Origin of the sequence: Kitasatospora sp. NPDC058492, assembly GCF_042720685.1 — a bacterium.
GTDB lineage: Bacteria > Actinomycetota > Actinomycetes > Streptomycetales > Streptomycetaceae > Kitasatospora.
Window position 1 is genome coordinate 1 of sequence record NZ_JBHXMU010000070.1, and the last position, 47,208, is coordinate 47,208.

The 47,208-nt window shown below is 74.2% G+C and carries 43 protein-coding genes; 26 read left to right on the top strand and 17 right to left on the bottom strand.

The features are described 5' to 3' along the window. From ACFWPI_RS33050 to ACFWPI_RS33075, 6 genes are all read left to right on the top strand, one after another. Window positions 1–905 (top strand): NADase-type glycan-binding domain-containing protein (locus tag ACFWPI_RS33050; protein ID WP_380425214.1); only part of this gene is annotated, 905 nt, incomplete at its 5' end. Window positions 906–987: 82 nt separating this feature from the next. Further along, window positions 988–2,034, top strand: coding sequence for a TIGR03617 family F420-dependent LLM class oxidoreductase (locus tag ACFWPI_RS33055; protein WP_363373142.1), 1,047 nt, complete (start codon window positions 988–990; stop codon window positions 2,032–2,034). A 286-nt stretch (window positions 2,035–2,320) separates the two neighbouring features. Next, window positions 2,321–2,680 carry a hypothetical protein gene (locus ACFWPI_RS33060; RefSeq protein WP_380377694.1) on the top strand — a complete coding sequence of 120 codons (360 nt, stop codon included), beginning with the start codon at window positions 2,321–2,323 and terminating at the stop codon, window positions 2,678–2,680. Further along, entirely contained in the window at window positions 2,677–4,491 is a 1,815-nt protein-coding gene (locus ACFWPI_RS33065) for a GMC family oxidoreductase (RefSeq protein WP_380377696.1), read from the top strand. Before ACFWPI_RS33060 ends, ACFWPI_RS33065 begins: the two co-directional genes overlap by 4 nt. After that, a complete protein-coding gene (locus ACFWPI_RS33070; protein ID WP_063345999.1) occupies window positions 4,488–5,330 on the top strand; it encodes a hypothetical protein in 843 nt (280 codons plus the stop codon). Before ACFWPI_RS33065 ends, ACFWPI_RS33070 begins: the two co-directional genes overlap by 4 nt. 214 nt (window positions 5,331–5,544) lie before the next feature. Beyond that, window positions 5,545–8,310: a BTAD domain-containing putative transcriptional regulator gene (locus ACFWPI_RS33075; RefSeq protein ID WP_380377746.1), complete on the top strand. Its 2,766-nt coding sequence runs from the start codon at window positions 5,545–5,547 to the stop codon at window positions 8,308–8,310. A gap of 95 nt (window positions 8,311–8,405) precedes the next feature. On the opposite strand, the gene ACFWPI_RS33080 is transcribed toward ACFWPI_RS33075, so the two are convergent. The 5 genes from ACFWPI_RS33080 to ACFWPI_RS33100 form a co-directional block, all read right to left on the bottom strand. Next, on the bottom strand, window positions 8,406–9,476 hold the full coding sequence (locus tag ACFWPI_RS33080) for a bile acid:sodium symporter family protein (RefSeq protein ID WP_063345997.1): 1,071 nt from the start codon (window positions 9,474–9,476) through the stop codon (window positions 8,406–8,408). Further along, complete coding sequence (locus ACFWPI_RS33085; RefSeq protein ID WP_208869031.1) at window positions 9,473–9,772, bottom strand: hypothetical protein; 300 nt, start codon at window positions 9,770–9,772, stop codon at window positions 9,473–9,475. The genes ACFWPI_RS33080 and ACFWPI_RS33085 overlap by 4 nt, the downstream gene beginning before the upstream one ends. Continuing rightward, a complete protein-coding gene (locus ACFWPI_RS33090) occupies window positions 9,772–10,656 on the bottom strand; it encodes an oxaloacetate decarboxylase (protein ID WP_380377699.1) in 885 nt (294 codons plus the stop codon). The genes ACFWPI_RS33085 and ACFWPI_RS33090 overlap by 1 nt, the downstream gene beginning before the upstream one ends. A 303-nt stretch (window positions 10,657–10,959) precedes the next feature. Then, window positions 10,960–11,829, bottom strand: a complete 870-nt coding sequence (locus ACFWPI_RS33095; RefSeq protein WP_063345995.1) for a class I SAM-dependent methyltransferase — start codon at window positions 11,827–11,829, stop codon at window positions 10,960–10,962. A 187-nt stretch (window positions 11,830–12,016) separates the two neighbouring features. Further along, window positions 12,017–12,553, bottom strand: a complete 537-nt coding sequence (locus ACFWPI_RS33100; RefSeq protein WP_380377702.1) for a PadR family transcriptional regulator — start codon at window positions 12,551–12,553, stop codon at window positions 12,017–12,019. Window positions 12,554–12,682: 129 nt separating this feature from the next. Between ACFWPI_RS33100 and ACFWPI_RS33105 the strand changes: the two genes are divergently transcribed. Together ACFWPI_RS33105 and ACFWPI_RS33110 are read left to right on the top strand one after the other, a co-directional pair. Further along, the gene (locus tag ACFWPI_RS33105; protein WP_380377704.1) at window positions 12,683–14,014 is read left to right on the top strand and encodes an MATE family efflux transporter; all 1,332 of its coding nucleotides are present in this window, start codon (window positions 12,683–12,685) and stop codon (window positions 14,012–14,014) included. Between the two features lie 37 nt (window positions 14,015–14,051). Further along, window positions 14,052–14,579, top strand: coding sequence for a DinB family protein (locus ACFWPI_RS33110; RefSeq protein WP_107452797.1), 528 nt, complete (start codon window positions 14,052–14,054; stop codon window positions 14,577–14,579). Here ACFWPI_RS33110 and ACFWPI_RS33115 read toward each other — a convergent pair. After that, the gene (locus tag ACFWPI_RS33115) at window positions 14,566–15,186 is read right to left on the bottom strand and encodes a TetR/AcrR family transcriptional regulator (RefSeq protein WP_380377706.1); all 621 of its coding nucleotides are present in this window, start codon (window positions 15,184–15,186) and stop codon (window positions 14,566–14,568) included. The genes ACFWPI_RS33110 and ACFWPI_RS33115 overlap by 14 nt on opposite strands. Before the next feature lie 74 nt (window positions 15,187–15,260). On the opposite strand from ACFWPI_RS33115, the gene ACFWPI_RS33120 reads away from it, so the two are divergent. Continuing rightward, window positions 15,261–15,446 (top strand): hypothetical protein, encoded by a 186-nt coding sequence (locus ACFWPI_RS33120; RefSeq protein WP_380377709.1) that lies wholly within the window; start codon window positions 15,261–15,263, stop codon window positions 15,444–15,446. Between the two features lie 143 nt (window positions 15,447–15,589). Here the strand turns inward: ACFWPI_RS33120 and ACFWPI_RS33125 are convergent, their stop codons facing one another. Continuing rightward, window positions 15,590–15,769: an antitoxin gene (locus ACFWPI_RS33125; protein ID WP_380377710.1), complete on the bottom strand. Its 180-nt coding sequence runs from the start codon at window positions 15,767–15,769 to the stop codon at window positions 15,590–15,592. Window positions 15,770–16,054: 285 nt separating this feature from the next. Between ACFWPI_RS33125 and ACFWPI_RS33130 the strand changes: the two genes are divergently transcribed. Both ACFWPI_RS33130 and lpdA read left to right on the top strand, forming a co-directional pair. Beyond that, window positions 16,055–17,554: a M28 family peptidase gene (locus ACFWPI_RS33130; protein ID WP_380377748.1), complete on the top strand. Its 1,500-nt coding sequence runs from the start codon at window positions 16,055–16,057 to the stop codon at window positions 17,552–17,554. A gap of 315 nt (window positions 17,555–17,869) precedes the next feature. Next, window positions 17,870–19,276 (top strand): dihydrolipoyl dehydrogenase, encoded by a 1,407-nt coding sequence (gene lpdA / locus ACFWPI_RS33135; RefSeq protein ID WP_380377712.1) that lies wholly within the window; start codon window positions 17,870–17,872, stop codon window positions 19,274–19,276. A gap of 125 nt (window positions 19,277–19,401) precedes the next feature. Here the strand turns inward: lpdA and ACFWPI_RS33140 are convergent, their stop codons facing one another. Next, window positions 19,402–20,988: an MFS transporter gene (locus ACFWPI_RS33140; RefSeq protein WP_380377714.1), complete on the bottom strand. Its 1,587-nt coding sequence runs from the start codon at window positions 20,986–20,988 to the stop codon at window positions 19,402–19,404. Between the two features lie 114 nt (window positions 20,989–21,102). Between ACFWPI_RS33140 and ACFWPI_RS33145 the strand changes: the two genes are divergently transcribed. The 3 genes from ACFWPI_RS33145 to thrS all read left to right on the top strand — a co-directional run bounded on the left by ACFWPI_RS33145 (window position 21,103) and on the right by thrS (window position 24,310). Next, window positions 21,103–21,972 carry a helix-turn-helix transcriptional regulator gene (locus ACFWPI_RS33145; RefSeq protein ID WP_380377716.1) on the top strand — a complete coding sequence of 290 codons (870 nt, stop codon included), beginning with the start codon at window positions 21,103–21,105 and terminating at the stop codon, window positions 21,970–21,972. A gap of 120 nt (window positions 21,973–22,092) precedes the next feature. Then, the gene (locus ACFWPI_RS33150) at window positions 22,093–22,815 is read left to right on the top strand and encodes a leucine-rich repeat domain-containing protein (RefSeq protein WP_380377718.1); all 723 of its coding nucleotides are present in this window, start codon (window positions 22,093–22,095) and stop codon (window positions 22,813–22,815) included. A 199-nt stretch (window positions 22,816–23,014) separates the two neighbouring features. Continuing rightward, window positions 23,015–24,310 carry a threonine--tRNA ligase gene (gene thrS / locus ACFWPI_RS33155; RefSeq protein ID WP_380377720.1) on the top strand — a complete coding sequence of 432 codons (1,296 nt, stop codon included), beginning with the start codon at window positions 23,015–23,017 and terminating at the stop codon, window positions 24,308–24,310. Here the strand turns inward: thrS and ACFWPI_RS33160 are convergent. Beyond that, window positions 24,304–24,714, bottom strand: coding sequence for a VOC family protein (locus tag ACFWPI_RS33160; protein WP_380377722.1), 411 nt, complete (start codon window positions 24,712–24,714; stop codon window positions 24,304–24,306). The two genes, thrS and ACFWPI_RS33160, sit on opposite strands and share 7 nt — an antisense overlap. A gap of 95 nt (window positions 24,715–24,809) precedes the next feature. Here ACFWPI_RS33160 and ACFWPI_RS33165 point away from each other — a divergent pair, with 95 nt between their 5' ends. Continuing rightward, window positions 24,810–25,367, top strand: a complete 558-nt coding sequence (locus ACFWPI_RS33165) for a MarR family winged helix-turn-helix transcriptional regulator (protein WP_380377724.1) — start codon at window positions 24,810–24,812, stop codon at window positions 25,365–25,367. A gap of 7 nt (window positions 25,368–25,374) precedes the next feature. Here the strand turns inward: ACFWPI_RS33165 and ACFWPI_RS33170 are convergent, their stop codons facing one another. Next, window positions 25,375–26,013, bottom strand: coding sequence for a C40 family peptidase (locus tag ACFWPI_RS33170; RefSeq protein ID WP_380377726.1), 639 nt, complete (start codon window positions 26,011–26,013; stop codon window positions 25,375–25,377). 215 nt (window positions 26,014–26,228) lie between these two features. Between ACFWPI_RS33170 and ACFWPI_RS33175 the strand changes: the two genes are divergently transcribed. The 4 genes from ACFWPI_RS33175 (at window position 26,229) to ACFWPI_RS33190 (ending at window position 29,674) form a co-directional block, all read left to right on the top strand. After that, window positions 26,229–26,633, top strand: a complete 405-nt coding sequence (locus ACFWPI_RS33175) for a RidA family protein (RefSeq protein WP_380377728.1) — start codon at window positions 26,229–26,231, stop codon at window positions 26,631–26,633. A gap of 261 nt (window positions 26,634–26,894) precedes the next feature. After that, on the top strand, window positions 26,895–27,626 hold the full coding sequence (locus ACFWPI_RS33180; protein WP_380425218.1) for a ScbR family autoregulator-binding transcription factor: 732 nt from the start codon (window positions 26,895–26,897) through the stop codon (window positions 27,624–27,626). Window positions 27,627–28,047: 421 nt separating this feature from the next. Beyond that, window positions 28,048–28,896, top strand: a complete 849-nt coding sequence (locus ACFWPI_RS33185) for a BTAD domain-containing putative transcriptional regulator (protein WP_380377732.1) — start codon at window positions 28,048–28,050, stop codon at window positions 28,894–28,896. 85 nt (window positions 28,897–28,981) lie between these two features. Next, on the top strand, window positions 28,982–29,674 hold the full coding sequence (locus tag ACFWPI_RS33190) for a ScbR family autoregulator-binding transcription factor (protein WP_380377734.1): 693 nt from the start codon (window positions 28,982–28,984) through the stop codon (window positions 29,672–29,674). 61 nt (window positions 29,675–29,735) lie between these two features. Here the strand turns inward: ACFWPI_RS33190 and ACFWPI_RS33195 are convergent, their stop codons facing one another. Continuing rightward, the gene (locus ACFWPI_RS33195; RefSeq protein ID WP_380377736.1) at window positions 29,736–30,518 is read right to left on the bottom strand and encodes an MBL fold metallo-hydrolase; all 783 of its coding nucleotides are present in this window, start codon (window positions 30,516–30,518) and stop codon (window positions 29,736–29,738) included. A gap of 81 nt (window positions 30,519–30,599) precedes the next feature. On the opposite strand from ACFWPI_RS33195, the gene ACFWPI_RS33200 reads away from it, so the two are divergent. The 3 genes from ACFWPI_RS33200 (at window position 30,600) to ACFWPI_RS33210 (ending at window position 34,512) form a co-directional block, all read left to right on the top strand. Next, window positions 30,600–31,217, top strand: coding sequence for a CGNR zinc finger domain-containing protein (locus ACFWPI_RS33200; RefSeq protein WP_380377738.1), 618 nt, complete (start codon window positions 30,600–30,602; stop codon window positions 31,215–31,217). Between the two features lie 142 nt (window positions 31,218–31,359). Beyond that, on the top strand, window positions 31,360–33,438 hold the full coding sequence (ligA, locus tag ACFWPI_RS33205; RefSeq protein WP_380377740.1) for an NAD-dependent DNA ligase LigA: 2,079 nt from the start codon (window positions 31,360–31,362) through the stop codon (window positions 33,436–33,438). A 282-nt stretch (window positions 33,439–33,720) separates the two neighbouring features. Next, window positions 33,721–34,512 carry a putative protein N(5)-glutamine methyltransferase gene (locus ACFWPI_RS33210; protein ID WP_380377741.1) on the top strand — a complete coding sequence of 264 codons (792 nt, stop codon included), beginning with the start codon at window positions 33,721–33,723 and terminating at the stop codon, window positions 34,510–34,512. 100 nt (window positions 34,513–34,612) lie between these two features. Here the strand turns inward: ACFWPI_RS33210 and ACFWPI_RS33215 are convergent, their stop codons facing one another. The 6 genes from ACFWPI_RS33215 to ACFWPI_RS33240 form a co-directional block, all read right to left on the bottom strand. Continuing rightward, on the bottom strand, window positions 34,613–35,959 hold the full coding sequence (locus ACFWPI_RS33215; protein WP_380377742.1) for an MFS transporter: 1,347 nt from the start codon (window positions 35,957–35,959) through the stop codon (window positions 34,613–34,615). Beyond that, window positions 35,952–37,151, bottom strand: a complete 1,200-nt coding sequence (locus ACFWPI_RS33220) for a cytochrome P450 (protein ID WP_063345980.1) — start codon at window positions 37,149–37,151, stop codon at window positions 35,952–35,954. The genes ACFWPI_RS33215 and ACFWPI_RS33220 overlap by 8 nt, the downstream gene beginning before the upstream one ends. 30 nt (window positions 37,152–37,181) lie before the next feature. Beyond that, a complete protein-coding gene (locus ACFWPI_RS33225; RefSeq protein ID WP_380377743.1) occupies window positions 37,182–37,850 on the bottom strand; it encodes a DUF5825 family protein in 669 nt (222 codons plus the stop codon). Window positions 37,851–37,866: 16 nt separating this feature from the next. Beyond that, window positions 37,867–39,825 carry a RiPP maturation radical SAM C-methyltransferase gene (locus tag ACFWPI_RS33230; RefSeq protein WP_380377744.1) on the bottom strand — a complete coding sequence of 653 codons (1,959 nt, stop codon included), beginning with the start codon at window positions 39,823–39,825 and terminating at the stop codon, window positions 37,867–37,869. Window positions 39,826–39,904: 79 nt separating this feature from the next. Next, window positions 39,905–40,066, bottom strand: a complete 162-nt coding sequence (locus ACFWPI_RS33235) for a hypothetical protein (RefSeq protein ID WP_159398304.1) — start codon at window positions 40,064–40,066, stop codon at window positions 39,905–39,907. Next, window positions 40,063–41,994 carry an alpha/beta hydrolase family protein gene (locus ACFWPI_RS33240; RefSeq protein WP_380380771.1) on the bottom strand — a complete coding sequence of 644 codons (1,932 nt, stop codon included), beginning with the start codon at window positions 41,992–41,994 and terminating at the stop codon, window positions 40,063–40,065. The genes ACFWPI_RS33235 and ACFWPI_RS33240 overlap by 4 nt, the downstream gene beginning before the upstream one ends. Window positions 41,995–42,334: 340 nt before the next feature. On the opposite strand from ACFWPI_RS33240, the gene ACFWPI_RS33245 reads away from it, so the two are divergent. The 4 genes from ACFWPI_RS33245 to ACFWPI_RS33260 all read left to right on the top strand — a co-directional run bounded on the left by ACFWPI_RS33245 (window position 42,335) and on the right by ACFWPI_RS33260 (window position 47,083). Beyond that, window positions 42,335–42,715 (top strand): DUF485 domain-containing protein, encoded by a 381-nt coding sequence (locus ACFWPI_RS33245; RefSeq protein ID WP_380380773.1) that lies wholly within the window; start codon window positions 42,335–42,337, stop codon window positions 42,713–42,715. After that, a complete protein-coding gene (locus ACFWPI_RS33250; RefSeq protein ID WP_380380775.1) occupies window positions 42,712–44,442 on the top strand; it encodes a cation acetate symporter in 1,731 nt (576 codons plus the stop codon). The genes ACFWPI_RS33245 and ACFWPI_RS33250 overlap by 4 nt, the downstream gene beginning before the upstream one ends. Before the next feature lie 3 nt (window positions 44,443–44,445). Continuing rightward, window positions 44,446–45,033 carry a cysteine dioxygenase family protein gene (locus ACFWPI_RS33255; protein WP_063345975.1) on the top strand — a complete coding sequence of 196 codons (588 nt, stop codon included), beginning with the start codon at window positions 44,446–44,448 and terminating at the stop codon, window positions 45,031–45,033. Window positions 45,034–45,466: 433 nt separating this feature from the next. Beyond that, window positions 45,467–47,083, top strand: a complete 1,617-nt coding sequence (locus ACFWPI_RS33260; protein WP_380380777.1) for a carbohydrate binding domain-containing protein — start codon at window positions 45,467–45,469, stop codon at window positions 47,081–47,083. Window positions 47,084–47,208: the final 125 nt, after the last annotated feature.

The window sequence follows — 47,208 nt, forward strand, 5'->3', positions numbered from 1 at the left end:
CCGCCGAGCCGGCGAGGCCGCCCGCCGCCGCGCCCGCTGCTACACCCGCACCCGCCTCCGAGGTGCCGCCGGTCCGCCCCGGTGCGGTGCCGCCGCAGCCCACGGCCGCCCGGCAGCCGGCGGCGGCGGACCCGGTGGCGGTGCAGCCCGCCAAGCCGGTCGCGCCCCGCCCGACCGTCCGCCCGGCCGCGGCCGACGAGGCCCAGGTCGGCCCGCCCTGCCCCCGGTGCGGCACGCCCAACCGGCCCGACCGGAAGTTCTGCCGGCGGTGCGCGGAGCCGCTGACCCCCACCGAACTCGTGGCGGCCCTGCCGTGGTGGCGCACCCGCTGGCCGTTCCGGCGCCGCGTGCGCATCGGCGGCTCCGGCAGCACCCTGCGCCGGATGATCGCGCTGCTCGTGCTGGCGGCGCTGGTGGTCGCGGGGGTGCTGTTCTACCCGGCGGGGCGGAACATCTACGAGGACGTGCTGGACAAGCTCCGCGACGCCTCGGCGATCTCCCCCACCGGGGCGGCGGCGAGCGCGGAGGTCGAGGGCCATCCCGCGAAACTGACCGTCGACGGGCTGAGCAACACCTACTGGGGGGCGCCGAACGTCGGGGACTCGATCAGCTTCCCCTTCGCCCGCCCGTTCCGGCTGGTGGACGTCATCATCCACACCGGCTCCTCCACCGAGCCGCAGCAGTTCCAGCAGCAGGCCCGGCCCACCGCCCTGGACCTGCGGATGACGACCTCGGACGGCAAGGTGCACGAGCAGAAGGTGACGCTGAACGACAAGCCGGGCCCGCAGACGGTGCTGACCGGCGTCAGCGACGTCGTGAAGGTGACGATGGTCGTCCGCGCCGCCGCCGGGACGGGGCCCGGAATCCCCATCGCGCTGGCCGAGGTGGAGTTCTTCAAACGCTGAGGGCGGGCTGCGGAGGTGGGCCCGGGCGCCGGCGTGGGAGGCTACCCGGGTACCGCCGCAGCCCGCGCCCAGGAGCACCGCCATGCACCGACCCCCCGCCTTCCGTCTCGACGCCACCGCCTCCGGGCACCCGGCGGGGATCCTCGACGCCGCCGAGCGGGCCGAACGCCGGGGCATGGACCGCCTGGTGGTCGCCGAAACCGCGTACGACCCGTTCCTCCAGCTGGCCCGCGCCGCCGACCGGACCGAGCGGATCGAGCTGGCCACCGGCATCGCGGTGGCCTTCGCCCGCACCCCGATGACGCTCGCCTACCAGGCCTGGGGGCTGCACGCGGCCTCCGGCGGACGGGCCGTCATCGGGCTGGGCTCGCAGGTCAAGCCGCACATCGAGAAGCGTTTCGGGATGCCCTGGGACCGGCCGGCCGCGCGGATGCGCGAGTACGTGCACGCGGTGCGGGCGATCTGGCACAGCTGGCAGACCGGCGAACGGCTGCGCTTCCGGGGCGAGTTCTACACCCACACGATGATGACGCCGGTCTTCTCGCCCGACCCCGTCCCCGCCGGGGTGCCGAGGATCCTGCTGGCCGGCGTCGGGCCGCTGATGACCCGTACGGCCGGGGCGGTGGCCGACGGGTTCCTCAGTCACCCGTTCTCGTCGCCCGCCTACCTGGCCGAGCAGGTGCTGCCCGGTCTGACCGGGGCCCGGGCGCAGGCCGAGGCCGAGGGCGCCCCGTGGACGGCGCGGCCGTTCGAGGTCGCCGGCAGCGTGCTGACCGCCACCGGTCGGACGGAGGAGGAACTGGCGGCCAACCGGGCCGGGGTGCGGGAGCGGCTGGCGTTCTACGCCTCCACCCCGGCCTACCGTCCGGTGCTGGCCCAGCACGGGTGGGAGGGGCTCCAGGAGGAACTGCACACCCACTCGGTGCGCGGCCGCTGGGCGGAGATGGCCGCACTGATCGACGACGAGGTGTTCGACACCTTCGCGGTGTCCGGTCCGGTTGAGGACGTCGCCCGCGAGCTGACCCGCCGGTACGCGGGCCTGGTCGACCGGCTGTCCGTCAGCCTGCCGGAGGAGGCGGATCCGGAGCTGGGCCTCGACGTCCTGGCGGCCGTCCGCGCCCTCGGCTGACCCCCGCCGTACCCCTCGTCGGACCTCCGCCCGGCCCCGCCGGGCCTCTCGCCGTACCCTCGCCAGCCCCCGCTCCCCGACCGGAAACAGCCGCCGACCGAACGCGGTGGGCGGCCGATCGGGCAGGAGACGGCCAAGACCGGGCACATTCGGGCAACGGGTTCCCGGTGACGACGGCGGGCGGCAGGATCGCGCTGGCAGACCGTGACGGGCCGCCGACTTCACCCACCCCACGGTCTGTCATGTCTTGGCCACCGTCGACGACCGTGGGGGTGCCCGCTTGTCCGTGCCAGACGACCATCCTGCCGTTGACTGCCTCGCCGAGTTCGGGGCGTCCGACGACCTCGCCGACTTCGACGAGTTCCTGCGCGTCTGCGCCGAACTGACCGGCTTCGACGAGCCCGAGCTGCGCGCCACCGGCATGGCGCACGAGCACCACCGCACCGCCCTGGCCCACCGGGTCCGCGACGACCACGCCCTGGTCCACCTCTGGTACGTCGGCGCCTGGCCGGGCGAGACCCCCAGCTCCGCCCGCGCCTACGACCAGGGCCTGGCCTGGCGGACCTTCCGCGCCGACCCGCCCGGCGCCGCCGCCCCCGGCCACGGCAGCTGGGCCGAGGCACCCCGAGGGGGCGAGGAACGGTGACCGCCTGCTGGGACGTCGTCGTGGTCGGCGCCGGCTTCGCCGGAACGCTGGTCGCCCACCGCCTCGGCGCGCAGGGCCGGCGGGTCCTCGTCCTCGAAGCCGGCCGGGCCGCGCCCTCCGGGCCCGAGACCGCCGCCGCCTTCCGCGCGGCCGGCGGCGGCCCGCCCACCTCGCCCTACCCGCACCACCCCGACGCCCCGTCCCTCGACGTCACCGACCTCACCGGGCTCCCCGGCGGCGGCTTCACCGCCACCGGACACCTCCGGCAGGACGGCCCGCTGCCCTACGCCAGCGGCTACCTGCGCGCCAACGGCGGCACCGGACTGCTCTGGACCGGCCTCACCCCGCGCATGCACCCCGAGGACTTCCGCACCGGCGACCTCGGCCGAGGCCGCAACTGGCCGATCGGCTACCACGACCTGGAGCCGTACTACCGCGCCGCCGAACACGAACTCGGCGTCGCCGCCGACGCCGGGGAGCAGCGCCGCGCCGTCGGACTGCCGATCCCGGACGACTACGCCTTCCCCATGCGGGCCATCCCGGCCAGCCACCTCGACCGCCGGCTCGCCCACGCCCTCGACGGCCGGACCGTCCGCGACCCCGCCATGCCCGGCCCCGCCCGGCTCGCCGTCACCGGCACCCCGCACGCCCGCAACGGCCTGCCCACCCGGCCCGGCGACAGCTTCGGCCCGCCCTGCGCGGGCAGCGCCAGCTGCGTCCCGGTCTGCCCGACCGGCGCCAAGTACACGCCGCTGCGCACCCAGGCCCGCTGGGCGCCCTGCGTCGAACTGCGCACCGGGGCCGTGGTGGCCAGGGTGCTCGCCGACCCGGTGACCGGGCGCGCCACCGGGGTGGAGTACCTGGCCGGCGGCGCGGCCCACCGGGTGGACGCGGACCTGGTCGTCCTCGCCGCGCACGCCGTCGAGAACGCCCGGCTGCTGCTCCTGTCCGGCCTGGCCAACCGCAGCGACCAGGTGGGCCGCAACCTGATGGACCACCCGGCGCTGCTCACCTGGGGGCTCATGCCCGGCCAGGTCGGCCCCTACCGGGGGCCCGGCTCCACCAGCGGCCTGGAGGCCTTCCGCTTCGGCCCGGCCCGCGCCCGCCGGGCCCCGTTCCGGATCGAGATCGGCAACTGGGGCTGGTCCTGGGCCGGTGGCTCCCCCGAGGCGGAGACGGCCGCACTGCTGGCCGCCGGGCTGCGCGGCAAGGAGCTGCGGGCACGCCTCGGCGACCGGCTCGGCCGTCAGTTCTCGCTCCAGTTCGAACTGGAGCAGCCCGCCGACCCGGCCAACCGGGTCACCCTCGACCCGGACCGGCGCGATCCGCTCGGCCTCCCCGGCCCGGCCGTCCGCTACGACCTCGACGAGTACGTCCGTGCGGGCATGGTCTCGGCCCGGGCCGTCTCCGACCAGCTGTTCGCCCTGCTCGGCGCCGAGGACCACACCGCCTACCCGGCCGGTCCGCAGTGGCCGGGCCGCCTCGAACACCTGGGAACCGCCTACGGGTACCGGGGCGCGGGCCACGCCGGCGGCACCCACGTCATGGGCGACTCGCCCGCCACCTCCGTCGTCGACCACTGGCAGCGCTGCTGGGACCACCCCAACCTGTACGCCGTCGGGTGCGGTTCGATGCCCTCGCTCGGCACCTCCAACCCCTCGCTCACCATGGCCGCCCTCGCCCTGCGCAGCGCCGACCGGATCCACCAGGACCTGCTGGACCTGCACCACCCGGTGTCCGTCGCCGGTACCCCTTCGTCCGTCGCTCCTTCGCCCGCCACCCGTTCGCCCGCCCTTCCGGAGACACCATGACCGGCCTGCCGCTCCCGCCCGTACCGGAGCCGTACCACCTGCCCTTCCACTACGGCGCGCTGCACAACATCGGCGTCGACTACCTGGTCGAGCCCGAGCGGGCGCGCGAACTGCTCGGCAAGCGCCACCCCGGCCTGACCGCCGCCGTGTTCGACGGCGGGGCCTGCGTGTCCCTCAACTACCAGCTGTACTTCGCCCAGTACCCGAACGGCGGTGGCATCACCGAGGAGCTGGAGATCAACCTGGTCGCCCACCCGGTGTTCGCCGGGGACCGCCTCCCGGTCCTCAACTACGGCCAGTACGCCCGGGGTTACGACCAGACCAAGCTGCTCGGGATCGCCCGCCTGCACGTCCTGTGCGACAACCCGCTCGCCATCGACGCCGGGCGCCGCCTGTACGCCGAGCCCAAGCACCCCGGCTGGTTCGAGACCGCGCTGCCCTCGCTCAACGCCCCCGCCGTGCGCGAGCGCTGGTCCGTCTCCTGCCGCCGGGCCACCCTCGGGGAGGACGGGCTGCGCCGCCACGACGAGCAACTCCTCGCCCTCGACGTGAACCTGATCGGCCTCACCGCCGAATCCGTCAACAACACCCCGATCACCGGCTACGGCACCGATGACGAGGGCAAGCTGCTCGCCGGCCCGCTCAACGTCTACCACCCCTACCGCTACTACGCCCTGGACGACCGCACCGCCGACCGTGTCCGGCTCGACCTCGGCAACCCCGCGGAGGAGTCCGCCCGCGACCTCGCCCACCTGATCGCCGACGCCCCGGCCGCCGGGGTCTGGACCTACCAGTCCCCGCCGGTCGCCGCCCACAACCGCGCCTACTACGTCCGGTGACGCCCATCAGTCGAGGGCGGGTTACGGTCAGGGTCGACACCACCTGAGTGGGCGGGCGGCGGACCGTGGACGCCGTTCTCGTGTGCACCCCTGACCGCTCCTCCGCAGCCGGGGGTGTGCGCGTGAGTGTCCACTGACAAGGGTAGCCTTACCCATTGCGCAGGTGATCGGCAGTGGGGAGGGACCCTTGTTGGAATTCCGGCTGCTCGGACCGGTGGAAGTCCGGTGCAACGGGCAGTTTGTCGAGATCGGGCCACCGAAACGCCGGACCTTGCTGGCGATGCTCCTCCTCGCCAACGACGCGCTGGTCACGAACGACCGCCTCACCGACGCCCTGTGGGGCGAGCAGCCGCCCAGACACGCCAAGACCGTGATCCAGGGGCACGTCTCCCAACTCCGCCGGCTGCTGCACCCCGTGGGCCCGGTCACCATCGCCACCGCCTGTGACGGCTACCTCCTCCAGGCGCCGTCCGGCCACATCGACGGCGAGCGGTTCCGCGCCGCCGTCGCCGAAGCACGCACCGGCGACGGCGCACCGGCCGGGATCCCGGCGCTGCGCAAGGCCCTCGCGCTCTGGCGCGGCCCGGCGCTCGCCGGACTCTGCGGCACACCCCCGGTCGTCGCCGCAGCAGCGGAACTGGAGGAGGCGCGGCTCGGCGCGGTGGAGGAGCTCGGCCAGGCGCTGACCGCGGGCCGGCGCGCCGAAGAGGCCGTCGCGGTGCTGCGCGGCCCGGCGGACCGGCATCCGCTGCGCGAATCCCTGGTGGCGCTCCTGCTCGACGCCCTGCTGGCGACGAACCGGCAGGCCGAGGCCATCGAGCTCTACCACCGGACGGCCCGACTGCTCGGTGACGAACTGGGCGTCGACCCGGGCCCCGCGATGGTCGAGGCCTACGACCGGATCCTCAGCCCGCCACGCGCCGCACGCCGACGGGAGGACACGCACCGGCCCGGGGACCCCCACGGGCAGCAGGCCGCGGACCGGCAGGCCGACACCCGCAGCCAAGCGGGCGCGCACCGCCAGGAGGATGCGCACCGCCAGGCCGACGCGCACCGCGGCGCGGGACATGCGGGACAGCCGGGCGCGAACGACCTGCGGCGACCGCTCCTGCTGCCCCGCCGACCGGCCGGCTTCACCGGGCGCAAGCGTGAACTCGCCGCCCTCGACGCGGCCGTGCGGCACACCGCACACGACTCGCCCATCTGCCTGGTCACCGGGCCGGCCGGGATCGGCAAGAGCGCGCTGGTGGCCCACTGGGCCCAACAGGCCGCGGCGGACTTCCCGGACGGCGTGCTCTTCGCCCGGCTCGGCGGCTTCATCGACACCGCCCCGATCGCCGACCCCGCCTTCGTCATCCGGGACTTCCTCGGCGCGCTCGGCATCCAGCCCGACGACATCCCGCAGAACACCGCCGCAGCCGAGGCGCTCTACCGCTCGCTGCTCCGCAACCGCCGCCTCCTGGTCATCCTCGACGACGCGCTGAGCTACGACCAGGTCCGCCCGCTGCTCCCCGGCGCCCACGGCTGCGCCACCGTCGTCACCAGCCGCAACCGGCTGGAGAGCCTGGTCGCCGGCGACTGCGCCCGCCCCCTGCTGCTGGACCGGCTCGGGCCGGGGGAGGGCGAGGCACTGTTCGCCCGCATCCTCGGCCCGGACCGGGTCGGAGCGGAACCGGACGCCGCCGGGCGCCTGGTGCGGCTGTGCGACGGGCTGCCGCTGGCCCTGCGACTGGCGGCGGCCCGGCTGGCGGTGCGACCCGAGCGCTCGCTCGGCGACGCGGTCGAGGAACTCCGCGACGGGCAGCGGCGGATCTCCTTCCTCGCGGTGGACGGCATCGACTTCGCCTCCGTCCTGCGCGTCAGCGTGGACCACCTCCCGCCGGACGCGGTCGCCGTCCTCCGGCTGCTGGCCCACCACTTCGGCCCCGACATCGACGTGGCGGCGGTCGCCGCGCTGGCGGACGACAGCCCGGCCGGCAGCCGCGCGGTGCTGGAACGCCTCGTCGCCGCCAACCTGGTGGAGGAGCGGGGGCACGACCGCTACGCCCTGCACGGACTCATCCGGCTGTTCGCCCGCTCGCTCGGCCCCGCCCCCGGGGGCGACCGCCTCCTTCCGCTCCTCGACCACTACCTGTACGCCGCCCTGGCCGCCGCGAGCGCGGCGGTGGCGGGCAGCCAACCCTGCTGCCGGCTCCCGGAGGACTTCCGGACGCCGGTGTCGACGCCCGTCTTCGCCGACCGGGAGGAGGCCATGGCCTGGTACGCCAGGGAACGGCGCAACCTCGTCGCCGCCACCGCGGCGGCCGCCGCCGGCCGGCACCACCACCGGGCGTGGCGACTCGCCCTGCTGCTGTGGCCCCTGGTCGTCCAGCAGCCCGGAGCCGACTGGGAGGCTCCGCTCGGCCACGCCCTCGGCTCCGCCGTCGAACTGGCCGAGGCCGACGCGGAATCCCGCGTCAGGAGCCTGCTCGGCTGGGTCCTCGGGCAGAACGGCCGGTACGAGGAGGCCTTGCCGCACCTGCTGCGCGCACCCGACCTGGCCCGGCGCGCCGACGACACCGAGGGTGAGGCGATCGCCACCGCCAACCTGGCCCAGGCCCGGGAGGCACTCGGCGACACGAACCTGGCCGGCCTCGGCTACGAGCGGGCCGCACAGCTCGCCCGCAGGGCCGGCAGCCCGCAGACCGAGATGCTCACGACCTACTACCTGGCCCGGTACCACCTGCTGAACGAGCGCCCGGCGAAGGCGCTCACCCTCGCGCGGTGCGCGCTCGACCTCGCCCCGGAGGACCAGGTCGTGGCGCGCCGCGCGATGCTCCTGGACATCTGCGGGAGGGCCCTGTCCACCCTGGACCGCAACGGCGAGGCGTGGCACCACTTCGACCGCGCGGGCCGTCTCGCGGAACAGGACGGCTTCACCGCCGACGCCGCCGACTACTACGCGCGCGCCGCAGCGGTACGGACCTGCGGGAACGGGTAGCGGCTGCCGGCCGCGGCGCCCGGCTGGACACCGCGGCCGAGTGCCGCCGTCCGGCCCCAGACGCCGGGCCGCAGACGCTGGCCCCAGGCGCCGGCTCACCCGGGAACGGGCGGCCCGCCCGGCCCCGTGAGCGCGGCCGGTACCCGATCGGCGGGCGGGGCCTGCCCGGCGGGCGTGGCATCCGGCGCGCGGGCCCAGCGTCCGGCGAGCACGGTGCCGACCACCAGCTGGAGCTGGTGATACGCCATCAACGGCAGGACCAGCAGCCCGGCCTGGGGCCCGAAGAGCACGGTGGCCATCGGCAGGCCGCTCGCCAGGCTCTTCTGCGAGCCGCACAGCACCGCCGCGATGGTGGCCGGCCGGTCGAGCCCCAGCAGTCGTGCACCGAGCCCGGTGACCGCGAGCGCGGCGGCCAGCAGGGCGAGCAGCACCGCGAGCAGACCGAGCAGGGCGCCCGGGGTGGCCAGGCCCCAGCTGCCCTGGGCCGTCGCCGCGCTGAACGCGGTGTAGACGACGAGCAGGATCGAGCCCCGGTCCACCGGCGTCAGCACCCGTCTGTGCCGGGTGAGGAAGGCGCCGATCCACGGCCGCAGCACCTGCCCGAGCAGGAACGGCGCGAGCAACTGGGCCCCGATCCGCAGCAGCCCCTCGGCCGACAGCGCGGTGTGCACGTCCAGGAGCCAGGCCGCCAGCAGCGGCGTCAGCAGCAGCCCGGCCAGGCTGGAGTACGTCCCGGCGCAGATCGCCGCCGGGACGTCGCCCCCGGCGGCGCCGGTCAGCGCCACCGAGGACTGCACCGTCGACGGGAGCAGGCAGAGGAACAGCACCCCGGTCTGCAACTGCCCGCTGAGTGGGACGGGGGTGAGCAGCGCGGTGGCCGCCCCGAGCAGCGGGAAGAGGCCGAAGGTGGCGGCGAGCACCAGCCCGTGCAGCCGCAGGTGGCGCAGCCCGGCCAGCGTCTCGCGGGCGGAGAGCCGGGCGCCGTAGAGGAAGAACAGCAGCGCCACCGCCAGGTTGCAGGCCACTGCCGCCACCCGCGCCGATCCCCCGGTGGCCGGAAACAGGGCGGCCAGGCCGACCGCCCCGGCGAGCGCGGCCAGGTACGGGTCGAGCCGGCGCGGCCACAGCCCGCGCCACCGGCCCCGGCGGGCGGTGTCGTCGGTCATCGGCCACCCCCGATCGCCGCCCCGCCCGGGCCGGACCCGAGCAGGCCGCCCACCAGGGACCCGGCGCCGTCGTGGTCGCTGCCCGCCGAGCCGCTGCCGTTCTGGACGTTGGCGGTGCGATCGATCTCCACCCAGGAGTCGGCGTTGGAGTTGTCGACGAGCGTGATCAGCCCCCCGCCCGCCGCCGCAGGCGCCGCCGCGCCGGCGAGCAGGCCGCACGCCCCGGCCAGCCCCAGCGCGGTGGCCCGCAGGACGGCGGCCGCCGGGGGCGGGGCGGGACCGCGCAGCCCGGCCATCACGCCGTCACCCCCGCGAACGGGCGGGAGCGCGCGATGTTCCGCTCCAGCAGTTCGGTGGACTCCCGCACGCCGATCTGCCGGCTCTCCCCGGCGTCGGCCGGCAGCCGCCCGTCGGCCACCTTCAGCCCGGCCAGCGCCTCGTCCATCGCCCGGTGGGCCGCGAACAGGCAGGGCGTGCTGTAGATGGCGACGTCCACCCCCAGCTCGGTCAGCTCGGAGAGCGACAGCCGGGGGGACTTGCCGCCGGCGATCTGGTTGAACAGCAGCGGCTTGTCGCCGACGACCCCCCGGATCCGCCGGATCCAGTCCTCGCTGCGCACCCCGTCGACCAGCACCACGTCGGCGTCGGTGGCGGCGAGGGCCCGGGCGCGGCGCAGGATGTCCTCCTCCTCGGTGGCGTCGGTGCGGGCGACCACCAGGAGGTCCGTCCGGTTGGCGAGGACGAGGTCCAGCTTCTCCAGGTACTCCTCCAGCGGGAGGACCTGTTTGCCGTCGGCGTGGCCGCAGCGGCGCGGCCGTTTCTGGTCCTCCAGGATGACGCCGGAAGCGCCGATGCGTTCGAGCCTGCGCACGACGTGGCAGGCGACCTCGGGATCGACGTAGCCGTCGTCGATGTCGACCAGGAGATGGTGCCGGGGGAAGGCGCCGCGCAACCGTTCGACGAAGCCGACCATGTCCGGCCAGGCGATGAATCCGATGTCGGGCAGGCCGTAGTAGGAGGCGGCGAAGCCGAATCCGGAGACGAACATGCCGTTGTAGTGCTCGGCCGCGATGGAGGCCGAGTACATGTCGTAGACGCCGATGAGGGGCGTGGCTCCCGGGCTCGCGATCTCCTCGCGGAGCCGCTGCCCGTGGCCCGACGCCGTGGTTCCGTGGAACATGGCCTTCTCCTCACTCGCGGTGGCTTTGCCTGAACTTGGTCTTCCCTAGACCAAACTGAGGTGCCATCACTATGTGGCCTTTAACGTTCCGTGGGCAAATCTTTAAGAGAGATTCACTCATTCGAGTGAGGCGCGGAATTGAATATATGTCAGACATATGAAAAGGGCGGTGGCGTGGAAGATCCACGCCACCGCCCTGATCCGGTCGGCCCGGTCGCCGGAGAATCCCGCGACCTCGGCGATGAGCACGTAGCCGTAGCCGTGGCGGGGGGAGTTGCGGGCGCGCGTCGGCGCGCCGGTGCGTCAGGACGCCGGAACGGGGCGGACGGCGCGGCGCTCGCGCAGCGTCCGGAGCACCCGGCGGGTCGCCCGGGTGGCGACCGGCGGCAGCAGGTCCAGCGCCAGCCGGCGCGAGGTGGACTGCTGGACGGGGGCCTTGACCTGGTAGTTGAGCCGCAGCACCGGCTCCCCGGCGATGGTGTCGTCGTCCACCGTGTAGCCCTCGGCCCGCCAGTCGCGGGCGAGCAGGACCTGCCGGACCGCCGCGGCGTCGCCCCAGGTGCCGTAGAACTTCATCGGGGTGAGCAGCACCGGCCGCAGGCCGCCGGTGAAGACCGCCTCCCAGACCGCCGCCGACACGCCGGGGGTGTGCTCCGAGCGGTAGTCGTCCAGCGCCACGACGCCGTTGTCGGCGAGCGCCGCCCTGGTCACCGCGATGTCCCCGGCGACGTGCTCGTACAGGTGGGAGGCGTCGACGTGGACGAACCGGCAGCTCCCGGCCGGGATCCGGCCGTCGGCCAGCACCGAGGTGGGCGCCTGCACGATCTCCGGCAACTCGCCGTGGAAGGCGAGGTAGTTGGCCTCGAAGGCGCTCCGGGTGAGGGTCTTGCGGTAGGACATCGCCATCTCGGCGGCGTTGTCCGCGTCGCCCGCCTCGGAGTCGAACAGGTCGCAGACGGTCAGCCGTTCGCCGGTCTGGAGGTGGTCGCCGAGCAGGACGGCGCTGCGGCCGAGGTAGCTGCCGAGTTCGAGGATGTCGCCGGTGGCGCCCGCCGTGGTCTGGGCCGCCAGCAGGTGGCCGAAGGCCGCCCGGTCGAGACGGAAGAACCAGCCGGGGATGTCGTCCCGGGTCAGTGGCGCGGGGCGGGTGGCTGTGGTCTCGGCGGTGGGCACGGCGGCCTCCAGGAGGGCGGGCGGGGCGCGGTGGCGGGTTCACGCCGCGGAGGGGATGCCGTGGACGTGAGGCCGATCATCATAGCGACGCGGAGGCCGACCGGGAGCCGGTTCGCAACGGTGCGATTTCGCGCGTTCGCGCTGCTGTGCGAACGCGCGCGCCGGGTCGCGTCCCCGGCCTCACGGGTCAGTGCGCCTGGCCGTCCAGCTCGGTGATGGTCTCCGTCAGCCAGGCCCGCTCGGCCGCCGTGGATGCCCGGGCGACCAGCAGCATGCCGCGCCGGAAGGGGTTCGGCTCCAGCTCGGCGGTGACCGCGCGGCCCTCGCCGTCGTGGAAGAAGCTGCTCGGCTCGTCCAGGAACGCCAGCCGGCGCCGGAGCACGGTGGCCTGCGCGGGCGGGTCGGCCAGGTGGTGCAGGAAGGCGGCGTGCGCGAAGAAGCGGATCTGGTCCGTGATCTCGGCCTGCTCCGGGTCGGCCAGCCGGCGCCGCAGCTCGGCCCGGCCCTCCTCGGTGAGCTCCAGCGTCTGGCGCGGTGCGGCCCCGGTGCCCGGTTCGGCGCGGCGGCGCAGCAGTCCGGCCTTTTCCAGCCTGGCGATGGCGGGGTAGAGCGCGCCGTCGCTGACCGGTCGGACGTGGCCGGTGAGGCCGGTGATCCGGGACTTGAGCTGGTAGCCGTGCAGCGGCTGGTCGTACAGGAAGCCGAGGATCGCGAGGGTCAGCACGGTCGAAGCCCTTTCGTCGGAGTGCGCCCTGTGGCGCGCCCCATGTTACCTCTTGTCGATGTGCCTCGATACGAGGTATCTCTATTCGAGGTGAGCCACCGACAGGCGGTGGCGGAACGGGGAGGAAGCATGCACGGGCGTCCGTCGCGACGACTGGCCGCACTGGCCGGACCGGTCTACGTCGAACTGCTGTCCAACGTGATCGCCTCGGTGATCGGCACCTTCTGGGTGGCGGGCCTCGGCGGGGCGGCCGTCGCCGCCGTCACCCTGGCCGGCACCGTGGAGAACCTGCTGCTCGGGCTCGTCCTGGTGGTCGGCTCCGGCACCAGCGTGCGGCTCTCCCGCGCGCTCGGCGCCGGCGACCGCGACGACGCCGCCCGCACCGCCCGCGCGGCCTGGCGGCTCTGCGCGGTGGGCAGCCTCGCGCTCGCCGTCCCCGGCTTCCTGCTGCGCGACCGCCTGGCCGGCGCCTTCCTGGACGGCGCCGCCGCCGCCCTCGCCGCCGACTACTTCACCGTCGCCTTCCCGGCGTTCGCCCTGTTCTCCGGCCAGCGTGTCGCCGACGAACTGTTCAAGGGCGCGGGCGACACCCGCACCCCGATGCGGATGGCCCTGCTGTCGAACGCGCTGCTGCTCGCCCTCGACCCGCTGCTCGTCCTCGGCGCCGGCCCGGTGCCCGCGCTCGGGGTGGCGGGCGCCGCGCTGGCCCTGGCCGGCTCGCGGGCGGTCGCCCTCGCCGTCACCCTGCGGTTGCGGCCGCGGCTGCCCGCACCCCCCGGGGGAACCGGCGCGGCGGCTGGCCGGATCGTCCGCGCGGGAGCGCCGTTCGGCCTGGACTTCACCGCCCGGATGGCCGTCGGCACGGCCCAACTCGCCCTGGTCGCAGGCTTCGGCGTCGCGGCGGTGGCCGGGTACGGCATCGGCTACCGGGCCTTGCTGGTCGTCACCATGGCGTTCTACGCGCTCCGGCAAGCCGCCGCGATCGAGGCCGCCCGCCTCTGCGGCGCGGGCCGTGCCACCGAGTTGGGCGCGCTGCACCGCGCCACCGGACGCCTCGCCGCGCTCCTCGGTGCCGTCGCGGCGGTGCTGTCCGCGACGCTCGCCGCCCCGCTGACCGCGCTGTTCACCGACGACCCGGCGGTGGCCGGGCAGTCCGTCGGCTTCCTGCGGATGGCGGCGTTCTACCTGCTCCCGTACGCGCTGGTGGTCGCCCTCGGCGGGGTGCACCAGGCGGCGGGCGCCGGTCGGCCGCTGGTGCTCTCCGTGCTGCTCGGACTGGGCGCCCAACTCGCCGCCTCCGCGGCCCTGTCGGGGCCGCTCGGGGTGACGGGGGTGTGGGTGGGGCCGGCCGTGGGCGCGGCCGTGCAGCTCGGCCTGCTGCTGCTCCTGGCCCGGCGCCGGGCCAGGCGGCCCGCGCCGTTGGCGGACCAGGGCGACCGGGCCCTGGAGCCGGTCGGATGATCGCCTCCGGTCGCCCGACTGTGCCACAGTGGAGCCCATGGGACCGACACTCGACGGGCGGCCGCTGCCGTCCCCGCACGCGGACGAACGCGCCATGCTGGAAGGCTGGTTGGAGTTCCACCGGGCGACTCTCGTGCAGAAGGTCGCCGGGCTCGACGACCAGCAGGTCCGGCTGGCGGCCGTCCCGCCGTCGACGATGACGCTGCTCGGCCTGGTCCAGCACCTCGCCGAGGTCGAACGCACCTGGTACCAGCGGGTGCTGGCCGGCCGGGAGGCGCCGCCGCTGTACGGCGCGGACGGCGAGGGCGGCTACGCGCTCACCCCGGAGCGGGGGATGCCCGAGGCGCTGGCCGACTGGCGGGCGGAGGTCGAGCAGGGCCGCGAACTGACCGCCGCGGCGGCGCTGGAGGACACCGGACGCCTCTCCGAGCGGGCGGCGGCCGTGTTCGGCTCGGAGACCGTCTCGCTGCGCTGGATCCTGGTGCACCTGATCGAGGAGTACGCCCGCCACAACGGCCACGCGGACCTGCTCCGGGAGAGCATCGACGGCCTCACCGGCGTGTGACGGCTCCCTGGGGGAGGGCCCCGGGGGCCGGGCCGAGGTGGGCGTCCAGGGCGGCGCGCAGCAGCGGTTCGACGTCCTCGCCACCGGTGATGAGCTGCAGGCTGCCCCAGGCGCGCAGTTGGGCCAGGCCGTGCAGGTTCGCCCACAGTGCGGCGGCCGCCGGTCCGGGATCGGTGGACTCCGGGCGGGCCTCGCCGACCAGGCGGGCGACGGTGTGGAACATCGGCAGGGTGGTCTGCCGCAGCTCGGCTCCGCTGCCCTCCAGCAGGTCGTGACGGAACATCAGCTCGAACATGCCGGGGTTGGCCGCCGCGAAGCCGAGGTAGGCGCGGGCGAGCGCGTCGAGCCGGGTGCGGGGGGCCGCGCCGGTGGTGGCGGCCAGCGCGTCGGCGCCGGCCAGGGTGTCGGTGAGCCTGCCGAACCCGTGTCGCGCGATGGCGGCGAGCAGTTCGCGGTGGGTGGGGAAGTGGCGGCGGGGGGCTCCGTGCGAGACCCCCGCCTGCCGGGCGATCTCGCGCAGGCCGAGGGCGTGGACGCCCTCCCTGGTCACCAGTTCGACGCCGGCGGCCACCAGGCGCGCGCGCAGGTCCTTCTCCTGATCGGTCATGGGCCTTGTCTACCAGGCCGCTGTAGACAGTGTCTACTCGCCTCGGCGCGGGCGCTTCGGCCAGAATCGGAGGCATGGACGAAGGCGGAGAGGCGGCCTGCTGGCTGGACCGGGTGTGCCCGGAGTGCGGGCGCCTGCGCGAGCGGCCCGGGCCGCAACCGTGCGAGAACTGCGGGGCGGGGAGCGCGGACGGCGAGGCGGAGGCCCGGCAGTCCGCGGCGAAGGCCGAGGCCGAGGCCGCGCCGGAGCAGGACGGCTGACTGCAGGTCCAGGACGGCTCGGTCCCGGCTCGGAACGGCTGAACGGCGGCCCGGAACGCCTGAACCCCGGCCCGGAACGGCTGGGCCCCGGTGCGGCCGGGCGGGCCTGACCGGGGCCCCAGGCGTACGGGGGGTTCGGGCTGCTACTGCTGCGGCGGCTGGTCGCGGAACTGGTTCTTCGCCTGCTCCTGGGCGGCGTCCACCTGGCCGCTGTACTTGCCCTGGGTGCGCTCGTCGACGGCGTCCCCCGCCTTGTCGACGGCCTTGTCGGCCTGGTCCTCGTGGCCCTTCAACAGGCCCTTGAGCTTATCCAACATGGACATCTGGTCACGCTCCTGGAAGAGACGGCCCCACCCCTCCAGGATCACCGCCTCCGCCGCCGTCCGCATCCCGCGGCCGCGCGGCGGCCTTGGCAACGTGATGCCGGTCATGTCAAATCGGGAGTTCACGGACCGCCGGAAGGAGTCGCCTTGAAGCCACGAGCCCGCCGCCCGATCTCCCTGCCCCTCCGCCCGACCAGCCCGCTCGACCAGTCCACCCCGATACCGCACCAGCAGCACCGGGCCCAGCGCCCGCGCACCGCCACCGTCCGGAGCGCGGGCGCCGCCCTGACCGTCGCCGCCCTGGCCGCCCCGCTGCTGCTGGCCGGGGCCGGCGGCGCGGCCGCCGACCCGGACCCGGCGCGCAGGGGCGAGCGGCTCGCCGCGCGCCTGGTCGAGGCCGCCGACGCCGCGAGCGCCCACGACACCCTGGCCGCGCTCCAGCGGATCGCCGACCGCAACGGCGGCACCCGGGTGGCCGGTTCGAAGGGGCACGACGAGTCCGCGCGCTACGTCTACGAGCAGGCCCGCCGGGCCGGGTTGAAGGTGTCCCGGCAGGAGTTCGAGTACACCTTCTTCGAGGCCCGCTCGGAGCGGCTGCAGGTGCTGTCCCCGCAGGCCGAGAGCATCCCGCTGATCGCCATGACGTACTCGCCCGGCGGCCCGGACGCGGGCCTGAACGCCGACCTGGCGGTCGTCCCGGTCAGCGCCGCGACCGGCTGCGCGCCCACCGACTACCCGGCCGGCGCGTTCACCGGCCGGATCGCGCTGATCCAGCGCGGCGGCTGCGGCTTCGCGGTCAAGCAGGCCGCGGCCGCGACGGCCGGCGCGGTGGGCGCGATCATCTACAACAACACCGAGGGCGACCTCAACGGCACCCTCGGGGACCCTGCGGCCGGCAGGATCCCCGTCGGCGGGATCACCCGGGCCGCCGGGGAGGCGCTGGCCGCGAAGGCCGCCGTCGGCCAGGTGCGGCTGAACCTCGACATCCGCACCTTCATGGAGCCGCGCAAGACCTGGAACGTCATCGCCGAGACCAGGGGCGGCGACCCGGCCGACACCGTGATGGTCGGGGCGCACCTGGACTCCGTCCCGGCCGGGCCCGGCATCAACGACAACGGCTCCGGGGCGGCGGGCATCCTGGAGGTCGCGCGCAACCTGACCGTCCACCCGGTGAAGAACAAGGTCAGGTTCGCCTGGTGGTCCGCCGAGGAGTTCGGCCTCAAGGGCTCGGAGGCGTACGTGAAGTCGCTCTCCGAGGCGGACCGGAAGAAGATCAGGCTCTACCTCAACTTCGACATGATCGCCTCTCCCAACTACGCGCAGTTCGTCTACGACGGCTCGGGCAGCACCGGCGGCGGCGCCGGCCCCGAGGGCTCGGCGCAGATCGAGCGGGACCTCGCCGGGTACCTGGACGGCCGGGGCCTGCCGCACGAGCCGACCGCCTTCAACGGCCGTTCCGACTACGGCCCGTTCATCGACGCGGGCATCCCGGCCGGCGGCACCGACACCGGCGCCGAGGTGGTCAAGTCGCCGGCGCAGGAGGAGCGTTACGGCGGCACGGCGGGCGTGGCCTTCGACGCCTGCTACCACAAGGCCTGCGACGGCTTGAAGAACATCGACATGGACGCCTTCGACGTCAACATCGATGTGATCGCCCATGCCGTCGGCACCTACGCCTGGGACCTCTCCTCACTGAACCGGCCCGTGCCGCCGCAGCACCCCGCCGGCCAGGCGGGTGGCGGCGGCGGTATGAGCGGGGGCCACGCCCACGAGGTGACGGCCTGACGCCCGGGTGGGCCCGCTGCCGTCCTCGGGCGGCGGGCCCACCCGCCCCACCCGCCGGCTCCGCCGTGCTCGTCCGCCATTCGGCCCCTCCTCCCGCTCGCACCCCCGGACCCCAGCCCGGGCCTCACCCCGGGCCTCGCTCCTGCCCGGCGAGGTTGCGAGCACCGTAGCCGAGGGCACTGACAATTCGGCCCCGGGCCGGGTACGGTGCCGCGCGGAGCGCATCCGCCGAGACCCGGTGGGTGCGTCGAACCCGGTCCTGACACCATGGGGCCGAGATCACGAGACCGTGACACCCTCGGAGGAGTCAGCAACATGAGCACGCACTACGACGTCGTCGTCCTCGGCGCCGGCCCCGGCGGCTACACCGCCGCCGTCCGCTCCGCTCAGCTCGGCCTGAAGACCGCCGTCATCGAGGCCAAGTACTGGGGCGGCGTCTGCCTGAACGTCGGCTGCATCCCCTCCAAGGCCCTGCTGCGCAACGCCGAGCTCGCCCACATCTTCACCAAGGAGGCCAAGACCTTCGGCATCAAGGTCGAGGGCCAGGTGACCTTCGACTTCGGCGAGGCCTTCCGCCGCAGCCGGTCGGTGGCCGACGGCCGGGTCAAGGGCGTCCACTACCTGATGAAGAAGAACGGCATCACCGAGTACGACGGCTGGGGCACCTTCGTCGACGACCACACCCTCCAGGTCGCGCTCAGCGGCGGCGGCTTCGACGTCGTCACCTTCGACCACTGCGTCATCGCCGCCGGTGCCACCACCCGGCTGCTGCCCGGCACCAGCCTGAGCGACCGGGTGGTCACCTACGAGGAACAGATCCTCACCGAGCAGCTGCCGGAGAGCATCATCATCGCGGGCGCCGGCGCGATCGGCGTCGAGTTCGCGTACGTGCTGCACAACTACGGCGTGAAGGTCACCATCGTCGAGTTCCTGGACCGCGTGGTGCCGCTGGAGGACGTCGAGGTCTCCACCGAACTGGCCAAGCAGTACCGCAAGCTCGGCATCGAGGTGCTCACCTCCACCCGGGTCGAGTCGATCGACGACAGCGACCCGAACGCCAAGGTCAAGGTCACCGTCACCAGGGACGGCCGGCAGCAGGTGCTGGAGGCCGACAAGGTGCTCCAGGCGATCGGCTTCGCGCCGCGCGTCAACGGCTACGGCCTGGAGAACGCGGGCGTCAAGCTGACCGACCGCGGCGCCATCGCGGTGGACGGCCGCGGCCGCACCAGCGCCGGGCACATCTTCGCGATCGGCGACGTGACGGCCAAGCTGATGCTCGCGCACGCCGCCGAGACGATGGCCGTGATCGCCGCCGAGACCATCGGCGGGGCGGAGACCATGGAGGTCGACTTCGCCATGATCCCGCGCGCCACCTACTGCCAGCCGCAGATCGCCTCCTTCGGCTACACCGAGGCGCAGGCCCGCGAGCTGGGCCACGACGTCAAGGTCGCCAAGTTCCCGTTCACCGCCAACGGCAAGGCGCACGGCCTCGGCCACCCGATCGGCTTCGTCAAGGTCATCAGCGACGCCAAGTACGGCGAGCTGCTCGGCGCCCACCTGATCGGCCCCGAGGTCACCGAGCTGCTGCCCGAGCTGACCCTGGCCCAGCAGTGGGACCTCACCGTCCACGAGGTCGCCCGCAACGTGCACGCCCACCCCACCCTCGGCGAGGCGGTCAAGGAGGCCATCCACGGCCTCGCCGGCCACATGATCAACATGTGACGCGCACCGTATGACGGCAGGGCCCGCCCGACCTCCCGGGCGGGCCCTGCCGCTTTCCGGCGGCCCCGGGCCCGGCTCCGATGGCGGAGGCGGCCCCGGTCCCCGGCCCCGGCTCCGACGGCGGATCAGGCCGACCCGTCCGGTGCCAGGGCGAGGTAGGTGAGCACCGCGCCGAGGGCGGACAGGGCGGCGAGGACCAGCCCGAGGACGTGCAGGGCGTCGGTGAACCCGGCGGCCAGGGCGGCCTGGTGCGCCGCGGCCACCCTGCCCTGGACGGCCTGCCCCGCGAGCTGCGCCGCCTCGTCGGCGGCGAGGCCGCTGCCGCCCAGGTGCGCGGCGGTCAGCGTGCTGAGCAGCGCGGCGGCCCCGGAGACGGCCACGGACTCCCCGGTGATCCGCATCGTGTTGAAGACGCCCGCGGCGGCCCCGGCGTGCTCGGCGGGGACGGTTCCGACGGCCGCGTCGTCCATCACCCCGAAGGCCAGCCCGACCCCGGCCCCGAACGGCAGCAGCGGCACCGCCAGCGCGAGCCACGACCCGTCGCCGCGCACCGTCACCAGCAGCAGGGAGCCCGCCGCGATCAGCGCGGAGGCCGCGGTCAGCACCGCCCGGACGGAGACGGCGGCGGCGAGGCGCCCGGCCACCAACGGCAGCAGGAGGACGGGCGCCGTCATCGGCAGCAGGAGCAGACCGCTGGTCAGGACGCTCCTGCCACCCACACCCTGGAGGTAGGCCGGGAGGTAGACCAGCAGCACGACGAACCCCAGGGTGACGGTGAACGGCTGGCACACCACGGCGAGGAACTCGGTCCTGCGGAACAGCCGGACGTCGACCATGGCGCGCCCGGCCCGGCGGACCTCCACCCCGGCGAACAGGACCAGCAGCAGCACCGCGCCCGCCAGCGGCAGCAGCGTGCCCGGCGCCGTCCAGCCGGCGGTGCCGGCCTGCACGAGCGCGTACGACAGCGCGGCGAGCCCGCCGGTGAAGCAGACCACCCCGGGCAGGTCGATCCCGGGGTGGTCCGGGTTGCGGGACTCCGGGGCCCGGGTGGCGCACAGCCACGCGGGCAGGGCCAGGACGGCGACGAGCAGGAAGACCGACCGCCAGCCGGCCGCCTCCACCAGCAGGCCGGCGGCCGGCGGCCCGATCGCCAGGCCGGTGCCGAAGGAGGTGCCGAGGATCCCGAAGGCGAGCCGTCGGCGTCTCCCGGAGGTGGACTGGGCCAGGACCGCCGCGCCCGCCGCCAGCACGGCGGCCGCCCCGCACCCCTGCACCGCCCGGGCGGCGTCGGCCACGGCCATCGACGGCGCGAGCGCCACCACCGCGGACAGCGCGCCGACCAGCGCGATCCCCGACAGCAGCACGCGCCGCCGGCCGATCCGGTCCGCGAGGCCGCCGGCCGCCAGCGGCAGCGCGGCGAAGGTGAGGTTGAAGGCGTTCAGCATCCACTGGGCGGCGCCCACCGAGGAGCCCAGCTGCGCGGTCATGCCGGGCAGCGCCACGGCGGCCCCGGTCACCGAGAACGGCAGCATCATGCTGGCGCAGCCGACTGCGGTGACGGTCGCCCAGTAACCGCCCGGACCGCCGTCCGTACGCGGTGGGGGAGCGGCCGTGCCCGCCGGGTGCTCGGTCCGGGGCGGCGCGGCGCGGCGGGCGTCTTCGGGACGGGCGTCGCCGGGACGGGCGTCGTCGAGGCGGGGGGAAGCAGTCATGGCCCCGATCGTTCGCGGGCGCCGCCGCCGGATGAAGAGAGCCCCGTTCCCTGGGTGTGACAGGGCCACCCTCCGGCCCCCGCACCCCCGGCCGGGCGCCCCATACTGGAACGCATGGCCGAACCGATCACGCTCGCCGCCAGCCTCGGCGACTACCTGCGCACCCGGCGGGCGCTGGTGTCACCCGCGCAGGCGGGGCTGCCGCCGACCGGACGCCGCCGGGTGCCCGGCCTGCGGCGCGAGGAGGTCGCCGAACTGGTCGGCCTCAGCACCGACTACTACGTCCGGCTGGAACAGGGCCGCGCCGAGCGCCCGTCCGACGAGGTGCTCGACGCGCTCGGCCGCGCCCTGCGGCTCGGCCCCGCCGAGCGCGCCCACCTGTACGACCTGGCCCGCCCGCCCCGCCGCTCGGCGGCCAGGACGGCGGGCGCCGGACGGGACGGCGACGCCCTGCGCCCCGCCCTGCGGCGGGTCGTGGAGGCGATGCCGACCACCCCCGCGCTGATCATGAACGACCGCAACGACGTCCTGGCGTGGAACCGGCTGGCCGCCGCGCTGATCGCCGACTTCCCCGAACTCCCGCCGCGCGAACGCAACCTGGCCCGACGGATCTTCCTCGACCCGGGCGCGCCGGACGTCCACCTCGACTGGGAGGACGCCGCGCGCACCACCGTCGGCATCCTGCGGATGGCCTCCGGCCGGCACCCGCACGACCCCGAACTCGTGCGCCTGATCGGCGAACTGGCACTCGGCAGCGCCGACTTCCGCCGGCTGTGGGCCGGCCACCACGTGCACGAGAAGACCCACGGCCCCAAGCGCCTGCGGCACCCCGTGGTCGGCGACGTGACGCTCGACTACGAGACCTTCCAGGCGCCCGGCGCCGCGCGCCACCTCCTGGTCGTCTACACGGCCGCCCCCGGGAGCCCGGCCGAGGAGGCGCTCACCTTCCTCGGCGGCTTCACGGCCGCCGCCCCGGGCAGGTGAGCCGGGGCCGCCCGGTACCAGCAGCGCCTCCCGGCCGGGGTGCGGCGCTGCCCGGTGGTCCAGCGGGGCGGGGAGGGCGAGGGGCACGGGGGCGGGCGCGTGGACGGGACAATGACGGGCGTGACAGACGTGACGCTGAACCTCTGGCGCCGGCCCCTCGGCGCGGTGCCGGCCGAGGTGTGGGACCGGACCGACCTGACCGTGCTCATCCTCGCCGAGACCGGCCTGACCGAACTGCCGCCCGAGGTGGGCAGGTTGCGACGGCTTCGTACCCTCGACCTCGGACACAACCGGCTCACCGGCGTGCCCGCCGAACTGGGCGAGCTGACCGGGCTCGCCGACTTCCTCTACCTGCACGACAACGCGCTGACCGCGCTGCCGGCCGCGCTCGGCCGCCTCACCGCGCTGCGCTACCTCAACCTCGGCGACAACCGGCTCACCGAACTCCCCTCCGCCATCGGCGAGATGACCGCCCTGGTCGAGCTGCGCGCCCAGCGCAACCGGCTCACCGCGCTGCCCGACCGCCTCGGCGAACTGACCTCCCTGCGTGAACTCTGGCTGTGCGGGAACGACTTGACCACCCTGCCGGACACCTTCGGCGGCCTCACCGCACTGCGCGAACTCGAACTGCGGGACAACGCGCTCGCCGAGGTCCCGCCGGTGCTCGCCGGGCTGCCGCTGCTGCGCCGGCTCGACCTGCGGGGCAACCGGATCACCGAACTGCCGCACTGGCTGGCCGAACTGCCCGCACTGGAGAAGCTGGACCTGCGGTGGAACGAGGCGCGCCCCTCGCCGCGGCTGCTCGCCGCGCTCGACGCGCGCGGCTGCGCCGTCCTGTTCTGAGCGGCCGCGGATAAAGATCACCACGGCGGTCGGTGCCCTGTTATCGTGGATCGCATGAAGCGCGCTGCACTCGCCACGACGACGCCGGAGAGAGTCCCGGTGCGCTGACTGCTGACCTAGTCCGAAGCCCCGGGGCGAGTGCCCCGGGGCTTCGCCGTTTCCGGACCACTCGCCCGCCGACCCGAGTGGAGACCACCCCATGCACGACCGCGCCATGCACGACCACCCCATGCGCGACCGCGCCGCGCACGACCACCGCAAGCTCGGCCGCGAACTCGACCTGTTCGACACCGACCCGCTGATGGGCTCCGGCCTGCCCTACTGGCTGCCCGACGGCGCCGCGATCCGGCACACCCTGGAGGAGTTCATCCGCGAGCGCGAGCGGCGGGCCGGCTACCGCCACGTGTACTCGCCGGTGCTCGGCAAGCGCGAGCTGTACGAGATCTCCGGCCACTGGGCGCACTACCGCGAGGACATGTTCCCACCCATGGAACTGGGCTCGGAGGAGATGGTGCTCCGGCCGAGCCTGTGCCCGCACCACGCCCTGATCTACCGCTCCCGGCCCCACAGCTACCGGGAACTCCCTCTGCGCATGGCCGAGTTGGGCGGCATGTACCGCTCCGAACTGTCCGGCGTGCTGGGCGGGCTGACCAGGGTCCGGGCGATCCAGCTGAACGACGCGCACGTGTTCTGCACCCCGGAGCAGGCCGCCGACGAGGCCGTCGCAGCACTGGAGCTGATCCGCGCGGCACACCGCGCGCTCGGCATCGAACCGGTCCGCTACCGGCTCTCGCTGCCCGGCGCGGGCGGCAAGTACGTGGCGGATCCGGCCCTCTGGGAACGGGCCACCGCGCTGCTCACCGACGTGCTGGAACGCTCCGGCGTGCCGTTCGAGGCGGCAGAGGGCGAGGCCGCCTTCTACGGGCCGAAGATCGACGTGCAGATCGCCGACGGCGCCGGGCGCGAGTTCACCCTCTCCACCGTGCAGATCGACTTCCACCAGCCCGAGCGCTTCGGTCTGCACTACATCGGCCCGGACGGCGCGAAGCACCGGCCGGTGATGGTCCACCGCAGCGTGATCGGCAGCGTGGAGCGGGTGGTCGCCCACCTGATCGAGCTGTACGGAGGCGCGTTCCCGGCCTGGTTGGCCCCGGTACAGGTGGTGCTGCTGCCGGTCTCCGAGGGCGAACTGCCGCAGGCCGAGCGGTTCCGGCAGCGCTGCCTCGACCTCGGGCTGCGCGCCGAGGTCGCCGGGCCCGAGCACGGCAGCCTGGGCGCTCGGATCCGGGCGGCGCGCCTGGTGCCGTACCAGGCCGTGATCGGGGCCAAGGAGGCCGTGGACGACCGGGTCGCGCTGCGGCTGCGGGACGGCCGCCGACTCGAACCGCTGCCCGCGGAGGAGGCCTGGGCCAGGATCGGCGCACTGGTGGCGGCGTGCAGCGCCGACCTCTGGGCGGACGACCCCGCGCGCCGACCGGGCGGGGCGGGTCAGTAGGACTGGAGCTCGATCAGGTGGCCGTCCGGGTCCCGCAGGTGGGCGCTGCGCAGGTTGGGGCCCCACTGCGGCCGGTCGGTCGGGCCGACGACCGGGGTGCCGCCGTGCCGCAGGCAGAGGGCGAACGCGTCGTCCACGGAGGCCACCCGGAAGACCAGCATCGCGGCGTCCTGGGCGGGGGCGGCCGGGCGTTCGGGCAGGCCGGTGGTGCCCAGGGCGGCTGCCATCGCGGGGCGGTCGAAGAGCACCAGGACGGCCTGCCCGTCGACGTCCCAGTTGGCGTAGGGGCCGTCGGGGGCGCCCTTGACCAGGGCGGCGCCGGTGAGGGGCGGCAGGACCGCCCGGTAGAACCGGAAGCACTCGGCGAAACGGGTCACGAGCAGGCGGGGGTACAGGGCGTCCACGGTCGAAGCTCCCGGGCTCGAGGATTCATCGGGTCGGATCGGTCCGATATTAGTGGGTCGGCACCCACTATAGGGACGGACCCTAGACTGACGCCATGGCCCCCGAACCCCTGCTCCCCGAACCCCTGCTCCCCGAACCCCTGCTCCCCGAACCCCCGCTGGCCGCCCCCTCCCTGTCCGCTCCCTCCCTGCCGCCGACGCTGCTCGACCTCAGTACCTACCTGCTCTCCCGGATCGGCCGGACGGCACGGGGGCGCCTCGCCGAGCAGCTCGCCGAACACGGCCTGCGGCTCTGGGACATGGCCGTGCTGGCCGCGCTCGCCGACTTCGGGCCGCACGCCCAGCGGGACCTGGTCCAGCGGCTGGGCATCGACCCGAGCGACCTCGCCAAGGTCGCCGACCAGCTGGCCGCCGCCGGGTACGTCGAGCGCGTCCGCGACCCGGCGGACCGGCGGCGGGTCTCGGTGTCGGTCACCGACGCCGGGCGGGCGCTGCTCGCGGAGCTGGACGCCCGGGCGCGCGCGGTGCAGGACGAGGTACTGGCGCCGCTGGACGCGCGGGAGCGGCAGCTGCTGCACGGCCTGCTGCTGCGCGTCCACCAGGGCCAGGGCCAGGGCCAGGGGCCGGGGTCGGGGGAGCGGCGCGGCCTCTGAGGCCCGCTCAGCCGGCCGGCCCGGGGCGGCGGGCACCGGCGAACTCGCCGGCCCAGCGCGGGACGTCGAGGGCGTGCTCGACCCGGGCGACCAGCGTCCCGGTGCGCTCGGCGTGGATCATCGCGCCGTCGCCGACGTGGATGCCGACGTGGTGCAGCGGCGCGTCCGGGCGGGAGAAGAACAGCAGGTCGCCCGGGGCGAGGGCGTCACGCTCCACCGGGGCGCTGCGGTGGAACTGGGCGACGGTGTAGTGCCCGAGCTCGACGGTGCCGTGGCTGGCCCGGTACCAGCAGTAGAGGGACAGGCCGCTGCAGTCGAAGCCGACCGTGCTCTCGCCCAGGCAGACGCCGTCCAGGTAGCCGTTCTCGTCGTCGCAGAAGCCGAGGCTCGCCCCCAGCCGGTCGCCGCCGCCCCAGGCGTACGGCACGTCGAGCTGGGCGGTGGCCACCTCGGCGACCCGGCGGCCCAGGGCGGCGGACGCGACCACGGGGGTATCCGACCGGGCCGTTGATGTCGCCGTCGCCGTCGCGGTCGCCGTCGCGGCCGGGGTGAGGGCCGGGGCGAGCCCCGCCCCGAGTGCCAGGCCCAGCATCCGGCGCCGGCGGACCCCGGAGGCCTCGTCGCGGTACGGCGGTCGGGATTCCATGGGGGACCTCCTGGTGTCGGCGCGGCGTCGACCCGCGCGGGTGGCGGCCACCAGGATTCCGGCCGGGCGGGTCGGCCCGCCATCACCCGCAACGGTGAATCGTGGAAGCAACGGCCCTGTGGTGGACGGGACAGCGCTGGTAAATGGTTTGACGGTTACTCAGGAGAGGCCAACGATGGGCGCAAACGTTCGGCCACGACCCTTCGGAGTGCCCCTTGAACAGCGCAGTCAAGCTGATCCGCAGCTCCCGCCTCACCCCGGCCGTCGACTACGCCTATGCGGCCCTGGTCGAGGCCCCGGCCCGTTCGCTCTGGCTCGCCGGCGCCTGCCCGCTCGACGCCGAGGGGCGGACGGTCGCCGTCGGCGACTACGCGGGCCAGGCGCACCAGGTGATGCGGAACCTGATAACCGCGCTGGAGGACGCCAGCGCCGGGCTGACGGACGTCGCCCGGACGACGGTGTACGTGGCCTCCGCCGATCGGGCCGACCTGGTCGCGGTGTGGGACGTGTACCGCGCCTACATGGGGGAGCACGACGCCCCCAGCACGCTGCTGGGGGTGTCGGTGCTCGGCTACCGCGACCAGCTGGTGGAGGTGGAGGCGGTGGCCGTCCTGCCGTGACGCCTTCCGGCCCGCGGGTGTCCAAATGAGGAAACCGATCGTTCGGTTTTTCCCCGAATGTGTGATGTGTGGCGCCGGTGCCGCTTTCGATCGTCCGGCGAAGAAGCAGCGGCCCGTAGGCAAAATGCGGAGGATGCGGGCGGGAGGGAAGGAGCGTTTGAGGCGATTCCCCGACATCATCTTGTCGTCCGTAGGCCACCGGTAGCTAAGATACGGGGTGTTTGGTTTTGTTTTCCGGGAGCTCTGGGTGGGGTGGTTGCGGTGGTTCGGCAGGAGCGGGCGGTCCGGACGCGTCGGCTGATCCTGGAGGCGGCGGCGTCGGTCTTCGACGAGTTCGGCTACGAGGGCGCCACCATCGGCGAGGTGGTCGCGCGGGCCGGTGTGACGCGTGGTGCGGTGTATTTCCATTTCGCCTCCAAGCGGGATCTGGCCCAGGGCGTCGTCGAGGAGCAGTTCGTCCAGGACGGTGTGCCGGAACGGGTCTGCAAACTCCAGGAGTTCGTGGACACCGGGATGGTGGTGGCCTATCTGATGCCGCGTGATCCGCTGCTGAGCGCGGGGGCCCGGCTCTCCCTGGGGCAGGACGTCTTCGACGACCTCGGCGGCGGCGCGATCCCCGGCTGGATCAGCCGGCTGGAGGCGCTGCTGGTCGCGGCCGGCGAGCGGGGCGAACTGCTGCCGCACGTCGTCCCGGCCGACACCGCGTGGCTGGTCACGGCGGCGTGGACGGGTGTGCAGATCCAGTCGCAGAAGCTCTCCGGGCGTGCGGACTTGGAGCGGCGGGCCGCCGGGCTGTTCCAGCACCTGATGCCGAGCATCGCGGTGCCGGGTGTGCTCGGTTCGCTGCAGATGGGCCCGGACCGCGGTGCCCAGGTGGTCGCCGAGGTGGCGGCCGCCCGCGCGGCGACGGAGGGCGCCGGGGCGCAGGGTGGGACGCAGGACGGGGCGCGGTCGGCGGCCCGGGCGGTCGCGGACGAGGTCGGTGTGGGCTGACGGTCCGGCACCGGCCGGAAATCGCTGCGGCTGGTGCGGAGTTGACCGGGGCTCGGCGACCCCCTGCTCGCGGGGGCGTCCGGGGCCGTCCGGGCGGTTTCCGGGCGGTGATCGGCCGGCTGGCGGCGGGCGCGGAGTGCGGGCGAATTGGTGGCGGCGCGGGATCCATGGGGGTCCGACGCCGCCTTCGGTTTGCCCGCACTCCGCTGCGCGTGGTGGCCGGTTCGTGGCGCAGCGTGGCCGCCGCGCCCGTCTGTCCGAGGCGGGCCGTTCATCCCAAGAAACAAACAGCACGTTCGGTTTTGTATTGACAAACCGCGCGTCCTGTTTTTGACTGGTGGCAGTCGCCCTAGGGGTGTCGACCCGGGTGCCAGCCGCGGCGGATCGGCCTGCGGCGTTCCGTGTGATTGGGGTGGTCATCGTGGAAATTAGGGTGCTCGGGGCATTGGACGTCCGGGTGTGCGGGGTGTCGGTGGTGCCATCGGCGCCGAAACCGCGTCAGGTGCTGGGGCTGCTGGCCCTGCGGGCCGACCAGGTGGTGTCGGCCGGGGTGCTGGCCGAGGAGCTGTGGTCGGGCCGCCCGCCGCGCAGCGCACGCACGACGGTGCAGACGTACGTGCTGCAGTTGCGCGACATGATCGACCGGGCGCTCGGGCAGGTCGGCCCGGCGGCAGGGGTCTCCTGCGCCAAGGACGTGCTGGTGACCTCGCCGGGCGGCTACATGCTGAACAGCGGCGGCGGGTTGACGGACGTCCGGGAGTTCGAGCGCCTGGCCGGCATGGGCTACCGGGCCATGGACGGCGACGACCACCCGCTGGCCGCCCGGATGCTCGGCGAGGCGCTCGGCCTGTGGCGCGGTCCGGCCTTCGCCGACATCCCGGCCGGCGGTCAACTCGCCGTCGAGGCCAAGCGGTTGGAGGAGACCCGGCTCTGCGCCCTGGACCAGCGGATCGAGGCCGACCTGCGGCTGGGCCGCCACCGCGTCCTGCTCGCCGAACTCACCGTCCTGGTCGACCGCTACCGCACCCACGAGAGCCTGCACGGCCAGTACATGATCGCCCTGCACCGCTCCGGCCGACGGGGCGAGGCCCTGGAGGCATACCAGCGCCTGCGCAACACCCTGGTGCGGGAGTTGGGCATGGAGCCGTCCACCGGACTGCGACGGCTCCAGCGCTCCATCCTGCTGGCCGGCCCGGAGCGCCCGGAGCGCGAGGCGGCCGCGACCGCTTCGCCGGAGGCGTCGGTGGCCCGGTTCACCCGGGTCGGCTGAGGACGCGCGGAAGGCGCCGTCGCTGCCGGGGCGCTGCTTCGTGTGTGGTCGGAACGTGCTCGTCGTTGTGAGGGGTGTGGGTCGGGTGGTGCAGGAGAGGTCGGAACGGACACGCGGACGGCTGGTGCAGGCGGGGGCGGTGCTGTTCGACCGCTGCGGCTATGCGGGGGCCACGCTCGGCGAGATCGCCGGTGCCGCAGGAGTGACGAAGGGTGCGCTCTACTTCCACTTCGCGTCCAAGGAGGAGCTGGCACAGGCGGTGTTCCAGCGGGCCGAGCGCTCGCTGCGGGGCGCCTGCGGCGGTCTGCGGGCCACCTCCTCCCCCCTGCAGGCGCTGATCGACGTGGGCTACTGGCTGGTCGACGCCCTGGGGTCGGACGCGGTGGTCCGGGCGGCGTTCCGCCTCGGCCGGGAGGGCGGCTGGCAGTCGAGGACCGCCGCGTTCGCTCCCGCCACGTCCGCCCCCGGCGCGCCGGTCGCGGGCGTGTCGGTCGCGGGCGTGCGGGGCTTCCACGGCGTCTGGGCCGGTGTCGTCCGGGAGTTGCTGACGGGTGCCCGGCGTGCCGGCGAGCTGCGCGACCGCTCGGGCGATCCCGGCCCGGAGACCCTGGTGGTGGCGGCCGCCTGCGGGCTGGAGGTCGTCTTCGGCGACGGCTGCCCGGGTGAGGAGCGCGCCCGCCGGGTCGGCGCCCTGTGGGAGTGGCTGCTGCCCTGCCTCGTCCCCCCGGGCTCCTCCGACGCCTACCGGACCAGGCCGCTGGCGCCGCTGCCGGGCTGAGCGGGCGGTTCAGGAGCGGACAGGCGGGGCGCCTCGTGCGGCGCGCCCCGCCCGGGGCCGGTCACGCGGTGTGGAGGCGCTCCGCCAGGCCGGCGGCCGTGAAGGCGGCCACCAGGTCGTCGCGGTCCTCCGTGAAGTGGGCCCAGCTGTCGTGGTGGACGAGGACGACCCGGCGGGCGTCGAGGATCGCGGCGGCCTCGGCGGCCTGGGCGCTGTCCAGGACGATGGGCGCGCCGTCGAAGAGGGCGGCGAAGCGGGGGGCCCCGGCGAAGAGGATCGCGGTGTCGACGGGGGCGAAGCGTTCGGCGATCTCCCCCACGGCGAGGAGGGAGGCGTTGTCCCCGCTGACGTAGACGGTGGGCAGCCCTTCCCCGGTCAGGACGAAGCCGACGACCTGGCCGGTGACGGCCTCCACCTGCTCGCGGGCCCCGGGCCCGTGGAGGGCGGGCACGGCGGTCACGGTGAGGGTGCCGCCGCCGGGGCGGTCCAGCGTGACCGACTCCCAGTCGGCCAGTCCCCGGGCCGTGCCGCCGAGGCGCAGGCCGCCGCCGGGGGTGGTGAGGGTGAGCGGGACGTCGGCCAGCAGGGCCCGGCCGGAGTGGTCGAGGTTGTCGGGGTGCTCGTCGTGGGAGAGCAGGACGACGTCGACGCGGCCGGCGTCGGCGGGGCTCCCGGAGGAGGGCGCGGTCTTGGTCAGGAACCGGCCGTCCGGCCGCAGGTAGTCGCCCGGGCCGTCGAAGGTCGGGTCGGTGAGGAAGCGCAGGCCTCCGTACTCGAAGAGGGCGGTCGGGCCGCCGAAGAGGCGGACGGGGAACTGCTCGACGGTCGTGTCGGAAGAAGCCATGGTGAAGCACACCTCACGGTTGAGAGCGGTTTATCCGTGAGGAACGCTAGCCGGTTCTCACGGATGAGCGCAAGCGCTACCATGAGACTCATGACGGACGCCGCGGACACCGCCACCGACGAGACCGCCGTGCCACCCGCGCCGGGCGAGCAGCAGTACCCCTCGCTCGCCCTGGTCAACAGCGCCGTCACGCTGCCCGGCGGACACGTCCTCGACCGCCTCGGCACGCCGGCCGCCGCCGGCCAGTGGCTCCTGGAGCACGGCCTCGCCCCGGCGGACGCGGGCCTTCAGGAGATGTGCACGGCGCAGGTGCGCTCGATGCGCGAACAGGTCAGGACGCTGTTCGCCGCCCGCGTCGCGGAGCTGCCCGTACCCCCCTCCGCCCTGGCCGCCGTCAACGACGCCCTGACCCGCCTGCCCACGGCCCGGCTGCTGCGGTGGGACGACGGCAGCGGCCCCTACCGCGCGGCCCCCCACCCCACCACCGAGATCGTCGACCACGCCCTGGCCACCCTCGCCGCCGACGCCGCCGACCTGCTCACCGGGCCCGAAGCCGCCCGCCTCACCGCCTGCGGCTCCACCCCGTGCACCCGGTACCTCCTCCGGCACGGCCGGCGCCACTGGTGCTCCACCCGCTGCGGCGACCGCGCCCGCGCGGCCCGCGCCTACGCCCGGCGCACCCGGCCCCAGCCGGACTGACCGGGCCGGCGGCCTCGATCGGCGCCCTCGCCGACGGCCCTGGTCGACACCCCTGGCCGGTGCGGGTCGCACCCCCCGGCGCGGTCCGTGCGAGCCGCGTTCGAGCGGGCCGAATGTCAGTGCGGCTCGCCATGATGGCGGTATGAAGGACGTAGCCACCCTGGCCTCCCCTGCCGCCCTGGCCTCCCCGCAGGCCTACGCCGACGCCGTCGCCGCCGCCGTGCGGGCCGCCGCCGCGTACTACGCCGACGGCTCCGCCCCGCTCGGCGACGACGAGTACGACGCCCTGGTGCGGGCGATCGAGGCCTACGAGCACGAGCACCCGGACGAGGCGCTGCCCGAGTCGCCCACCGGCAAGGTGGCCGGCGGCGCGGCGGTCGGCGACGTCCCGCACAGCGCGCCGATGCTCTCCCTCGACAACGTCTTCTCGGCCGAGGAGCTGGAGTCCTGGGCGGCCGGTCTGGAGCGCCGGCTCGGCCGGCCGGTCGCCGCCTGGTGCGTCGAGCCGAAGCTGGACGGCCTCGCCGTCGCCGCCCGCTACCGGGCCGGTCGGCTCACCCAGGTGCTGACCAGGGGCGACGGCCTGGCGGGGGAGGACATCACCGCCGCCGCCGACGCCGTGCTCGGCCTGCCCGCCCGGCTCGCCGAACCGGTCGACGTCGAGCTGCGCGGCGAGGTGCTGCTCACCCACGAGCAGTTCGAGCAGGCCAACGCCGTCCGCACCGCGCACGGCGCCACCCCGTTCGCCCACCCGCGCAGCGGCGCGGCCGGCACCCTGCGTGCCAAGGACCGCGCCTACCGTGTCGAACTCACCTTCTTCGCCTACGACGCCCTCGGCCTGCCCGGCCTCGACCACGCCGACCTGCTCGCCCGGCTCGCCGTCCTCGGCGCCAACACCGCCGCCAGCACCGACGCCGCGCCGCGCCGCTGCGCGACCCTCGTCGAGGCGCAGCAGCGGATCGACGAGATCGCCGGCCTGCGCGCCGCACTGCCCTTCGGGATCGACGGCGTGGTGGTGAAGGCGGACGCGGTGGCCGACCAGGAGGCGGCCGGCTCCGGCTCCCGCGCGCCGCGCTGGGCGGTGGCCCGCAAGCTGGCGGCGCAGCACAAGGTCACCCGGCTGCTCGGCGTCGAGTGGAACGTCGGCCGCACCGGGATCATCGCGCCCCGGGCCGTCCTCGAACCGGTGGTGATCGACGGCGTCACCGTCACCTACGCGACCCTGCACAACCCGGCCGACATCGGGCGCCGCGGGCTGATGATCGGCGACCAGGTGTTCGTCTACCGGGCCGGCGACGTGATCCCGCGGGTCGAGGCGCCACTGGTCGACCAGCGCACCGGCGCCGAGCAGCCGATCGCCTTCCCCGAGGTCTGTCCACGTTGCGGCGACGCCATCGACACCTCCGAGCAGCGCTGGCGCTGCGTGCGCGGCCGGGCCTGCCAGGCGGTCGCCTCGGTGGTCTACGCGGCCGGGCGCGACCAGCTCGACATCGAGGGCCTCGGCGGCACCCGCGCCGTCCAGCTGGTCGAGGCCGGGCTGGTCGGCGACCTCGCCGACCTGTTCACCCTCACCCGGGAGCAGCTGCTCACCCTGGAGCGGATGGGCGACACCAGCGCCGACAACCTGCTCGCCGCCATCGAGACCGCCCGCAGCCGCCCGCTGAACCGGGTGTTCTGCGCCCTCGGCATCCGCGGCACCGGCCGGACGATGTCCCGCCGACTCGCCGCGCACTTCGGCAGCATGGCCGCGATCCGTGCCGCCGATGTCGAGGCGCTGGCCGGCGTGGACGGCATCGGGGTCGAGAAGGCCGCCGTGATCGTCGCCGAACTCGCCGACGTGGCACCGCTGTTGGACCGGCTCGTGACACAGGGTGTCGGCACCGCGGTGACCGAGCCGACGGCACCCGCCGCCCAGGCCGCGGCCGGCGGCGCGGCGGCCGCGGGCGACACCGCGGCGGGCCCGCTGGCCGGCCCGCTGACAGGCCAGAGCGTGGTCGTCACCGGCAGCATGACCGGAGCCCTCGCCGAGCTCTCCCGCAACGCGATGAACGAGCTGATCGAACGCGCCGGCGGCAAGGCCTCCTCCTCGGTGTCCAAGCGCACCACCCTTCTCGTCGCGGGCGAGAAGGCCGGCTCCAAGCGCGCCAAGGCGGAGGAACTCGGAGTGCCCGTCATGACCCCGGAGGAGTTCGCCGCCCTGGTCGCCGAGCAGCTCGGCTAGCTCCGCCAGGCCGGCCCCGGCGGGCGGGCCGGCCGGGCAGGACCTGGGCCCGGAAGACCAGTTGATCGCCCGCGCCGGGGGTGCGGTAGGGTGGCCGACGCCGTGTATGACCGCGACTCAAGGAGGTGAGCCCCATTACCGGTATGTCCGAGCGGGTGCTCCCGGAGCGCGGCCGTGCGGGCGCGTCGCGCACGTAGCGCGGACGCGTCGGCGCGGTGCCGGCCCTTGCGGGAGCCCTGACGGAGTCGTTCGTCCTCCTCCCGATTCCCCCAAGGGGTCCTCTTGTCGGTTTTTGCCTCCGCCGCTCTCCGTTCCTCGGTCGTCACCCGGCTGCGCGCCGCCGGTTGCGTGTTCGCCGAGGACGAGGCGCGGATCCTGCTCTCCGCCGCCGCCACACCGGCCGACCTGGCCGTGATGGTCCGCGCCCGGGCCGAGGGCCGGCCGCTGGAACACGTCGTCGGCTGGGCCGAGTTCGCCGGGCTGCGGATCGCCGTCGACCCGGGCGTGTTCGTCCCGCGCCGCCGCAGCGAGTTCCTGGCCGCCACGGCCACCGAGCTCACCGGCCCGGGCGCCGTGGTCGTCGACCTCTGCTGCGGCAGCGGCGCCCTCGGCGCCGCCGTGGCGGCCGCCGCCGCGCACCCGGTCGAGCTCTACGCGGCCGACGTCGACCCGGTCGCCGTCCGCTGTGCCCGCCGCAACCTCACCGGGCCCGGGGCACCGGTCTTCGAGGGCGACCTGTTCGTCGCGCTGCCCGCCGCCCTGCGTGGCCGGATCGACGTCCTGCTCGCCAACGTCCCGTACGTCCCCAGCGCCGACATCGCGCTGCTGCCGCCGGAGGCCCGGCTGCACGAGGCCCGGCCGGCGCTGGACGGCGGCGCCGACGGTCTGGACGTGCTGCGCCGGGTGGCCGTCGAGGCGCCGCACTGGCTGGCCCCGGGCGGGTCGCTGCTGTTCGAGACCAGCGAACGGCAGACCCCGACGGCCCTGGCCGTCGCCCGCGCGGCCGGTCTCGACGCCGCCGACGCCTGGTGCGAGGACCTGGACGCGACGGTCGTCACCGCGACCCTGCGCTGACGGGGCTGCCGCCCGGACCCGCCTCGCCGCCCGCCGCCCGCCGCCCGCCTCCCGCCCCGCCCGCCGGTGGCGGGAGCGGGCTCGGCGGTCGGCTGGGCGCTCACAGCTCGCGGATCTCACGCCTGGTCAGCGCGTACCCGAACGCGCCCGTCAGACAGAGCCCGGTCGTCGCGAACACCCCTTGACTCCCGAAGGCGTCCACCGCCGCGCCGGCCGCGATCACCGAGATCGGGAAGACTCCCAGCGCGCAGAAGGTGACGGCCGCCATGACCCGGGCCAGCAAGGCGGGCGGGGTGCTCTTCTGCACGCCGGTGACGACCAGGACGTTGGTCACCGTGCTGGCGCCGCCGGCCACGCAGAGCAGCAGCACGGCGCCGACGAGGCCGACGAACGGCACCAGGCCGATCGCCACACCCATCACCAGTCCGGAGAGCATCGCCGTGCGGCCCCGCGAGCGGACCTCGGTGAGGCCGGCCGCGAACAGGCCGCCGACCAGCGCACCGCCGGTGAACGCGGCCAGCAGCAGGCCCAGCCCGACGGCGCCGGCGTCGAAGCCGTGGGTGGCCAGGGTCGGCAGGGCGACGCGGGTGGCGCCGCCCACCGTCAGGTTCGCGATCACCGTCACCGTCAGCACCGCGCGCAGCAACGGCGATTCCCGCAGCAGGCGCCGGAAGTTCTTCGGCACGGAGGCACGTTCGGAGATCGGGCTGGGTGCTGCGACGAGGCTGCCGCGACCGATCAGCAGCAGCGTCGCCGCCGACACGGCGAAGGTCGCCGCATCCAGGCCCAGGGCGGCGGCCGGGTTCAGCCAGGCGACCAGCGGGCCGGCCAGCGCCGGACCGAGCAGACCGGCGCCGAAGGTGACCGTACTGTTCAGTGCATTGCCCGCGTGCAGGTCCTCGGCGGGCAGCAGGGTCGGGGTGATCGCCCAGGCGGCCGGCAGGAACACCCCTGCTCCGACGCCGACCAGCAGCGCGAGCCCGCCGATCAGCCAGAAGTTCGCCGCCCCGCCGGCGGCGATCGCGCACAGCCCGGCGGTGGCGAGCAGCCGGCCGAGGTCGGCCGCCAGCATCACCCGCCGGGCGCCGAACCGGTCGGCGAGCATCCCGCCGAGCGGGGTGGCGGCCAGCCGTCCCGCGCCGTAGGCGGCGACCACCAGGCTCAGCTGGCGGGCGCCTCCGGCGAGGGAGTAGACCAGCAGCGGCAGGGCGACCACCTGGAACGCGTTGCCGAACTCCGAGGTGCCCTGCCCGATCACCAGCAGCCGGAAGCCCCGCGCGCGCAGGGGCGCGACGCTGATCCGGGGGCGGAACCGCAGCAGCCCCGCCGCGCTGCGCGCTCCTGCGCCGCCTGCTCCCGTGCTGCCCGTCCCCGCGTCGCCCGTCCCCGTGCTGTCCGTCCCCGTGCTGCCCGTCCCCGTGTCGTTTGCTCCCGCGCCGCTAGCCATCGAGCGAGACCGGCAGCGACTCCAGGCCGCGCAGCATGATCGTGTTGCGCCAGGGCAGGGTCTCCTCCGCGGCGGCCAGTTCGATCCGCCCGAAGCGCTCCAGCAGGCCGGTCAGTGCGACCTCGCTCTCCAACTTGCCGAGGAAGGAGCCGAGGCACCGGTGCAGGCCCTGCCCGAAGGCCAGGTGGCCCGGATCGCCCCGGTCCAGGATCAGCCGGTCGGGATCGGTGAAGCGGGCCGGGTCCCGGTTGGCCGCGCCGAGCGAGAGCAGCACCAGCTCGTCCGCCGGGATCTCCACGTCGTCGACCATCACGTCGGCGTTCGTGAACCGCAGCGTGGCCATGCTCACCGGAGACTCGTAGCGCAGGAACTCGTCGATCGCGACCGGCATCGCCGCCGGGTTGGCGCGCAACCAGGCGAGCTGGTCGGGGTGGTGGAGCAGCGCCAGGGTCGCGGTGCCGAGCAGGTTGACGGTGGTCTCGTGGCCGCCGATCAGCAGCAGGAAGACCATCGAGAACACCTCCCGCTCGGTGAGTTCACCGGCGTCACAGGCCTGTACCAGGTCGGTCAGGATGTCCGTGCTCGGCGACGCCCGCCGGGCCGTCATCAACTCGCGCAGGTAGTCGTTCAGTTCGGCGGTGGCCTGGTCGAAGGTCATGTCGCCGCCCTGGGTGAGGATCGCCGTCGACCAGGTGCGGAAGGCCTGCATGTCCTCCGGGGGGAAGCCCAGCAGCTCACAGATGATCATGATCGGCAGCGGGAAGGCGAAGTCCGTCACCAGGTCGGCGGTCTCCCGCCCGCGCAGCCCGTCCAGCAGGCCGTCGGCGATGCGCTCGACCAGCGGCCGCATCAGGTCGACCCGCCGGCGGGTGAAGACGCCCTGGATCAGCCGGCGCAACCGGGTGTGGTCCGGCGGGTCGCTGTTGAGCATGTGGACCACCTCCGAACCGAGCGTCAGGCCGGAGCCCCTCCCGCTCGCGATGGCCTGGCTGCGGCGGACGTCCTGCCCGAAACGCGGGTCCATCAGCGCGGCCCGGACGTCCTGGTAGCGCGTCACCAGGTAGACCGGCAGGCCCTCGCCGAACTCCACGACGGAGACCGCGCCGGCCTCGCGGATCCGGGCAAGCGTGGGGTAGGGGTCGCGGATGAAGGCGGACATCCGCGCGGCGGCGTCGTCGACCGCGGTGGTCATGGATTACTCCTCGGGCTCGAACTCCGGCAACTACACGGTCAGCGACGGGAAGGGCCAGCGGCGCACCCGCATGGGCAGGAACCAGGCGCGGCCGGCCTGTTCGGCGATCAGGCCGGCCGCGGCGAAGTCCTGGTGGACGGCGTCCGGCAGCCGGCCGACCTCGACGCCCTCGGCCAGCGCCTCGACCTGCGCCAGGTGGCCCGGCTCGTCGATGGTGAACAGCTCCAGCGTCCCGAACCGGCGGTCGCGCACCTCGACGAAGCCGGGGCCGCGCCGGAAGACGCACTTGCTCGGGTAGTACGTGGCGCGCCAGTCGGCGACGACGTCCTGGGGGCCGCCGGTCAACTGCTCGGGCGGGTACAGGTGGTGGAACCGGCGCTGCGCCGCGCAGCCGTCCGTGCAGTCGGCCTGCCAGAGCACGGCAAGCCCCTGCCCGGTCGCCTCGCGCAGCAGCATCAGCGCCCGCGCGGAGGCCGCCGGCGCGTCCGCGCAGAGCCGCACCGGCTCGGTCAGCCGCAGGCAGCGGACCCCGGCGCGGTGCAGTTCGGTGACCTCCGCCTCCGCCGGGCCGGACAGGGTGCGGCGACCGAGCGCGAAGCCCGGCAACTCCCTGGCGGCGGGGTCGTAGTCGAGCCAGAGCTCGACCTCCGGGCCGGCCGCGCGCCAGGAGGCGGCAACGGCCCTTCCCGCATCGGCCATTCCGGCATCGGTCCGTTCAGCCGATCGTGACGGCATCGAGCACCTCCTCGGCGCGAGGGCGGGCGGCGGCGGGGCCGTGCCGGTGCTGCATCCGCATCAGCACCTGGTTGTCGGACTCGACGGCGACCTGGAGGAAGCTGTCCCCGTCGTGGAACAGCAGGCCCAGCGCGGTGAAGCGCTTCAGCACCGACTCGACCGCCGCCGCGCCGCCGGGGACCTTGGCGGCCAGCGCGGCGGTCGAGCGGGGCTGGTTCAGCAGCCGGAAGGCGGCGAGCTCCACCGGATCGGTCAGCTCGACCACCCGCCAGTCGTACTCGGGGCGGGTGTTGACGAGCGCGATCCGGCCGCCCGCGTCCCGGTAGCTGAGCCGGCTGTCGGGGAACCGCGCGATCCAGGTGTCCACCGCCGCGCTCAGCCGCTCCGCGAGGTCGCCGCCGATCCCGCGTGGTGGCGCGCTGAACACGTAGGCCAGTTCGGCGAGTTCGCTCTGCGGCAGGCGGTAGGTCGCGCCGTACTGGAAGGCCGGCCGGGTGATCGCGAAGCCCAGCTCGGGCCGGTCGAAGTACGGGCTGAACCGTTCGATCGCGATCCGTCCCGCTCCGGTCGGCGGGTCCAGGTGGTGCAGCAGGGGCAGTTGGCGGATCACCGACTCGTAGTCGGCCGGCTGCTCGCCGGGGAAGCCGTAGAGGTAGTTCCAGCTCACCGACACTCCGGCGCTCTGCGCGTCCCGCAGCGCGCGGACGTTCTGGCAGCCCGTCACCCCCTTGTCCATGATCCGCAGGACCCGGGTGCTCAGGCTCTCGATGCCGGGCTGCACCTGGGCCGCGCCCGAGTCGCCGAGGAGCTGGAACTGGTGGCGGCGCAGGTTGGCCTTGATCTCGAAGTGCAGCCGCAGGTCGACCGGGAGTTCGGCCAGTGACTTCAGGACGGTGTCGAAGTAGCCCATGTCCAGGATGTTGTCGACCACGTAGACGTCCAACAGCTGGTGGCGTTCGGCGAGCGTGAGCACCTCGGCGAGGAAGTCCGTCGGCGGCTTGGAGCGGAACTCCATCGAGGAGCCGTTGAGCCCGCAGAAGGTGCAGTGGTGCTTCTCGCCCCACCAGCAGCCCCGGGAGCCCTCGACGACCAGCTTGGGATCGACCCAGCCGGCCGCGACGGAGGCGTCGAGCCGCTCGTAGAAGCCGTCGTAGCGGGGCGCCAGGATCGCCGCGGGCGGCAGCGGGCGCCTCGTCATCTCGTTGGCCGTCGACGTTCCGGAGTCGTCCCGCCAGCAGAGCCCGGGGACGGCGGAGAGGTCGCCGCCTGCCAGGAGCGCGGGGAAGGCGGCCTCGCCCTCGCCGCGCACCACGTAGTCCAGGAAGGGGAAGTTGCGGTGCAGCGCGGCGCCCTGCGGACCGTCGCAGTTCGCGCCGCCGAACACCGTGCGCACCTGCGGGCACCGCTGCTTGAGCAGCCTCGCGGCGGCGAGGCTCGCCGTGTTCTGCTGGAAGGTGGTGGTGAAGCCGACCAAGTCCGGTGGGTCGGCGGCGAGTTCGTCGACCAGTCGGGCGATGAACGCGGGGGCGATCGCGCGGGTGGCCCGGGTCAGTGCGATCTCCTGCTCGCTCGCACCGCTGGTGGCCAGGTACTCGAAGTAGGGCGCGAACTCGCCGTCGAGGTCATCGATGTCGCTGCCGTCGCCGTCGCCGTCGCCGTCGATGCCGGCCTCGATGCCGGGGGCCGGGCCGTCGTCACCGTACAGCGCGCCGGCGAACGCCCAGTCGCCCGCGCCCTGGAAGTAGGACTTCTCGGAGAAGTACTGGTAGTCGTCCACGCCGAAACCCGCGGTCTCGGCGGCCCAGTCCACGAAGTCCAGGTTGGCGTACCGCACTTCGACCTGGTGGCCGGCGCGTGCGGCAGCGGTGTGCATGATCCCGAGCGCCAGCGACGGCACGTCGATCGCGCCCCAGGGCATGTGCAGCAGGACGATACGCATGGTGGCCACTTCTGTTGTTCGCCGGCGGTCGGTGAGGTGTCGCTCCGGGGCACCGCAGGCGCCCCGGAGCGACGGTGAATCACTTGCCCTTGGTCTCGGCCTTCGGCTTCGGCTGCCCCTTGAGGGCAGGCGCGACCACTGCGGCCTTGGTGATGTCGAGCGCGAAGGCCTGGACCACCACGGCGCCCCGGTCACGCTCCGGGGTGCTGATCGGGTCGTTCTGAATGCTGCGTCGCTTCATGGCTGTTCACCTCCTTCCACCAGTTCGGCGGGTACCTCGGGGCGGTCGCCCCGGGGTGGCAGGGGGAGCGGTGCCGGCCAGGCGTGCTCGGCGAACCGGACCATCGTGGCCAGCACCGATCGGTGGTCGGCGGTCCGGCGGCTGTAGTGGCCGCCGTCCACCCAGAGCAGCTCGTGCGGCACCGCCAGCCGGCGCAGGTCCGCGGCGTACCGGGCGACCTGGTCGGGTGGGCACCGCTCGTCGGTCCGCGAGGCGACCAGCAGGACGGGCGAGCGGACCTGGTGCACGTACGATCGCGGGTCGGCCGCGCGGTAGCGCTCGGGAACCTCGTCCGGGGTCCCGCCGAAGAGCTGGCGATCGAGCTCGCGCAGTGCGGGGGTGGTGGTGCGGTAGGCGGCGGGGTAGTCCGCGATCGGCTGAGCGGCCATGCCGAGCGACCACAACTCCGGCTGCGCGCCCATCGCGAGCAGGGCCAGGTAGCCGCCCCACGAGAATCCGCACAGGCCGGTGCGCTCCGCGAGCGCCGTACCGTCGGCGACCAGCTCCGCGCGGACGGCGGCCAGGTCCTCGATCTGCGCCAGCCCGACCCGGTGGCCGTACTCGTGCTGCCAGCGGGCGCCGTAGCCGGTGGAGCCGCGGTAGTTGGTGCGCACCACCGCGTAGCCACGGCCGACCAGGGCGTTCACCCGCGGGTCGTAGGAGTCGCGGTCGTGGGTGGCGGGGCCGCCGTGGACCAGGAAGAGGGTCGGCCACGGGCCCTGGCCGGCCGGAGTGCTGACGAAGCTGTGGATCCGCCCGTACGGCCGGGGCGTCCAGCGCCGGCTGCGGGAGGTGTCGCCCTGGTCCGGATCGAGGCCCTGTCCGGGGTGGTGCGCAGTCTCCGTGCCGGGGCGCAGGATCAGCGGGCGGGGCGGTGTCGACTCCCGGCTCCAGACGCAGTGCAAGGTGCCGTCCGGAGCGCAGGACAGGTCGTGGATCGTGCCGCCGGGGGTGCTGATCTCCCGGACGGGCGGGGCCTGTTCCGCCGGTCCTCGGCGCGCGGCCCCCTGCTGCGGCGCCCCTTGCCCCTCCGGCGGGTCGAGGTCGGCGAGGAGCAGTCGGCTCCGCCCGGCCCGCTCGTGCTGGATCAGCACCTCGCGCGGCCCCTGGTACCAGCCGGCCGATATCTGCGAGTCGAACGACAGCCCCGGGTACCTGCGCAGCCCCGTGCCGGCCTGCCAGGTCGCGACGGTGTACTGCTCGTCCTCCTCGACCACCAGCAGCAGCTCCGGTTCGAGTACCGCGAGCGGGTTGAACTCGATCGGCCAGAGCCGCAGTCGGCGGTGCCCGGCGATCCGCAGCGGACCGTCCGCCTGCGCGCCCGTCTGAACGGTCGCCTGAACGTCCGCCTGCGCGCCCGTCTGACCGTCCGCCTGAACGCCCGTCGGCCACAGGACCACCGAGTCGTCCCCGTCGGGCCGCCCGCCGAGGGCCAGGAGCCGGCCGTCCGGCGACAGGTCTGCCAGGCTCAGGTACCCCGGCGCCGAACCGATCAGCCGGGCCTGGCCCGCGGGCGGTCCGACGTAGCAGTGCGAGGCGCCGTCGACACCGACGACCACCGCCGCGAGCGCGCCCGTCCGGTCGAAAGCGACGCCGTACGCCCGCCCGCGCGGCACGCCGTGCAGCGCCTCGCCGCCCGCTCCGCCGGCGAACGGCTCGCGCCGCCACCGCCCCTCCCCGGCGTTGTCGGCGTCGAACCACCAGACGGCGTCGCCGTGCGGCTCGATCTCGCTCAGGTGGACGCCCCCCGGCCGGTCGGTGACCACCCGGCGCCGATCCGTCCCCAGGTCCCAGGCCACCGCTTGCCAGCGCTCGTCGACGAGCCGCGTCTCGACCGCGCGGTCGGCCGCCAGGGCGGCGAAGCCGGGGGACTGGAACGCATGTGTCACGGACCCGGCCCTTTCGGCTCGATGGTGGGAACAGACTGCGCTGAACGTCCCGAGGCCGGTGCACTGGTGTGAAGATCCAGTGAACTGGCGTGAAGAAAAGGCCACTTGTGGAGGATCGCCGCCACTCTAGGGGGGTGCCGTGGTTGCGAACAGACCTTTCGCACAGTTGGCCGAAATGCAGCTGAGGTGAATGCGGGCCGGCAGGGGTGTGGATGTGCCGGGAACGCGCAGCGGGAACGCACAGAGGCCGGCCGTCGCCGACCGCGCGTTGATCGCTTGTCTGCCACGGATTCCTACGGTCGGGCCTTCGGCAAGTTCCGCACCGCTCAAAAGGATTCCCATGATCGACCAAGCCGCGTCGTCGCGCGGTGGCGCACCCTGGATCGGCGACGATCCGCGATTCACCGAGTTGCGCGCCGCCTACCGCAGGTTCGTGTTCCCGGTGACGGCGGCGTTCCTGCTCTGGTTCCTGGCGTACGTACTCTGCTCGGCCTACGCCCGCGGCTTCATGGCGGCCAAGGTCGTCGGGAGCATCAACGTGGCCCTGGTCTTCGGACTGCTGCAGTTCGTCTCGACCTTCGGCATCGCCCTGGCCTACGGCCGGTTCGCCGCCCGGCGGTTGGACCCGCTGGCCGAGGCCCTGCGGAGCACGGCGGCGTCCCGTCCGGCCGCATCGGCCGGACACGCCGACAACCAGGAACTGACGGAGAGCCAGGCATGACACAGCACCTTCCGCTCGCCGCGGCGACGGCGCAGGCGGCATCGCACAAGGGCCTGACCATCGGCCTGTTCGTCGCCCTGGTGGCGGTGACCCTCGTCATCACCCTCTGGGCGCGGCGGAGCACCCAGGGCACCGGCGGCTTCTACACCGGCGGCGGCCAGTTCTCCGCGCTGCAGAACGGGATCGCGATCTCGGGCGACTACCTGTCCGCGGCCTCCTTCCTCGGCATCGCCGGGATCATCGCGATCTCCGGGTACGACGGCTTCCTCTACTCGATCGGCTTCCTGGTCGCCTGGCTGGTCGCGCTGCTGATGGTCGCCGAACTGCTGCGCAACACCGGTCGGTTCACCATGGCCGACGTGCTGGCCGCGCGGCTGCGCAGCGGTCCGATGCGGACCGCCGCGGGCGTGTCGACCATCGTGGTCTCGATCTTCTACCTGATCGCGCAGATGGTCGGCGCGGCGACGATCGTGGGGCAGCTGCTCGACGTCAAGGGCGCCTCGGCGCAGATCTGGACCATCGTCGGGGTCGGCGCCCTGATGATCGTCTACGTCGTGGTCGGCGGGATGAAGGGCACCACCTGGGTGCAGATCGTCAAGGCGGTGCTGCTGATCGCCGGCGCGGCGATGATGACCCTGTGGGTGCTGGCGAAGTACGGGTTCGACCTCAGACACCTGCTCGGGGACGCCGCCGCGGCCTCCAAGAAGGGCGACGCCTTTCTCCAGCCCGGCCTGAAGTACGGGGCGACCGACGGCTGGTCGAAGCTCGACCTGGTCAGCCTCGGCGTCGCCCTGGTGCTGGGCACCGCGGCGCTGCCGCATGTGCTGGTCCGCTTCTACACCGTCCCGACCGGCCGCGACGCGCGCAAGTCGGTGAACTGGGCGATCGGCATCATCGGGGTCTTCTACCTGATGACCCTGGTGCTCGGCTTCGGCGCGGCCGCGCTGGTCGGCACGGCGACGATCAAGGAGAAGGATCCGTCCGGCAACACCGCCGCCACCCTGCTGGCCGAGCACCTCGGCGGCGGCGCGGGCACCACCGGCGGCTCCCTGATGCTCGCCTTCATCGCGGCGGTGGCGTTCGCCACCATCCTCGCGGTCGTCGCCGGGCTCACCCTGACCTCGTCGTCGTCGTTCGCCCATGACCTGTACGCCAGCGTGATCCGCAAGGGCAGGGCCACGGAGCGGCAGGAGCTGGTCACGGCGAAGATCGCCGCCGTGGTCATCGGCGCGGTCGCGGTCGCCCTGTCGATCTTCGCCAGGGACCTCAACGTGGCGTTCCTGGTGGCCCTGGCCTTCGCCATCGCGGCCTCGGCCAACCTGCCGGCGATCCTGCTGACGCTGTTCTGGAAGCGCTTCACCACCGTCGGCGCCAAGTGCGGCATCTACGCGGGCCTGGTCAGCTCGATCGGCCTGGTGCTGCTCTCCCCGATCTGCTGGGGCGGCGCGACCGGCACGGTCCACGCCGTGAAGCTGACGGCCGCCCAGGCGAAGGACTGCGGGGTGGAGGCGTCCAGCAAGCAGGTCGGCAACGCCACGGCGCTGATCTCCTGCACCACCACGGCACCGGTGCCGCTGCAGAATCCGGGCATCGTCTCGATCCCGATCGGGTTCGCGGCCGCGGTCCTCGGCTCCCTGGTCGGCAGCCGCCGCCGTCGCGACGAGGAGTCGGACGGGCGCGGCTTCGAGGAGCTTGAGGTCCGCGCGCTCACCGGAGTGGGGCGGTAGAGCGTGGAACCGGGCTCCAACCTCGACGAGTTCCTCTCCGACCTCGCGCGCTACGCCGCCGCGGACGTCCTGACCGCCCAGCTCACGGCGGACACCCTGCGCAAGTACCTGCGGGCCGGACTGATCGTGCCCGACGACCTGTGCGCCGGTGACACGGACGGTTACTCGCAGCGGCTGCTGCATGCCGGACGGACGCACTCCGTGGTGGCCCTGACCTGGCTGCCCGGTCAGTCCACCCCGATCCACGACCACGTCGCCTGGTGCGTGTCCGGTGTGGTGGAGGGCGTCGAGGTGGACGAGGCGTTCCGGCTGTGGCGGCCCTCCAGGACCGGCCGCAGGGTGCTGGTGCCGTCCGGCCGGACCACCTGCTCTCCCGGCCGGGTGCAGCTCCTGGTGCCGCCCGACGAGGACATCCACCGGGTGTCGAACGGCGGCACCGGTCGCGCGGTCTCCCTGCACGTCTACGGCGCCGACATCGCGCTGAACGGGGGCAGCTCGATCAACCGGGTCTTCGGGAACGAGGTCGTGGACCTCCCGCCGGACGGCGCCCGCCTGGTGAGCTGGCGGAGCCCGGAGAGCCTGGCCCCGTGACCGCCCCGTAGCGAACCGACGGGCCGTCCGCCCCGGACGGCCCGTCGGCCACACCCGGGCCCCTGCCCGGTGAGGCGGGCGGGGCCGTACGGCCTGACGTCGGGTTCTGCTGCGGTCGGCCGGGTCGTACCCCGCGATTGGTCCAGACCTATTGACGAGCTGCGCCGCCCCTCCTACGATCCGGTCCGGCACAGCCCCACATGTCCCCACCTCACCCACAGCCGGGCGTCGCGCCCCCACGCGTCGGTCATGTCCATGGCGCTCGGCGGGAAGGGAACGCAGCATGTTCCGTCGAAGGTCGCGTACTCCACGTCCGTCGGGCGAGGTCCGCCCCTGTCCGGATCCCGGCCGCCCCGAAGGCGACCGGACCGGGAGCGAGCCGCTCCGGGCCCCTGGCCCGCAGCCGCGGGCGAGCGTGGAACGCGCAGCGCAGGTGAACCGGACCAGCCGCGCCCAGCGCGGGCCGAGCGTCCTGCGGCGCTCCCTCGCCGGGGTGAGCGCCGTCGCCGTCATCGGCGCCGGCATCGCCGTGGCCGGCTCCGTCACGGCCGGGGCCGCCACCCCCAACCTGGTGGCCAACCCCGGCTTCGAGAACGGGCTCTCCGGCTGGACCTGCTCCGGCGGCTCCGGCGCGGTCGTCAGCAGTCCGGTCCATTCCGGCGCCGCCGCGCTCAAGGCCACGCCGACCGGCCCGGACAGCGCCCAGTGCGCCCAGACCGTCAGCGTGCAGCCCAACTCCCAGTACACGCTGAGCGCCTACGTCCAGGGCAGCTACGTCTACCTGGGCGCCACCGGCACCGGCGCCGGCAGCGACCCGTCCACCTGGACGCCGAGCAGTGCGTCGTACAGCCAGCTCAGCGTTGGCTTCACCACCGGGCCGAACACCACCTCGGTGACCGTCTACCTGCACGGCTGGTACGGGCAGCCCGCGTACTACGCGGACGACGTGTCGCTCACCGGCCCCGGCGGCAGCAGCCCCACACCGACCACCCCGCCGCCCACGACTCCTCCGCCGACCACTCCGCCTCCGACGACTCCTCCGCCGACCACTCCTCCGCCCACCACCCCGCCGCCGACCACCCCGGCGCCGGGCGACACCTGCCCCACGAAGCCCAGGCCGTCGGGCAAGGTCCTCCAGGGCTACTGGGAGAACTGGGACGGCGCCGCGAACGGCGTCCACCCCGGCATGGGCTGGGTCCCCATCACGGACAGCCGGATCGCCGCACACGGCTACAACGTCATCAACGCCGCCTTCCCGGTGATCCTCTCGGACGGCACCGTCCAGTGGCAGGACGGCATGGACGCCAACGTCAAGGTCTCGACCCCCGCCGAGATGTGCCAGGCCAAGGCGGCCGGGGCGACGATCCTGATGTCGATCGGCGGTGCCGCCGCAGGCATCGACCTGAGCTCCAGCACCGTCGCCGACCGGTTCGTGGCGACGGTCGTCCCGATCCTCAAGAAGTACAACTTCGACGGGATCGACATCGACATCGAGACCGGCCTGTCCGGAAGCGGCAGCATCGGCACGCTGTCCGCCTCCCAGGCCAACCTGATGCGCATCATCGACGGCGTACTGGCCCAGATGCCCGCGGGCTTCGGCCTGACGATGGCCCCCGAGACCGCGTACGTGACCGGCGGAAGCGTCACCTACGGCTCGATCTGGGGCGCCTACCTGCCGATCATCAAGAAGTACGCCGACAACGGGCAACTGTGGTGGCTGAACATGCAGTACTACAACGGCAGCATGTACGGCTGCTCCGGTGACTCCTACCAGGCCGGCACCGTGCAGGGCTTCACCGCGCAGACCACCTGCCTGAACAACGGCCTGACCATCCAGGGCACCACCGTCAAGGTGCCCTACGACAAGCAGGTGCCCGGTCTGCCGGCCCAGCCCGGTGCGGGCGGCGGCTACATGGACCCGGGCCTGGTCGGCCAGTCGTGGAACGCGTTCGGCGGTTCGCTGAAGGGGCTCATGACGTGGTCGCTCAACTGGGACGGCTCGAAGGGCTGGAGCTTCGGCGACAACGTGAGGTCCCTCCAAGGCCGTTGATCACCCGCTGATCACTCGCTGACGTCCCGCCGGCTTCCCGTGCACCGGGGCACGGGCAGCCGGCGGGGCGGCGGGGGTTGGCCGGTCGGGGTGTGCTCAGGAGCGCGGGGCGCAGGAGCGCGGGG

What these genes read in the sequence shown, in the direction of transcription:
- ACFWPI_RS33055 (WP_363373142.1), top strand. Translation starts at nt 988, where the DNA reads ATGCACCGACCCCCCGCCTTCCGTCTCGACGCCACCGCCTCCGGGCAC.
- ACFWPI_RS33070 (WP_063345999.1), top strand. Translation starts at nt 4,488, where the DNA reads ATGACCGGCCTGCCGCTCCCGCCCGTACCGGAGCCGTACCACCTGCCC.
- ACFWPI_RS33080 (WP_063345997.1), bottom strand. Translation starts at nt 9,476, where the DNA reads ATGACCGACGACACCGCCCGCCGGGGCCGGTGGCGCGGGCTGTGGCCG.
- ACFWPI_RS33085 (WP_208869031.1), bottom strand. Translation starts at nt 9,772, where the DNA reads ATGGCCGGGCTGCGCGGTCCCGCCCCGCCCCCGGCGGCCGCCGTCCTG.
- ACFWPI_RS33090 (WP_380377699.1), bottom strand. Translation starts at nt 10,656, where the DNA reads ATGTTCCACGGAACCACGGCGTCGGGCCACGGGCAGCGGCTCCGCGAG.
- ACFWPI_RS33105 (WP_380377704.1), top strand. Translation starts at nt 12,683, where the DNA reads ATGCACGGGCGTCCGTCGCGACGACTGGCCGCACTGGCCGGACCGGTC.
- ACFWPI_RS33110 (WP_107452797.1), top strand. Translation starts at nt 14,052, where the DNA reads ATGGGACCGACACTCGACGGGCGGCCGCTGCCGTCCCCGCACGCGGAC.
- ACFWPI_RS33115 (WP_380377706.1), bottom strand. Translation starts at nt 15,186, where the DNA reads ATGACCGATCAGGAGAAGGACCTGCGCGCGCGCCTGGTGGCCGCCGGC.
- ACFWPI_RS33120 (WP_380377709.1), top strand. Translation starts at nt 15,261, where the DNA reads ATGGACGAAGGCGGAGAGGCGGCCTGCTGGCTGGACCGGGTGTGCCCG.
- ACFWPI_RS33125 (WP_380377710.1), bottom strand. Translation starts at nt 15,769, where the DNA reads ATGTCCATGTTGGATAAGCTCAAGGGCCTGTTGAAGGGCCACGAGGAC.
- lpdA (WP_380377712.1), top strand. Translation starts at nt 17,870, where the DNA reads ATGAGCACGCACTACGACGTCGTCGTCCTCGGCGCCGGCCCCGGCGGC.
- ACFWPI_RS33140 (WP_380377714.1), bottom strand. Translation starts at nt 20,988, where the DNA reads ATGACTGCTTCCCCCCGCCTCGACGACGCCCGTCCCGGCGACGCCCGT.
- ACFWPI_RS33145 (WP_380377716.1), top strand. Translation starts at nt 21,103, where the DNA reads ATGGCCGAACCGATCACGCTCGCCGCCAGCCTCGGCGACTACCTGCGC.
- thrS (WP_380377720.1), top strand. Translation starts at nt 23,015, where the DNA reads ATGCACGACCGCGCCATGCACGACCACCCCATGCGCGACCGCGCCGCG.
- ACFWPI_RS33165 (WP_380377724.1), top strand. Translation starts at nt 24,810, where the DNA reads ATGGCCCCCGAACCCCTGCTCCCCGAACCCCTGCTCCCCGAACCCCTG.
- ACFWPI_RS33170 (WP_380377726.1), bottom strand. Translation starts at nt 26,013, where the DNA reads ATGGAATCCCGACCGCCGTACCGCGACGAGGCCTCCGGGGTCCGCCGG.
- ACFWPI_RS33195 (WP_380377736.1), bottom strand. Translation starts at nt 30,518, where the DNA reads ATGGCTTCTTCCGACACGACCGTCGAGCAGTTCCCCGTCCGCCTCTTC.
- ACFWPI_RS33200 (WP_380377738.1), top strand. Translation starts at nt 30,600, where the DNA reads ATGAGACTCATGACGGACGCCGCGGACACCGCCACCGACGAGACCGCC.
- ligA (WP_380377740.1), top strand. Translation starts at nt 31,360, where the DNA reads ATGAAGGACGTAGCCACCCTGGCCTCCCCTGCCGCCCTGGCCTCCCCG.
- ACFWPI_RS33215 (WP_380377742.1), bottom strand. Translation starts at nt 35,959, where the DNA reads ATGGCTAGCGGCGCGGGAGCAAACGACACGGGGACGGGCAGCACGGGG.
- ACFWPI_RS33220 (WP_063345980.1), bottom strand. Translation starts at nt 37,151, where the DNA reads ATGACCACCGCGGTCGACGACGCCGCCGCGCGGATGTCCGCCTTCATC.
- ACFWPI_RS33225 (WP_380377743.1), bottom strand. Translation starts at nt 37,850, where the DNA reads ATGGCCGATGCGGGAAGGGCCGTTGCCGCCTCCTGGCGCGCGGCCGGC.
- ACFWPI_RS33230 (WP_380377744.1), bottom strand. Translation starts at nt 39,825, where the DNA reads ATGCGTATCGTCCTGCTGCACATGCCCTGGGGCGCGATCGACGTGCCG.
- ACFWPI_RS33235 (WP_159398304.1), bottom strand. Translation starts at nt 40,066, where the DNA reads ATGAAGCGACGCAGCATTCAGAACGACCCGATCAGCACCCCGGAGCGT.
- ACFWPI_RS33245 (WP_380380773.1), top strand. Translation starts at nt 42,335, where the DNA reads ATGATCGACCAAGCCGCGTCGTCGCGCGGTGGCGCACCCTGGATCGGC.
- ACFWPI_RS33250 (WP_380380775.1), top strand. Translation starts at nt 42,712, where the DNA reads ATGACACAGCACCTTCCGCTCGCCGCGGCGACGGCGCAGGCGGCATCG.